The sequence below is a fragment of the Bacillus sp. ok061 genome, from assembly GCF_900108285.1.
GTDB classification, from domain to species: domain Bacteria; phylum Bacillota; class Bacilli; order Bacillales; family Bacillaceae_G; genus Bacillus_A; species Bacillus_A thuringiensis_S.
The window spans coordinates 1-57,216 of record NZ_FNUW01000027.1; the positions used below are offsets into that span (position 1 = coordinate 1).

A 57,216-nucleotide genomic window follows, 5' to 3' on the forward strand; every position below is an offset into this window, starting at 1 on the left:
AAAATCTTTATTTAAAAACTAAAGAGCGCTTTTTAAAGCGCTCCTTAAGAAAAATAAAAAAGAATACCTCATGATACTGTATGTATGTTTTTTAGGAATGTGAGGATTTAAAACAAAATCGTTATTTGAGAAAAAGGAGAATGGAAATGTCCTTAGTGGGGAATTTGAAAGAACTCCAAGAAAAAGTCATTGATGAAAAGGTATTGGAATTTGCAGAGGAAATGGAATGCGTAATAATCGAAAGTGCTGCAAATGGATATTCAGGTTATAGATATCAAATTCATAAAGAAAATCCAGACAAGCATATTCTGCACTCAAAACCATTTACGGAAAAGTTACAAGAATTAATGGATGGTGTGAAAGTTGAATTTAAGGTAGTAGAAAAGAAAAACATTTTAGGTGGATCTTATTACGAACATTACATCCGTTTTAGTTGGAATGACTAATTTCTTAATAAAAAACGCTATTTTATTAGAAAAGGAGAATGAAAATGGAAGAGATCTTAGTGCAAGGATTCATAAATGAAGATTTAAAAAGATTAGGGGTTAATGCTACGAGAACATACGGAAATGATGAAACACATTATCAAGTATATGAATTGACCGATAAAGAATTTGAGAAACTTAGTGTCCTATGCATGAACGAAGATGATAATGATGAACATTGGCAAAATGGCGGATGGCGTTGGTGTAAAGGAAGTAATCAACCTATACCGACTGATAAGGCGACTGTAAAACATAAAGAATTAGCATGCTGGGTGGAACCGATAGAAGTTGGTGAAGAGACGTATTGGAATGATTGGCATGTGAACTTACTAGAATACCTCGATATTGAAATGGGATGCACAACTTTCATAAATGTATGTGCGGTAGCTAAAGATTTAGCAAAATACAACAATATGACAATGGCCGAGCTATTCCAAAAATATCAAGGGTAATTCAAACAAAAACTTCATTTGAATAGAAAGAAGTGACGTAATGAGACATACACGTAAACGTCAATTATATAATTTCCAAAAGAAAAGAAATGTTGTATTTATTAATTTTGAAATGAATCATTGGAATTCTATAGAAAATTCATTAGATAAGTCTTTCAAGTGGCACAGAAAGTATAACAAGGTAAGTTACGTTAATTTCATTAGATGGTATGTAAAAATCAAATAGGAAGGATTATGTGAAGAAAGAAATCAAACAAAAATTTCATTTTGTAGAGAAATGGGGTGAAAAAATAATTATGTTAACTTGGATAACAATTGGTGTACTTATTTATTTGGTAATTGGAATAGGGTTATTAGTTTGGTCAGTAACTACGTCTTCTTGGGGCGGATTAATACTACATTTTGCAATACCAATTATACTATTTTGGCCCTACTTTATTATTAGAAGTTTATTCGATAGATAAAAGAGCAGCTAGCAAAAGCTAACTGCTCACCCAAGAAAAACAGAGGAAAGATAACCATGTGTCTATAGTATTGACGGAATATTGAGTTTTATTCAAGGGAGGAATAAGAAAATGAGAGAAATAAAGTTTAGATTATATCAAAAGTTGGCGAAGAAAATGATGCCTTGGGAAGAAGCTAAGAAATTATACAAATTAGATGTATTGGATGATAACGACGAGAACAACATTTTCAGTAGTTGGATGCAATATACAGGGTTTAAAGATAAAAACGGTAAAGAAATTTACGAAGGCGATATCGTAGAGTATGACGGATGGTTTTACATCATTAAATGGGACGAGGAAGAAACAGGGTTCTATATGCATGATAAAAACAATGACGAAGATGATCATTTAAAAATGATTGATATAAGTGTTGGTGAAGTAATGGGGAATATCCATGAAAATCAAAACTTAATAAAATAATCCTTTTAAAATAAAAAAGAAAAAAGCAACTTGTATTGGGGACAAGTCACTTTTTTCGAATGGCAATGTTACATTTATTATAACAGGACGGATGTAGCAGCTAAACCAATAAAAATCACAAACTTTAGACAAAATTCGAGATTACAAATGAATATAGTCCGGCTAGAAAACTAGAGGATACCAATTCACTAAAGCAGCAATTAAAGCTGTTTTAGGAATAGGTGTCCTTTTTATTTTAAACAAGGGAGATGGGGAAATGAAGGTATTAAAGGATCAGCTACGTGAGTGGAAAAAGCAATCAAAAAAAGTAAAGAAGAAAAATAAGAAAAAACAAAAAGAGAAATTAAGCACACGCGACATTGAAGATTTAATGGGAATTCATGGTCCACGTTATGAACGAAGACGTGGGGCAGTAAGACAAAAATAATAACAATGGAGGAATTTAATATGAATAAACAACTATCATTTAAGATGCCAATTGTGGATGGAAAAAGAACAAAACAAGAAATTGAAAAAGTATTTAATGAGTATCGTAGATATTTAGCAACTATGCCATGTGATATGCTGCCAAAAGTGACAGCGTCGTATTCAATTGTTCCTCCATCGAATACAAATGAGTTTAATAGTTCGACTGAAAATATTGCAATAGAAAGAATAGAGTATGAACAAGAACGAAATAAATTTATGAGTTGGTTGTATGACGGTGTGAATCGTCTAAGAGATGATGAGCGTGAAGTGATTGTGAAATTTTATATGGAACATGATTCTGGATATGATCAAGATATCTGGATGGATTTAGGTATAGGTAAAACAAAATATTATAAGCTAAAAGGACGAGCGATATTGCGTTTAGCTTTCAATCTAAAGAAAGAGGTGTTTCAAAAAACGCGTAGACAAAAAGAGGGGCAAAGTATATGAATATTGTACAGCCGATTCGAGATAAAGAAATAATACAAGAAATAAAAGAGTTCTATAAGGAACAGAATGAGAGGAACTACATTCTGTTTCTTCTTGGTATTAATACAGGATTCAGAATATCGGATATATTACGTTTACGTGTTCGTGATGTAGAAGGCTGGAATATTGTGATACGCGAAAAGAAAACAAGGAAGATCAAAGATGTGAAGATGCCTTCAGAGCTGAAGAGAGCTATCAGAAATTATACTGAAGGAAAGCCAAAGAATGAATACCTGATTAAAAGTAGAAACGGAAAAAATAAACCGATTACTCGTGCAATGGCATATGTCATATTGAATCAAGCTGCAGAAGAGTTTGGGTTGGAACGTATCGGTACTCATTCACTTAGAAAGACATATGGCTATCACCATTACAAACAATTTAAAGATGTAGTTGCCTTGCAAAAGATGTTAAATCATACAGATCAGAAAGAAACATTGAGATACATTGGAATGGAGCAAGATACATTAAATGATTATCAAAGGAAGTTTAGAATCTAGCTCCTTTATTTTTTTAACATTTATTGAATTAGCTTTAAACTGAAAGTGTCAAATTCATTTTTATAAAATGCGAAAGAGATTGGTATATCTAAGGTTAAACGGAATAGGTGAATTTAACACAATCCAGGTTATAGCTAATTCATTTTCTAAGATTAAAGGGCATATTTATTCAAAACTATGCGAAAAGAGGCTGAAAAGCGATGAAGAAAAGTACAAAAGATGTTGATGGGGTAAATTGTGGTGTAGTTATTTATGACGAAGTGGAGCAGAATTTACGAGAAACATTGGGGAATTGTGTTGAAGCAAGACAAGCTTTTTTTGCTCCAATTTTTAACGGTGCGGGGAATGACATTCAAATAATAGGTATTGATTTTAGCGCTGGTGAAGATTGGTCAGCTAAAGTTAGAGTAAGAAATCCGAGATTGTTAAATAAAGAGAAAGAAAGTAAATAAAAAACGCGAACTATTTATGAACTATTCGCGGACGATTTGCGAACTATTTACGGACACGTTTTGGTTTTTAACATGATATATTTGTATTGTGAGAAGTGGCGGAAAACACAACTCACAATTTTCCTTTATAATCTATATGTTGTCTAAACGGTTTCATAATGATGGCACATAAAATCCGAAACCAGCAGATGGTAATGATTGAATGGTACCGTTATTAGGAAGAGCTTTTGCTCTTCTTCCAGTTACTTAATAGTGTAGGTGCAGAGGGATGTAGCAACATTAAGTAACTGGGAAAAGAATAAAACTTCACGTACCGCAATAGAAAGACAAATTAATAATCCAGAGAAAAGTATCCATTCGGGTGCTTTTTATTTTTGAGGAGGATGAAGAATGGAAGCTAAAACATTAGTATTTAAACCTGTAAAGCAATATAAGATTGATTCGAATAAAATCCAAACATTAGATGATGTGATTGCTATTTTGAAAAATGTAACGATATATGTGAATGGTGAAGAAGCATTAGAAGGTCTTGAACATTTAATTGAAAAGGATGATGAATGATGAAATTTAAAGATATGGTTGAATGTATGGATAAGAATTGTAGAACTGTTGTTGTTGCTAAACATGTTGACGGATTAAAGTGTGTTAGATGTGGAGGTCCAACAAGACCAATGAAATTTGCGCCACTAGAAAAACAGGAAGAGGAATTAGGACTGATTGAACAAACTATCCTTATTAATAAAAGGAGAGGAATTTATAAAGAACTTATACAGCTTGCTCATTTAATAAGAGATAAGAAACATGATATTAAGGTGATGGCAGGAATGTTCAGTTGTGAGGGACAGAGTGTGGTGGAAGATTTTCTAATTGATGTTATAACAACAAATGAGCTGCCTTCGGATATTGTTTTGTCGAAGGAAACGGAACAGTACCTATTAAAAATAGGGATTGAAGAGTTATTGAAGAAACCTCAAGAAGTAGATGCGGAAAAGTTGGCTAAAGGAATTCATGAAACGATGCTTGAGAGAGTGAATGTAAATGCAAATAGACTTTAATAAACTGGAAAAAACAATAATCATCGGCATAATCATTCGCGCTCTTCGTAGTAAAAAGAAGATAAAAAGGTATGTGGGTTTAGAGCGGTTACCAGATTTAATTCAAGTGTTAGATGAATTGCAAGAGAGTACAACATTTGAAGATAGAGAAGAAGCTTTAACAAGTCTAATCGATAAGTTGATTGATGATTTGTTAGAGGAAGGTAAGAGGTGATGTAATGAACCGGTTAGACTTCCTTATAGGCTGCTGTGTAGGTTCTTTATGTGGGATTATATTTTGTTCTGTACAAGATATTAGATCGGTAGGTAGGAAAGGAATGAAAGCGGACGGACATGTAATTTATAGATGTTTACTTTGTAAAACTGAACGTAAGTTAAAAGTCCATAAAAAAGATTATTGCGAAGTAAAGGTTTGTCCGAATTGCCTTGGAGTTTCTGTAGATGTTTTTAAAATCGCTAAGTACAAACAAGTTGGTGAGAAATAACGATGGATAAAGAACATCTTATTCAATTAATAAAAGAAGATAAGCTGATGAAGTTCTATAAATCTAAAGAATGGAGAGCTTTACGATTAAAAGCAATTGAGCGAGCTAAGAATGAATGTGAGCATTGCAAACAGGAAGGAAAGGTAACGACACGAGATACACTTGATAAACGTGGGCGTAAGACGAAGATGGATGTGAACCATATCAAACCGGTTAAGACTCATCCGCATCTTGCGTTAGAATTAGATAACCTTGAATACATTTGTGTACGTCACCATAACATTGCTGATGGTAAGGACAAGATGATTAGCAATAGTGAACCTAAGTTCATGAATGAGGAACGGTGGTAGCTATGATAATTGTGGATGGTAGTTGGACATTCGATACTGACTTAATGATTCAATACGCTGAGAAGGACGAGCGCACGTCATATGAGCGTGACATGCTTAATCAGTTCCGAAAGTATTCTTACTGGCGTTACTGCCAAATAAGAGACTGTGTGAACCCAAGAAAGTGCAAACGCCTTAAACTTAATGATGTTAGAGAAAGATTGCGAGAAGAAGAGAATTTAATATTTACAAAGGATATTCTAAAGATTTCTAGTGAAGAAGTCTTTTTTATTTTGGATTTTATTGAAGGATACTTTGAATTAATTTCTTAAACACCCCCCGGTCAAAAAGTTTGGCTTTTAGTAGGAGGACCGATCAACGGGGGGAGGAGATGGGAAAAAATATTTTTTGAGATATCAAATTAAGAGGGGGGGTACATGTGCAAAAACTATCAAAGAAAGCACAAATCAAACAAGATTTATTACAACAATTGGAAAATGCTAATTTGAATGGTATGCACTATGTTGACCTTGTCGACGATTACATAACATTGTTCGATACGAAAAACAAATTAGCGAGAGAAATTAAAAAGAATGGACCAATGATTGAATGGCAGAATAGTGAAAGCCAAAAGGGAATGAAAGCTAATCCAGCTACGAAAGAATTTCGTGAAACCAATAAGCGTATGACGGACTTATTAAAAGTGCTTGGTTTAAAAGAACCTGTATACGATGGAAGTAATGATGACGATGATGTCTAAGCAATCGGCAACATACCATCCATATATCGATGAATATATGAGTATGGTAGAAAGTGGTCAAATCAAATCGTGTAAAGAACAAAAATTATTAATGAAATATGTTCGGAAAATATTAAGTCGAGACGACATCTACTTCAATGCTAAAGCAGCAGAAGATTCTATTAATGTTCCTGCTAAATATTTTCCGTTTGAATTATTCCCATGGCAAAAGTTTTTAAATGCATTGATGTATGGCGTGCGCTTCAAAAAAGATGATCGTATTGTATTTGATGAAGTTTTAATATTAATGGGTCGTGGTGGCGGTAAAACAGGTTATATGGCATATGATTCTTTTTATATGATGACCGGACATCATGGTATTAATAATTACGATATTGATGTAGTTGCAACCAGTGAAGATCAAGCGAAGAGAACATTTACTGATGTATATAATGTTATAAATACGCCATCTTTTAAAGAGAAGTTTAAAAAAATCTTTAAATGGACATTAGAAGAAATTCAACATAAAAAAACAAATTCAGTGATGAATTATAACACTTCCAACTCTCGGACAAAAGACGGTAAACGTACTGGATGTGTAATTTTTGATGAGGCACATGAATACGAAAATTACGATAATATCAATGTTTATACAAGTGGTCAAGGTAAAGTAAGAGGTTCCCGAATCATTTACACCACAACAGATGGACACGTAAGAGGTGGGCCACTTGATGATTTAAAAGAAACAGCAAAATTAATTTTATCTGGCGAGATTGAAGATATTCATTTTTTACCATTCATTTGTAAGTTAGATAGTGAAGATGAGGTCGATGATCCAGCAAATTGGGAGAAAACTAATCCTTCTTTACCATACAATGATGAGTTAAAAATAAAAATGAAACGGGAATACCAAAAAATGCAACGTAATTCGAAATTGCGAGTCGAATTTATGACAAAGCGTATGAATATCCCGATTTCAAATATCTTAGAAACTGTTTGTACCTGGGATGAATTAGAGCGAACAAATCAATCAATACCAGATTTATCTGGACTTGAATGTATAGGTGCTGTGGATTTCGCACAAGTACGAGATTTTTGTGGAATGGGTCTATTATTTAAAAAAGATAATAAACGATATTGGTTACATCATTCCTTTATTAATCAAGTTGCACTAGATATTCAAGATATAAATATGGATGTTATCCGAGAAGCAGAAGCAAAAGAATTATGTACCATTATTCGAACTGAAAAATCTATTGATCCACACCGGGTTAAAAATTGGTTCTTAGAAATGGCTAAGAAATATAGAATCAAAAAGATTTGTATGGATTCGCACCGTGCAAGTGTATTAGGACCAGTACTTGAAGAAGCGGGTTTTGAAGTTGAAATTGTAAGAAGGGGACATATTACGCATTCAAAATTATCACCACTTGTTGATGATTTATTTATTAATGGAAAGTTAGTATTTGGTGATGACTTATTAATGCGTTGGTATGTATGGAACACTTTCAAGGATAATAAAAACAATGGGAATATCGAATATGCAAAGATTGATCCAGAGAAGCGGAAAACAGATGGTTTTCACGCTTTTTTACATGCTCTTAATTTAGATAGTGAATTGAAAGAATCTAACGCTTTAACAAAAGAGAATGTTAGAAAGATATTTAGATCATTTAATGTGTAAACGAGGTGGTGAGAATATGGGATTAAGAGAATGGATAAGTGGCTTTCTTGGAAGTGATAATACGATTACTTTAAAGGAGTGTGTTTATGAATTAAGTGTTGATTATTATTATAAAAAATTAGCTGTAGAAAGTTGTATTGATTTAATAGCCAACGCTCTAACTAGGAGTGAATTTCAAACGTTTGAAAAAGGGAAAGAAAAACGTGGTGAAAATCATTATTTACTTAATGTACAACCGAATCAAAATCAAAATGCATCAGAATTTATGCATAGCTTAGTTAATCATTTAATTATGGAAAATGAATGTGTAGTAATTATGCAAAATAAGCAATTATATATTGCAGATTCCTTTGATATTACTAAGTTTGCGTTAAAAGAAAACATCTATAACAGTATAACAATTGGTGATTTCACCTTTGATAAACCGTTTAATGAATCTGAAGTGTTTCATTTTAAATTGAATGACCGCAATATTATGCAAGTCATAGATGGAATGTATAACAGTTTTGGGAAATTGCTTGCATCGTCCATTGACTATTATAAAAGAAAAAATAATAAGCGCTTGTTAATTAAAGGCGATTTTCTAAGAGCACAAGATCCAGAAACGCAAGCCGCGATTGATGAAATGTTTGAAGGTCAGTTAAAAAATTGGTTTAACGCTGATAAAGTAGGTTCTGCTTTTCAATTACAGAATGGATATGAAATTGAAGATATGAGTGATAGTAAAAACGGCGTCGCAAACAATAGCACAAGCCGTGATATTAGCGATTTAGTCAGTGACATATTTGGTTATGTAGCAACGGCTTTTCATGTGCCTATCGGTATTTTAAAAGGTGATGTGGCTGATATTGAAAAGCAAATGGATTCATTTTTAGCATTTTGCATTAATCCGATTGCTGAATTGATACAAGATGAATTTAATCGAAAGATGTACAAAAAAGAAGAGTATTTACAAAGAACTTACTTAAAAATTGATACAACAAAAATTAAGATTGTTGATATTACGAAATTATCAACCGCAATGGATAAATTATTTGCGATTGGTGGTCTAACAATTAATGACGTCATAATGATGCTTGGAAAAGAGCCTATTGATGAAGAATGGGCAAACAGAAGACATGTAACAAAAAACTATCAAGAAGCGGATTCACTGGAAGGAGGTGAAAAGAATGAAACGTTACAAGAATGAAAAATATAACCATCTAGCTAATGTCCAACATGCCTTTAAGGCAGAAGCAAAAGCGGATTCACTGGACATAACGATTTATGGTGATATTGGTGAATCATGGTGGAGTGACTCCACATCGGCGGTTGATATTGAAAAAACATTAAAAGCTACTTCCGCAAATGTTATTCATATCAATCTAAATAGTCCTGGTGGGGATGTATTTGATGGGATTGCAATTTATAACCAGCTAAAAAACCACTCGGCAAAAGTTATCATTACCGTAGATGGATTGGCAGCGAGTGCCGCATCTATTATTGCGATGGCAGCAGATGAATTAATTATGAATACAGGTTCTATGTTAATGATTCATGAAGCTTCTACATGGACTTGGGGGACAAAATTAGATATTCGCAAAACGTTGAATGCTCTTGAAGGGATTGACAAGTCGCTTGCGGATATTTATATGACTCGTTATCAAGGAGAACGTTCAGAAATTGAGACGATGATTGCGAACGAAACATGGTTTACCGCAAATGAGGCAGTAGAATTTGGATTGGCTCACAAGGTAAATGAACATGTGGAAAATAATGAAGTGATAGATCCAGAGGAATTTAAAAATAATGTTCTACAAAAATTTCGAAATAAAAATAAACAGCATGAACCAGCAGTAGCAAGTGCAAATCAAAATATACTTAATAAATTTAAGCGCGCATAAAGCAGTGCTTTTTTTATTGTCTTACAAACAGGAGGGAATAAGATGACTATTAGAAATTTAGATCGTCCAGTAATCGAAAATAAAGATCAACAGATTATTAATGTGCAAGAAGCATTTGAAACAGGAGATGCACAGGTAGTAGCAGCACGTATTGTTGCAAATATGGAAAATAACATGCAGCATTTTCAAGATATGATGAACGATGTAATTAGTGAAGCACAACAAGCAAAAAATGAAAATTGGGATGCACAAGTATTAGCTTCCCGTGGTGTACGTATTTTAACAAATGACGAAAAGAAATTCTACAACGCAGCAATCGAGGCGAATTCATTCAATGAAACGCATAAATTAATGCCACCAACTATTTTTGAGCGTGTGTTTGAAGAGTTAGAAAAGGAACATCCATTATTATCCCTTGTTAACTTCCAAACAGTAGGAGCAACTACTCAATGGATTGTAAGAAAAGAAGGTGCAGCTTCAGCTTATTGGGGCGATGTATGTGATGAAATTAAAGAAATGATTGATGAAGGTTTTACAACAATTGATCAAGGAATGTACAAACTTAGCGGATTTTTAGTTGTATGTAAAGCAATGTTTGAGTTAGGTCCTGAGTGGTTAGATAAGTACGTCCGTACATTTATGAAAGAAGTTGTAGCTGAAGAATTAGAAAGAGTAATTGTTATGGGGACAGGAAAAAAACAGCCAATAGGCATGATTAAGGATTTAAAAGGTGCTGTAACAGATGGTATTTATCCAGATAAAAAGAAAATAATTCTAAAGGATTTTACACCTGCAACAATTGGAAAAGAAATTTTAGCACCTACAACAAAAGGTGGAACGAAACGTTATACAGGGGTTACTTTGATTCTGAATCCATTAGATTACGCAACGAAATTCTTCCCTATTGGCGCGAAGCGTAAAGACGATGGGACTTGGACGTATGATAACTTCGGTGTACCAGGTTTAACGATTGTTCAATCACCGGCAGTTCCATTAAACACAATGATTTCTGGAAAAACAAAAGATTACTTTATGGGGGTTGCTTCAAAACAAGAATTAGTATCAGATGATACAGTTCGTTTAATCCAAGATCAACGTTTATACCTGATTCGTCAGCTTGCAAACGGTCGTCCATTAGATCATGATTCGTTCACTGTATTTGATATTACAGCACTAGAACCGAAAGAAGGAACGCCAACACCCTAATTCCTCCTCTCCTGTTGAAGAGAGGAATTATGCAGCATTAACGAAGGTAGAGATTCAATCACTACTAGATCAAAGCGGTATTGAATACAAGGCTAATGCAACGAAGGCCGAATTAATCACTTTATTAGAAGGTGATGCAAATGGATAATCTTTTGCAAGAATTAAAAGACGTTCTTAAAATCACATGGAATGAAGAGGATGCTAGTTTAATAAAACTTTTGGAAAAAGGAGAGGCGTATTTGTTGGATTTAACAAATGCGTCTTTTGATTTTTCAAAGGAGCTAACCCCGAAATATTTGCTGTTAGAACGGTGTCGGTATGTCTATAACAATGCAGGTGATGAGTTTGAAAAGAATTATAAAAATGAATTATCCAGGCTTATTTTAGATGTGGCTTTAGGAAAAGTTGGTGTAATCAATGGTTCTAAAATCGTATAGAGAAACCTTAAATGACGGATTTCTACAATATGGATATAAAAAAACAGAGCGTTCAGAAGAGGGAAAAAGAATAGGTGAGAAGTTTCGTGAAGAAGGAAAACTTGCCTATAAAGTGATGTCTTTACGGGACAGTGATTACAAAATGGTGGGCGTTTTAACAACGGGATTAGATTTAAAAGTTAAAACACTGTATCCACCTTCCTTTAGAAAGATAAATAAAAATAAACTTAAGGTATTAATGGATGGAATCGAATATGACGTGATTAAAGCGGATCATGATTCTAACAAACAATACCTTTTCTTTTATTTGCAGCAGGCGGTGAAATCTCGTGAATGAAAAATCTAAAAGGCTTATGAAGGAGCAGAGGAGTGGCATTAAAAAAGCCCTTGAAGACGGATTTAAGCTTTTAGTTGTTGAGGATGAACTAGCAGAAGATGAGGAATCGCAGTTAACAGAAGAGGGATACAACTGTTTTATTTTGGAATATGGTGAGTTTCAACCGTCTTCTAATGAGCGTACCATTTCTCAAAGCATATATGTTAGTTATTTATCGGAAAATCAATCGAATTTAGATGAGCAGGTCATTGATATTATTTCGTGGGTTAGCAAGGTAAAAATGGTATCCTTTATAGTTTCTAAAAGTGACCGTCTTCAAGTAAAAGATACAGATCGTTTTATTGATCGTGTTGTTTTTACATTTAAGAGGGTGATTCCAATTGAGTGCATTTGAGCTTGATTATGAAGCGATAGAAAAGCTTGAAGAAAAAATGCGGTTATTACCAAATAAGATGGAACCTACAATCAATACCATTCTCCACACGGATGGTATACGAATTGCGATAGAAGAGATTACAAAGCTGATTCCGGTATCTCGTTCTAAATGGAGTGTTCGAAATAAGACACATGCTAAAGATAGCAACTGGTCAAAAAGTGAAAAGATGAATTTAGGTTTTAGGATATTGGCTCGTGGTGGAGCAGCCAATAAAAAAGGTTCGTTTGGATATCTAGTTTTCCCAAACGAAGGTAGAGGGTCTCACAATCCTTTAGAGCAAAGATTTGCGGAGCGTGGGATACAAAATGCCAGACCAAGAATTTTAGAAGAACTACATGTAGGTATAGATAAATTATTAGAGGAGGAATTATAAAATGCCTAAAGTGATTGAAGAATTTGATTCCGTATTAATTGCGAATGCAAGTATTCAATTTAAGAAGAAAGGTACGCAAGATCCAGGGACGAAGTTTGGATGTGTTGGATCAATTGAAGGGGAACCAGAAAACAAGGAAATGAAAAAGGTATGTGGTGGCGTGACGTTGAAAAAGAAATCAAAAACCACGGAACTGAAAGTTACTGTTTCAGCTCATATTCCTGTTAAAGTAGCAAGAGATTATTTTGGTTTTAATACAACTGGATTAAAGCCGGGTGTATGGGCGTTCGGTAGTGCTTCAAAGGGATATGATTTTGTATTTACGGCTGATGTAGTAGATGAGTTTGAAGATGTTGTAAAACTTATTGCGTTTCCAAATTGCTCAAACTCCACCGGTTTTAAATTTGCTATTGCGAATGGTGAAGAAGAATTGGCAATGATGGAATTAGAATTCACGGCCTTACCAGATGAATTAAAGAATTTCTATTATGAAGCGTTTGTAGATGAATTAGCAGATGCAACAGTCGCTCAAAAGTGGCATACACAATTTAATTCAGCTCTTGTGAAAGGAACACCTTCAGCTTAAAGCCCTAGTTTCATACAGGGCTTTTTCTTTTGGATTTAAATAAGAGAAAAATGAAAGTGAGGAAATAGCGATGAAAGTTCAAAAAATAACATTAAAAGAAGTGGAATTTGTAAAAGTAGATAGTGAGTATGAACAGCGCTTTGTTAATGAACAGGACTACCCGGCATTTTTAACGAATTATGCTTTGAAAAAGGGTCAAGAAGAAGGGCTTATTAACAGTTCGATTATTGCTGATATTGTAAAGTTTCAAGCTTTAGATGGGCTAAGAAATGAGGGTAATAAAGACCTATCGGCATTAGAACAAATTGACCAAACAAGTATTCATAAAGTAATTTATATGGCATTTAAAGGAGCAAATCCTAAAGAAAACTCAACTTTTGATGAATTTCTAAAGAGGTATCATGATTCATTAGCAAAATCTATGGAACTATATACGAAACTGGTTGTTGATGTAATTAGTCAAGATCCAAATCAATTTGCAGCAGCACTTAAAAAAAGTACAAGTAGTGGCGGTAACGGCGAAAAAAAGTAAAAATTCCAGATATTAAAATCGAATGTGTGGAAGATAAATACGTCTTGTATTGTCTAGTCTCTGGAATAGATCCAGAGACTTTTTGGCATGAGCCAATTTCGTCTGTTGAGCGTATTTACGCAGGGATTACAGCGTTTGAAGCATGGCGTAACAATCCCAAGTAAAGGTAGGTGAGATAATGGCAAGAAATAATTCGGAAGTTGAAGTTATATTTAAAGCGCAAAATAAAGATTTTAATGATGCTATGAATGGCATGAATCAGGAAGCTAAAAAACTTCGTCAAGAAATGAAATTACAAGAAGAGCAGATGAAGTTAAACGCTACTGATTCAGAAAAACTACAAGCAAAGCTTCAAAATCTTTCTGGGCAATATGCAGTTGCACAAAGGGCTACGCAAGCAACGGCGGAACATTTACAGAGAGCTAAAGAATTGTACGGAGAAAATTCAACCGAAGTTGGTAAGTTAGAATCAAAATTACGAAGTCAACAAATAACAGAACAACAGTTAGCGAATAGTATCAAACAAACTTCTGAAAGTTTAAAACAAGCGAGAGACGCTGAACAAGAAAGAACAAGTGAAACAGCTAAAGCAGCTCAAAAATTGAAAGAGCTAAAAGGGCAGGAAGAGCAGTTGCAATCTTCTCTTTCTAAGTTGAATGCTCAATACGAGTTACAAAAAGCGACGCTTGGTGAGAATGCTTCTGAAATAGAGAAATTACGTTTAAAAATAGATAATCTTGGAGAGCAACATACCGTTGCAGCTAGTAAAGTACAAAACTATCAGAAACAGTTAGATCAAGCCAAACAACAGTATGGTGAAAATGCTAGTGAAATCCAAAGATATGAAACACAGCTTATACAAGCTCGGACAGCAGAACAGCAGTTGCAGAATCAATTAAGTGCGACAAATAGAAGTTTGCAGGAACAAGAAAACGCAACGAAACAATTAAAGACATTCTTTGATGCGACTGAAACGAGTGTAGATCATTTTGCAAATGCATTAGGAAATAACCTTACAAACGCAATACGAAACGGTACAGCGACAGCTAGGCAGTTAGAACAAGCGATTCAAATCATCGGTCGTGAAGCATTAGGTTCAGAAGCAGATATAGAGAAATTACAACGTGCTCTTCGTTCTATAGACGATGGGAACTCCATACAACAGGTTCGAAATGATTTGAGAGACCTTTCACGAGAAGCAGAGAGAGCGTCGCACAGTTTCAAAGAATTAGATATCGGCTTAGAAAATATTCTAGGTGGATTAATGGCTGGCGGTGGTATTTCAGGAGCCATTGAGCAAGCGCTTGATACCTCTAAGTTAAAAACAAAAATTGACGTCTCTTTTGAAGTTCCAGCATCCTCTAAAAAATCAGTAGAAGAAGCGGTTCGCGGTTTAGAAGCTTATGGTGTTGATGTGGAAGAAGCACTGGAGGGTACACGTAGACAATGGGCATTAAATCAAACTGTCAGTGATAAAGCTAATGCATCAATTGTTAAAGGAGCAGGAGCGATTGCAAGTGCTTATGCAGGTATAGATTTTACTGAATTAATTCAAGAAGCGAATGAAATTGGTAATGAATTAGGTATAACTAGTGATACTGCTTTAGGGTTAACGAATCGTCTGTTAAAAATCGGTTTCCCTCCTGAGCAATTGGACATTATCGCTGAATATGGCGGGCAGCTAACACGAGCAGGTTACAATGCTGAAGAAGTACAGGCGATTATGGAAGCTGGTGTTGATACAGGTACCTGGAATATTGATAATCTCTTAGATGGACTAAAAGAAGGTCGTATTAAAGCGGCTGAATTTGGTCAAGGTGTCGACAAGTCTATGAAAGAAGCTCTTGAAGGCACTAAAATTTCGGCTGATCAGTTAGAAAAGTGGGGGAAATCTGTCGCTAAAGGCGGTAAAGAAGGTTCGGCAGCAATGACAGAGATTGCGAAAGCGCTAGTTAGCATTGAAGATGAAACAAAGCGAAACGAGATTGGTGTTAAGCTTTTCGGAACGATGTATGAAGATCAGGGGCAGAATATCACCAATACACTTATTGGCGCTCAAGGTAAAGTTATAGATTTAAACAAAGATCAAGAACAACTAAATGAAATGATTAAGAAAATGGATGCCAGCCCAGCAGTAAAGTTTCAAAAAGCTATGAACGACTTGAAAATGGCACTTGAACCTGTTTTGGGAGTCATTGCTGATGTAATTAGTGCTTTTGCAAGCTTTGTTTCAGAACATCCAGCATTAGCAGCAGCTATAACAACAATTGTAACCGCAATTGGAATCCTTATTGGGGCTGGTATGGCTTTAGGCCCTGTATTTATTACGTTAGCGAGTTATGCAACCTATGCTGGATTAAGTATAGGGGCGGTTTCCGCAACATTTTTTGGTTATACAGCAATTATTATAGGGGTAACCGCCGCAATTGTTGGATTAGTTGTTGGAATAAAACATTTATGGGAAAACAACGAAGGGTTTAGAAATAGCATTACGAATGTAATTGAAAGCGTTCGGATTTTTGGTGAAGTATTAGCTTCGCTAGGTAAATATCTATTTACCACAGCGGTTGAAGGCGATCATATGAACCAATGGGTAGGTTATTTGCCTGAGAGTTTTCAAGCAGCAGCGGAGAAAATAGGTTTGGCTGTTGTTAAAATACGTGAAGCGTGCCTTCATCTTTTTGATGCTATAAAAGCTGTTTTTTCGGGAGATTTTAGCCAGTTAGGTGAAATCTTTAAGATGATTGGCCCTACGATAGCGGGTGCAATTGTAGGAGGGATTCCTGGTGTTCTTATTTCTGTATCTCGTTATTTACCAGCGATTGCAGAGTATTTGAATGCAAACTCAGGAATTATCCTTGAAACTATTACGAATATCTTTACTAATATAGCCAATTTCGTAACAACAGCATTACCACAATTTCTTGAAGCCGGATCACAAATGATTTCAAGCCTTGTGAATGGTTTGGTTGTAGCGGCTCCAATTGTGCTTGAATCCATTGTTAGCATAATAAATACAATTTCACAGATGATTGCTACCTATCTCCCTATGATTGTTCAAACGGGAATACAAATCATTCAAACTTTAATTTCTGGAATTGTACAAGTCTTACCTACACTCATAGAAACAGGACTTCAATTGATCCTAACTTTAATAAATGGAATTATGCAGATGCTTCCACAGTTAATTCAAATAGCTGTAACAATTATTCAAACTATTATTAGTGGGATTATGTTATTTTTACCCCAGCTAATTGAAATGGGAATAAATTTATTAGTTTCATTAATTACAGGAATCACACAAGCTTTACCTATGATTGCTTTAGCGATTATTACAGTCATTACAACTTTAATTGAAGCCATTACAGCGAATTTACCTATGATAATTGAAGCTGGTGTTAAGGTTTTAACTAGCTTAATAGACGGAATCATTAAAATGCTACCGCAACTTATTGATTTAGCGATAAATCTTATAACCAAAGTGGCGGATACTTTATTAACAAACTTACCTAAAATAATTGAATCCGGTGTAAAGATTTTAATGGCCATTATTGATGGAATCGTACAAGTGTTACCCCAACTTATTAATGCAGCATTAGATTTAATTGTCAAAATAGCATCTACATTAATTGCGAACTTGCCGAAGATACTGGAAGCAGGCGTAAAGATTTTGCTTATGTTGATTGCTGGTATTGTAAAAGTTATACCAGATTTAATTGCGGCAGCATTAAAGCTTATCATTACTTTGGCAGGGGAGCTCATTAAGAATTTACCGAAGATACTTGAAGCTGGTGTCCAACTGATCTGGGCATTAATAAAAGGTATTGTCAGTATGGTTGGAAAATTAGGTTCTACAATCGTGACAGATATTGTACCGAAGATTGTTGATACATTAAAGAAGATTGATTTATTCAAGATAGGTAAAGATATTATAAGTGGATTGATAGACGGTCTAGGCAGTATGGCTGGTAAAGTGTTAAATAAGGTGAAATCTATTGGTAACGATATTCTTGACGGTTTTACTTCCTTCTTCGACATCCATAGTCCATCTCGAAAAATGAGGGATCAGGTTGGTAAACAAGTTGGTGCTGGGCTTGCTGTTGGTATGGAACAATCTGTATCGACGGTTCTTGCAGCGGCTAAAAACTTAGCAACTTCGGTCTATTCCGTATTAGAAAATACGTTAGGTGCGTTCAATAGTTCGGCTATAAACGGAATGATGAATAATAATCCTCTTAGGAGTTATTTTGAAGCAATATTATACGATGGAGATTATCTTAATGATTGGATTACTCATTTGCCAATGGACATGAGGGATGCATTAAAAGCAGTAGGTAAAGAATTAGAAAGTTTCACCATTGATGGAGTAGAAGACGATAGTCCTATTGCTCGTTATATTCGTAGTATATTAGAGGGTGGAAACCCATCCCAAGATATACTAAAAGAATTTAAGGAATCCAATAAGTGGCTAGAAATCGGTAAAAAAATAGCTGGTTTCAGGGAACAAATTCTAAAAGACTTTTATAATGCTCCAAACAATAATGCAAACAAAGATAATGCGTTGCAATCCGCTTTCAATAATATTTCAAACATGGTTGATGATACTTTTAAAAAGTTGAATTTATATGGGGTAAACAAACAAGATAACATCGCTTCTAATCTGTCGGCATTAGCGACAGGAGCAGTTCAACCGATTGTTCAACAAAATGATAGTGGTCCTGTAGAAATTAACTTTTATAACACAATTAATAATGAACGTGATGTTGATCGCATGTTTGAAAAAGCAAATGATTGGTTTGCTGAGCGTGGCCGTAATGTAAAAATAGGAATAGGGAGGACTTAAATTGCTAGACATAGGTATCGATAATCAATTAGCAAGTGACTTTGGAATATGTATGGTAGAACGCCCTGTTATTCCTACAGCAGAACAGGAAGTAGAATATATTGAAGTGCCGGGTAGACATGGTTCACTTACAAAAAAAGGGGCGTTTAAAGACGTCCCTTTAAAAATAAAGTTCAATATGCTTGAAGAAGAGAATATTAAACCATTAATCAGGCGCATGAAGGCTTGGTTGATGAATGGAAAGAAATTATATTTTACAGATGATGATGTGTATAGGAAAATTAAACATGTTGTAGTAGGTGATATTTTAAATGAAATTGAAGAACACGGTGAATTTGAGGTGGATTTTAAGTTAGATCCCTTTGAATATACAGAAGATGCAAACATAATGTTGAGTACTCCTGGATCTATTCATAATCCGGGTACAATGGAATCGGCTCCAATGTTGTTTGTTGCAGGGAACGGTACATTTCGAATTTTCATTAATGATGTTTCTTTTCAGATTAAAGATGTAAAGGGCTCTGTTGTGATAGATTCAGAATTATTAGAGGCATATAGTGGTACAGTATCAATGAATGATAAAATGATTGGTGATTTTCCAGAATTTCAAATAGGATTAAATAAAATAGAGTGGTCAGGAGCTATCCAATTTATTTCAATTCAACCAAGATGGAGATATAAATAATGATTACTTTATATAAACCAAATGAAACAGATTTTACGCATAACGGAATTGGTGTTTTAGATAAACATATTTATAGTGCAACTGTTGAGGAAGAACTCAACGGTTTATTTGTTTTTAATTTTAATTATCCTTTATTCGCTCCACATGGAACGAAAATTGACGGAATGAACATCATAAAAGTTCCTACTCCTGATGGGGATCAGTTATTTCGCGTGGTGACTCCTAAAGTGAGTATGGGAGAAATCAAAGCGGTTTGTTACCATATTTTTTATGATTTAACAGAAAATTTGATTGAAGATATATTTATTCAGCCCACAAATGGTAGTGCAGCTATGGCTAGGTTGTCATCAGGCTGTCAATATAAGCATCCTTTTACTTTTTATTCAGATATAACCAATATATCCACCGCACGTATTGTTCGAAAGAATCCAGTTGAAGCAATGTTGGATACGAGCCAAGATAATTCATTCGTAAATCGATGGGGTGGTGAATTAAAAAGGGATAACTTTGATGTGAAGATGTTGAAAAACCGAGGAGCTAACCGTGGGGTAGTTATCAGGCATAAAAAAGATTTGTTAGGTTATGAAGGAAGTGTGGACTGGAAGAGCCCTACTACTAGAATTATGCCACAAGGGTTTGATGGATTGTTATTACCAGAAAAATATGTAGATAGCCCACTCATTAATAAGTATCCGCATCCAAGAATACGAGTAATTGAGTTTAATCATATAAAAGCGGCTATTGGTAAAAATGCGAATGATGAAGACGCATTACCTCTAGAAGAAGCATATAAAAGGTTACGTCAAGCCGCTAAAGATATGTTTGATATTCAGATGGTAGATCAACCTAAAGCGACTTATAAGGTTGAATTTCAAGAGTTGTCTCAAACCGAGGAGTATAAGGAATATAAAATCTTGCAGCGTGTCTGGATGGGGGATATTGTTACAGTTAAACATGAGGAAGACGGTATTGATATTCAAGCAAAAGTCATTGCGTATAAATATGATCCAATTAAAAAGGAATATATCAATGTAACCATTGGTAACTTTAAAGAATCTTTTACAGACGTTACAGGTAAAGTGGATCAAATTCAACAAGATTTATCCAATATGCCAGGATCTTTACTTGATGCGGCGAAAGAAAATGCAACAAAACTAATTAATTCAGGGTTTGGTGGAAATGTACGTGTATATCCAGACCGAATTTTAATTATGGATACCAAAAATGAAATGACAGCTTCAAAAGTGTGGCAGTGGAACATAAACGGGTTAGGTTATTCATCAAACGGGGTAAATGGTCCGTATGAAATAGCAATGACAAAAGATGGGCGTATTGTTGCGGATTTCATCACTACTGGAGTATTGAATGGAAATTTGATTCGAGGCGGAGAAATAACAGGAACCACTCTTAGAACTGCCAATGATTCCAATTATGTTTCTATTTCCAAGCAATTTATTAGATTAATGGAATCGTATATCACTCGGATTTTCATGGGCTATTATATAAATAATAATAATGTCATGCAACCCACTATTGTATTAGGTGGCAACAATGATATAACAGCCACGCAAGGTGCAGTGTTAGTTTATCAGCTAGATGGTTCTCCGAAGTCAGGGGGAATCGGAATATCGAATGGGTATCAAAATGGTGACCCAACAAGGGTCTATTTCTCAGCATCTCTTGCGTTTAATAAAAATGGCCATGCGGAACTAAGTTCGGATCAAAGCTTAGAACTCGAGTCAAAAGAATCCTATGCTTCTTTGAAGTGTCAAAATAATCTTTTTCTGGAAAGTAAAGCAGGTGGCGCTTATTTTACTGCAAAAGAAGGGTTTAACTTTCGCCAAAATGGAGATCGAATTGTGGATTTGAAGTTGACACCTGGTGGAGATAGTGACATCGTATTTCAGAACATCTTATTACGGAATAATAGAAATTATGAAAGTACCTATGTGCAAGTAAAAAGTGGCGGAGGAACTTATTTTAACGGTGTTTTAGCAGCAGATTTTAAAGTGTCTTCTAAAAAGAAATATAAAACGAATATACGTGATATTAAATTTGACGCGTTAGAGAAGGTAATGGGGTGGGAGATTAAACAATATAACCTTAAAACAGAAATGGCTCAATTATATGATATGCGTATGAACCGTAAAGAAGGAGATCCACTCCTTACAACAAACGATATTACAACGCACTATGGAGTTGTACTGCCGGATGAATCAAAAGAAAATGGTGTTGGCTTATATGGGATGATTGCGCAGACTGTTAAAGCATTTCAGGAGTATGTAGCCAAAACAGATGCTAGAATCGAAGAATTAGAACCGATAAATCCTAAAGGAAATATAAAACACAGGAACAAAGTAAAACGTCAAAGAAGACCGCCTAGACGCGTGAAAAGGAATAGTTAAAGAGAGGTGTAGTCATGCGAAACGAGGAAATTATTATAGATTTAGCAGATCCTGTGTTTACCAAAACAATTCGTTCGAGACAAAATGATAAAAACGGGTTGAAGATGACTGTATATGTAAGAGAAAAGGGGCAAAATATTGATTTAACCGGGTATGCAGTAAAGTACGAAGCGATTAATCAAGTCGGACTGTTCGTTCGGGATGATGCTCAAATAGTTGATGCGAAAAATGGTGTGTTTTCATATACATTTACATCTCAAGCTGTTTCCACATCGGATGATTGGACAGCTTATTTTGTGATGGAAAAAAGTACAGAACGAATGAGTACACCAGACATTCGTATTACATTAAGACGAGATGTAAAAGAAGGTAATATCAAAATAGAAAACTATATTTCTGAGTTTGATAAGGCTCTTGAAATGGTTAAAGGGTATCAAAAGCAAATTGATGAAGCAAATAAACGCATAAATGAATTAACAGCAGCAGTTACAGGGCAAAAGTATCAACTGTGGAAGGTTACAGACGATGATGGAACATCCATTGATCTAGCTGCAAATACAGATTTAAATACAATTGTAAAATCGGGATTCTATGTAGGAAGTCAACTCAAAAATACACCGAATAATTCTGTATACACATGGTTTGTATCTGTAGAAACAGCTACAAGTTTAGCATTTGTTCAAAGAGCTACATTGCTAGGGAATTTGAATGAGACATATATTCGATTAAATAACAGTGGTAAGTGGTCTGAGTGGTCTCGTTTTGTATTAGAGAAAGAGATTGTACCTAAAACAGGCGGTTCGTATACGGGAACGACCTATTTTAACACTGATAATGCTATTGTAATCGGTAGTCGTTCGTATAAAACAGTTCTTCATAAAGGCACACAAGGACAACTTGTTATTGCTCCTTCTACAGAAGAGCAAGGAGATAATTGGGATTGGTCAAAGCGAGTTGAAATCAGGCCAGATGGTACTATCAAACAAGCAACAGATACAGACTGGACTACTATATCAACATCATTTGGTAGTGTTGGCGGTCGTCCAATGCGATACAAAAAGGTCAACGGTATAGTTACAATTACCGGATCAGTCGTAAACGCTACAAATGGAACGACTTTCGCTACTTTACCAGTCGGTTTCCGTCCTATTCAAGACATGGTATTTCCTGTCCAAGATGCATCAGTGTCGAAATCAGTTGAGTTGACGATTAAAGGTGATGGCGGAATGGTATTGCAAGGGTTATCTACAAATGCTACTGTCCACATGTCAGCTACATTCAATATTTGATGTAATCTTAGAAAAATAATAAATAAGAAACCAGAGCAGCAGATATAAGCTGGTCTTTTTTTATATAAAATAGGGCTTTGATTCAATTCATCAATCAAGAGGAGTGATTTCACTTCTCTTTTTATTTTGAGGAGATGATCAGTGTGAAACGAATAGTAGATCAAGTAATTTATGAAAAGCATGTTAGCCAAGAAAATAAAAACCTAGTCAAAGATTTTCTTATTGAAAAGAAAGCACAAGGGAAAGCGGCAAGCACTTTACAGCAATACAATTGGGATTTGCGAATTATTTTGTTTCTAATACATCAACACTTTGAAAATAAAAATCTGGTTGAATTAACACGTAAAGACATTCGAAACTTATCTATTATTTTTCAAGAGATGGGAATGTCTAATGCGCGTGTAAATGGATTGATGAGCGCTTTACGTTCAGCACTTGAGTTTTGTGCAGATGATGATGACTATGATTATGAATTTAATGTAGGTTCACGGGTCCGTGGTTTACCTAAGAACCCGATTAGAGAAATTACATTTATTACTGAGGATCAGATTAATTGGTTAATCGATGAATTACTTGAGCAAGAAAAATATATGTTAGCAACGTATTTAGCACTTTCATATTACAGTGCAGCTAGAAAGAATGAGGTATACCAGGTTCAAAAAGAAGGGCTGACAGAACAATATTATACAAATGTGGTACGAGGAAAACGCGGTAAGAAGTTTAGATTATATTACAATCACCGGGTGCAGAAATGCATTCGTTTATATATAAATCAGCGAGGTAAGGATACTATTCCAGATTTGTTTGTGCGTGTTTATAAGAATGGTGAGAGAAAAAGATTGAACAAGAGTGTATTTAATTATTGGTGTGACATATTTGCTAAGATGCTGAACGAAAAGGAAGGGAAGGAATTTAAAATGAATCCTCACTGTTTCCGACATAGCAGATTAGATAATTTGAAAGTACAAGGAGTACCACTTGAAAAACTAAAATCACTCGCTAACCATTCTGATATTTCCACAACTGAATCTTATTTAAAAGATAGAAGTGAGGAAGATATTGCAGAGATATTTGGAATGGACCCAAGTTGCTTTGCAGCTTAAAAAGGAGAGGGAAAGATGGATCGTATTGATGTATTATTGAAAACATTTATAGCTACGTTTGGTGGCTTCTGTGGGTATTTTTTGGGAGGATGGGATGCAACATTGAAAGTCTTAGTGACGATGGCAGTTATTGATTATTTAACTGGCATGATTGCAGCAGGTTATAACGGAGAATTAAAAAGCAAAGTTGGTTTCAAAGGCATCGCCAAAAAGGTGGTGCTTTTTATTTTGGTCGGTGCGGCCGCCCAGCTCGATACAGTACTTGGAAGTAACAATGCAATTCGTGAAGCGACAATCTTCTTTTTCATGGGGAATGAATTGCTTTCACTTTTAGAAAATGCTGGACGAATGGGTATTCCACTCCCACAACCATTAACAAATGCAGTTGAAATTTTAGGTGGCAAACAAAAACAAGAAGAGAAAAAAGGAGATGTTCAATAATGGGACACATTGTAGATATTTCAAAATGGAATGGTGATATTAATTGGCCTGTGGCAAAACAATACATTGATTTCATAATTGCGCGCGTACAAGATGGTTCGAATTATGTAGATCCATTATATAAAGGATATGTACAAGCCATGAAACAACATGGTATTTCTTTTGGGAACTATGCATTCTGTCGTTTCGTTTCTGAAAATGACGCACGTGTAGAAGCTCGAGACTTCTGGAATCGTGGAGACAAGAGTGCAGCAGTCTGGGTCGCTGACGTGGAAGTAAAAACAATGGATGATATGAGAGCGGGCACGCAAGCGTTTATCGATGAACTACGCCGATTAGGTGCTCAAAAAGTTGGTTTATATGTTGGCCATCATATGTATGCTCCATTCGGAATGGCAAATGTAAAATCAGACTTTGTGTGGATTCCTCGTTATGGTGGAAATAGACCAGCTTATCCATGTGATATTTGGCAATACACTGAAACAGGAAATGTCCCTGGTATTGGAAAATGTGATTTAAATGAATTAATTGGAAGTAAGTCGTTAGATTGGTTTACAAATAAATCGTATAAAGAAGAAGGAGTGGAGATTATCGTGAACAAACATAATAAGGTGGTTACTTACGAATTTGGTGTGAATTTAATTCCTGAAATGATTCAAATGATGGATAAGCTTGGATACACTTCAAAAATTGTTTCTCGCGGAGATCGTCAAGGGCTTGTTTATTTTGAGTCGGATTATCGTCAAGGTAGCGAGCTAGATAAAGCAACAGCGTGGTTAGATGCTAAAGGATTAAAGTATTACTATACAAAAGAATAATTTTGTAAACAAAAAGAGCCGTCATTTTGACGGTTCTTTTTTTATTTCTATGATTTTTTTAATTTACTTCTTATTCAATGCGCGTAATACAGGTTTCAATATTTTACCGAATATACGATATGCGTTAAAAATAGATCGAATGACCTTCATAATAGTTCCCCCTATATAAATGGACAAAATTTTTTATTGGGAATAGAAATCAACTAATGGCCTTGATATATTCATTAAAGGTACTCTCTTCAACTCGAAACTCATGTGTACATTCAACACATCTGAATTTTAATTTCATTTTTGTATATTTAAATCTCAAAGCTACGAAAAATAAAATTATTCCAATAGGTATTCCAATAATGGTAATGCATGAAAATACAGCTATCCAAAGCATTTCTTTGAATGCTAATGCAGGACTCTTTACCTTATTCCCTCCACATTGTGGACATAATACAATTTGTTGTCCTTTTTTCATGAAAGATTCCACCTTCTTGTATTAAATGTTTTCTTCAAACCAAATATCTTCGACTTTCTTTTCAAGAACCTTTGCTATTCTAATTGCTACTAAAAGCGTAGGCGATCCACCTTGTAATAAATTTGTCATTGTGGAATTTGCTATGCCTACTTTCTTCGCAATGAATCCATATCTTAATCCTTTCTCATCTACAATTTGTTTCAAATTACTATGGAGCATTATACCACCTCCTATATGTATATTCGTCTGAAATCATTTTTGTCCTTTTAAAAAATAAATTTAAGGTGGACAGGCAATGTATTTGCTTCTAGTTCATATACCTATATCAAGACCACGAGGAATACCAAGTGGAACTAAGGACATCAAGAAGGGAGAGAATTACATGCGTTGGCAGTATAATCATCTGAACACAACTTCATATCTTCATCCGTCAAAGGAATTACGCTCAATGTACAATGAATCCAGATCAAGAGCAGAGACAGAATCAATTTTAACTCACATGAAAAACCATGAAGTTTATGATCGAAAAGAATATAAAGGATATTTCAGTTTGTCTCAGGTATTAGAAGAAGATCTATATGGAGAGGAAGAAGATGTTTTAAACTGGGAAATTCTAATGGATTGTTATGATGTCGTCCTAACGAGAAAAGGTATTGCCTTTCGTGAAAAGGAAGAGGAGGAATAAACATGACTCTTGCAGGGGAAGCGGTAATCATTTGGACAGCAACAGGCTTGTCAGTAATCGCGATGAAGGCAGCAGAAAAAATGGGGAAGAGTGTTCCACATTGGCTTCCACGTATTACCTTGTACACAACGCTCACAGGCTCGTTCTTATATCTTCTACGTTATGTGCTAATGGTGTTTCTATGAAGGAATACAATATGGAAGGGTGGGACAACAGAGAAGGTATAAAGAAAGCCTTGTCCCGTCATATTCCAAAAGAGTGCAATGATATCCTTATAGGATATGTAAGGGGGAAATGTTTATGTTGGAGTTATTACTGGTTCCCACGGCAGCACTAACTTATGCATTAGTAAGTGATAAGTTCAAACGAAAAGATGATGATAAAAAGAAGATTCAAGTCTTTTTCGAGGTGAGTGGGATTGCTATTAAAAGGGACGATAAGTTGCATTATCCTAAGTTCCAAAAACAAATTGATGATGATCGCAGCACAACATATATTTACACTTTACCTGTAGGTATGCCGAGTAAAATTATTCAAAAAGTTGAGGATGTTGTGAGTGAGGGGTTAAACAAACCAGTTCGGATTCATTTTGATAATTATAAATTAAGCATTCGAGTATTTCATAAAGACATACCTAATAAGTGGAGATGGTCCGAAACATTAGTTGAACAAGGGAAATGGCTTGTCCCTATAGGGCAAAGCTTAGAAGAATTGATTTATCATGATTTTGATAAAACTCCACATATGACTTTAGGTGGTTTAACACGTATGGGGAAAACCGTATTTTTAAAAAATGTAATGACATCTCTTATTACAGCACAATCAGACCATACGCATTTATACATTGTTGATTTAAAAGGCGGATTAGAATTCGGACCATATCAAAATTTAAAGCAAGTTGAATCTATAGCAGAAAAGCCGATTCAAGCGTTTCAAGTATTAAATACAATTCTTGAAAAGATGGAAGAAAAAATGTGCTATATGAAGGAAAGGCACTATACAAACGTTGTGGAAACAAATATAAAAGAACGACATTTTATCATAGTTGATGAAGGTGCTGAACTTTGCCCGGATAAAAGTATGAGCAAAGAGCAACAAAAGTTATTAATTGCTTGTCAGAGAATGCTTTCTTATATAGCGAGGATTGGTGGAGCACTTGGTTTTAGGTTGATTTTTTGTACACAATATCCAACTGGAGATACATTACCGCGACAAGTTAAGCAAAATTCAGATGCGAAGCTAGGATTTAGATTACCGACGCAAACAGCTTCTCAAGTAGTTATAGATGAATGTGGATTGGAATCGATTAAAAGTATACCTGGACGCGCTTTGTTTAAAACGGATAGATTAACAGAAATTCAAGTGCCTTATATTTCTAATGAAACGATGTGGAATGTACTAAAACAATATGAGGTGGAGAAACATGAACATACAAACACACATCAAATTGAATCGTCAGATGATGATTCTGACCTCGATTAGAAAGCTGAAATTTGCTACACGTAGGCATTTAATGGCTATACATGATTTGGGTGGAATAAGAAATGCAAACCGTATATTAAAGGATTTGGAATCGTTCGTTAATAGCACAGTGTATAAAAAAGAATATGTGTATTACTTAAATAAAAAAGGGCGTGCGCTATTCGATGATACAGAAAAAATAGTACCAACAATAAGATTAGCACACAGCCTTATGAGAAATGAAGCGTGGCTCTATCTGTTTTGTCCGGATGACTGGCAGATAGAAATACCTATACGTTATAAAATAGATGATAAAAAGAAGACAATTATTCCAGATGTGAAATTCCGAGATGAAGAGGGAATTTTAAATGCTGTAGAAATAGATCGGACTCAGATGATGATTGTAAATAGCGAGAAGCTCAAAAGGTACGGGGAATTTACTATGTATTATAAAAATAAATATAACGGAAAAATACCGATTATTCATTTTTTTACGGTTACCAAATACAGAGAAAAGAAATTAGAAGAGTTGGCAGCTAAATATGATGTTTTTATGAAGTCTTATGTAATAGGAGAAATTTAAAGGAGGAAAGTCATATGACTTCTATTAAAGTTAATGGTGAATATTTAGCTCCAAAAGGAAGAACGATTTGCGAATGGTGTAAACGTAAGATAAAAAAAGGAGAATGGGTAAAGAACAATTTTGAATATGGTATCTTTCATGAAGAATGTCATGACGAGTACATGGTGAACGAATTTCCCTATGATTACGGTAGATGGGGAAATGATATTACAGAGGAAGATTTATAATAAAAAAAGAGCTGAATAAAAGTTCAGCTCTTTTTGACCACCGACCACAAAAATGACCACACACTTAAAATAAATTAAATACATTCAATGCACAGAATTACATTACTTTTTTATTTTCTTTGCAATAGAATACACAACAGTAATACAAGTTGCACTAAAAGATATGATATACTTTATACAGCCCATGTAGAAAATGTAGTGAAGCTTGTTAGAAAGTAAAGTGTATTCATATTCCCTCACGATATGAGGGAATATTTTCTATGAAGGAGAGTAAAATGAATAATTATAAATTAACGATTCAGTACGATGGTGCACGTTTTAAGGGATGGCAACGTCTCGGTAATAACGATAATACAATTCAAGGAAAAATCGAAAGTGTCATATCTGAAATGGTCGGAAAAGAAATTGAAATTATCGGTTGTAGTAGAACAGACGCGGGTGTACATGCTTTGAATCAAGTTGCTAACTTTCAAAGTGATGAGAAGTTAGTGGAACATAAAGTGAAAAAATATTTAAATCAATATTTACCCAATGATATTAGCATTACGAGTGTAGAAGAAGTACAAGATCGTTTCCATGCTCGTTACAATTCTAAAGCAAAAACATATCTTTATAAAATTTGGAATGAAGAGCATACAAATCCATTTATGCGTAAATACAGCATGCATGTGAATAAAAAATTAAATGTGAAAAGCATGAAAGAAGCTGCGAAACATTTAGTTGGTTCACATGACTTTACTGCTTTTTCAAATGCGAAATCAAAGAAAAAGTCTATGGTTCGAGAAGTATATACACTTGAAGTGATGGAAGAAGCAGGATTTGTACAAATTAGAGTAAGTGGTAACGGATTCCTTCATAACATGGTACGAAAAATTGTTGGAGCATTAATTGAAGTTGGATTAGGACAATTAGATGCGGACGCAATCCCAAATATTTTAGAGGAAAAACAACGTAATCAAATTAATTGTCTTGCTGAGGCGAGTGGGTTGTATTTAGAGAATGTTGAGTTTTAATGGCAAATAAAAAAATCGGGCTAAGTAGCTCGATTTTTTTAGTATTACGAAGATTTCTCGTTTTTTATACGTAGCTTCAAATTCCAAAAAGCAGCAAGCATAATAGCTGCAAAGGAGCCAAAAATTGTTCCTAATAGCTTTGCATAAGGAGAGCTGCTTACATCGGCATTAATGAATAACATCATACAGAGCATGGCAGGGAAAAAGTATAAGTATTGTAATAACTTTAATTTTTTATCATTACTCATATATATAGCCCCTTTCTAGCATGTTATATGTTTATTATAATATATTTTACCAAGTTGTTTTTGCACTTGGAGACATGTTCATTTCATATGTGTAAATGCAATTTTTTAATTCGATATTGTAAGTTTTGCCTACTTAATCCTAAAAATTTTGCAGCTTGTGAAATGTTGCCATGATTCTCTTTAAGAATTTGATTAATGTAGTTCTTTTCCATTTTTTCTATTGTGTGTTTTAAAGTTTTAGGTGCATCAGTATTGTGATTAGTTAGTGCATGCTGCATATTGAATTCTGTTTTTATTCGTTCACGAAAGCGAGTAGGCATATGAAATGCTGTAATGATGGTTTCATCTTCTATCAAGTTCATGGAACCTTCAATTATATGTTCCAACTCCCGTACGTTTCCAGGCCAATCGTATGCATAGAAAAATTCTCTTACATTTACATCTACATCGTTTACGTTGAGCCCAAATTGAGTATTATATTTTTCAATAAAGTGCTGAACAAGAGCTAGAATATCTTCTTTTCTTTCACGTAAAGGCGGAAGACATAAAGTAACGACGCTTAATCGGTAATATAAGTCTTCTCTTAATCGATTATGTGCGATGGCTTCGAAAGGATCTTCATTGATAGTTGCTATAATACGAACATCAATTTCTTTTTCGTGTGTGCCTCCGATTCTTCGTATTGTTTTTTCTTGTATAGCTCGTAGTAACTTCGCTTGAAGTGCTGGACTTAATGAGTTGATTTCATCTAATAACAAAGTTCCTCCGTTCGCTTCTTCAAATAAACCAGCTTTATCGATAGCTCCTGTAAATGCACCTCGGTTTGTACCGAATAATAAGCTTTCCATGAGTGTATCAGGTATAGCGGCACAGTTCTGTGAAATAAAGGGTTTTGTTGAACGCTGACTTTCATTATGGATGCTTTGTGCAAATAGTTCTTTCCCAGTGCCTGTTTCTCCTACTAGAAGTATGGAGGAAGATGTACGAATTACTCTTTTTCCTTCAGTAATGATTGATTGAATAGCTTCAGAATCACCAATTATGTGATCAAAGGTAAATTTAGTACTTTGTTTTCGAGAAGGGCCCATTCTTATTGTTTGCTTTAAGTTACTAATTTCTTTTGATATTTCAATAGCGCCTTTAATTTTTCCATTTTCTATTATAGGGAAAGTATCGTTAATCGTTGTAATTTCTTGTCCTTTATTGTTAAAATACGTTTGTTTTATATTTTTGTTTGTTTTTCCTAATTTTAATGCCTCTATAAGAGTACTATTTTTATTTTCTTCAAATGCAAATATTTCTAAAGGACTTTTATATAATACATCTGAGCGTTCCATTGATTCAATTTCCGTCATTTTGCGGTTATAGATAATCGTTTTACTTTCCTCATTAATAATATGAATACCGATATCGAGTTCATTGAGTAAAGTTTCATATAGCATGTTCATTTCAATGATCTGTTTAAAATTAATGTCTTCTGTACGCATAGATTATCTTCTCCTCATTTCACCCTATGAAGACTGACTTTTTATAATTTTATTAAAATTCTTATAAAATCGCAAAATTTTTTTGCTATTTTCCTTTTAAAACTTTTCAAATGATAGAAAAATTTTGCGGTTGTGCACGCTTTTTTGTGTAAAACTCTCATTTAATATATGAATTAGAGACTTGGTACGCATTTTGCATAAATAATATTTGAAATCTCTAGAGGGGAGAATATGAATTTTTACAGGATATACAACGTTTCGGTGTCAATTAATAAGAGGGAGGGATTTATAAAGTGAAGACAGTTATAGAAGGTGTGTATAGTCCTTGTTATGGAAAAGTAGAGAAGTTATTTGTTACGGAAAGTTCTTACGTATACGAGTGGGAGAAATTAGCGTTAATTGAAACGATAGATAAACAGAAAGTAGAAATTAAGATAGGAATCAGTGGTTATATTGAATCATTAGAAGTAGTAGAAGGACAAGCTATTGCTGATCAAAAGTTATTAATAACAGTAAGGGATGACCTTTTAGTAACAGGCAGTGATTAATGTAAGTGATGTGTATTTTTGCTCTTTTAAATCATTATTTTTACGGTGAAGAATTTTAAAAACGCTTACATTAAATGGATTGGCAAAGTGAAAAGGGGGGATTTATATGATGGATCAAAACCAAGGATTAAAAAGAGAATTGAAAAGCAGGCACATATTTATGATTGCACTTGGTGGAGTTATTGGTACAGGACTTTTTTTAGGATCAGGTTATACGATTCATGAAGCTGGACCTGGAGGAGCAATTGTAGCGTATCTTGTCGGTGGATTTGTAATGTATTTAACGATGCTCTGTCTTGGAGAGTTAGCGGTTGCGATGCCTGACGCAGGGTCTTATCAAACGTATGCGACAAAGCATATTTCTCCTGCAGCAGGTTATGTAGTGGGATGGATGTCGTGGTTAAACTGGTCTGCTACGATAGGTATTGAATTAATTGCAGTTAGTATTTTGATGAAACGTTGGTTTCCTGATGTACCGTCATGGATTTGGTGTGTAGTGTTCGCGGTACTGCTCTTTGCTATTAATGCGTTATCTTCAAGAAGTTTTGCGGAAGTGGAATTTTGGTTTGCAAGTATTAAAGTAATTACAATTATTGCATTTATTATTTTGGGCGGGGCAGCAATGTTTGGGTTTCTAGATATGAAAGGGAATGAACCAGCGCCAATGTTCTCTAGCTTTACTGATTATGGTGGATTGTTTCCAAATGGATTATCAGCCATTTTAATTACAATGATTGCAGTTAATTTTTCTTTCCAAGGAACAGAATTAGTTGGTATTGCAGCAGGTGAGAGTGAAAATCCAGAGAAAACGATCCCGAAGGCAATTAACAATACAGTTTGGCGTATACTTGTTTTCTTTGTACTATCTATTTTTATTCTTGCTGGACTATTCCCTTGGCAGCAAGCAGGAGTAATAGAAAGTCCATTCGTAGTTGTATTTGATAAAATTGGTATTCCTTATGCAGCAGATATTATAAATTTCGTTATTATTACAGCAGTACTATCCGTTGCGAATTCAGGATTATATGCAACTTCACGTATGCTATGGTCTATGTCTAATCAAGGAATGATTAGTCCAATTTTTGGAAAGTTATCTAAAAACGGTGTTCCTATTTATGCATTAATCGTAAGCACAATTGTAGGGTGTCTCTCACTACTATCAGGTATTTATGCGGAAGATACAGTTTATTTATGGCTGCTTTCTATCGCTGGGTTCGGAGCGATACTAGTTTGGGCATCTATTGCTTTATCAAATTTATTAGCTAGAAGGTCATATATGAAGCGGGGCGGGGATGTTAAGGACTTGAAATTTAAAACACCATTGTATCCATTTGTACCACTTCTTGCGTTAGTATTAAATTTAACAGTAATCGTTGGTATGGCCTTTATTCCAGAACAAAGAATGGCATTGTATTGTGGTATTCCATTTATGATGGTTTGTTTACTGTTTTATCGTGCTACAAGAAATAAGGGAAGTAATGTAGAGCATATTGAAAAGACAAATACAACGGAAGTAGAGAGTTTATAATAGTGATTAATTAGGAGACTGTAAAATTGTAAACAGTCTCTTTTTTTGTGAAAATAAAGCTGGAAACATACTATGTATGCAAAGGGGAATTAGCGATGAATCCAGAAGTTTCGCAGTTGTTAAAACAAATAGATTCAAGGAAAGAGGAATTGTTAGAACTTACAAAAACATTAATTTGTTTTGAAACACCAGCACCGCCAGCGAGAAATACAAATGAAGCACAAGAATTTATTGCAGAGTTTTTAAGAAAACGAAATTTTAGTATTGATAAATGGGATGTATATCCGAGTGATCCGAATGTTGTTGGGGTAAAAAAAGGGATAAAAAGTGACTCATATAAAAGTCTTATTATTAATGGACATATGGATGTAGCCGAAGTGTCAGCAGATGAGGCATGGGAAACAAATCCATTTGATCCATTTATAAAAGATGGCTGGTTAGTTGGACGTGGCGCAGCAGATATGAAAGGTGGGCTGGCTGGAGCGCTATTTGCCATTCAACTTTTACAAGAAGCTGGTATTGAATTACCTGGAGATTTAACTTTTCAATCGGTAATTGGAGAAGAAGTTGGAGAAGCAGGTACACTTCAATGCTGCAAAAGGGGTTACGATGCTGATTTTGCAGTCGTAGTGGATACGAGCGATTTACATATGCAAGGACAAGGCGGTGTCATTACTGGATGGATTACAGTGAAAAGTCCGCAAACGTTTCATGATGCAACGCGCAGACAAATGATCCATGCTGGAGGACGTTTATTTGGAGCGAGTGCGATTGAAAAAATGATGAAAATTGTACAAAGCTTACAAGAATTAGAGCGCCACTGGGCAGTTATGAAAACATATGAAGGCTATCCATCTGGAACAACAACAATTAATCCAGCTGTTATTGAGGGAGGAAGGCATGCGGCGTTTATTGCGGATGAGTGCCGATTGTGGATAACAGTGCACTTCTATCCGAATGAAACACATGAACAAATAATAAACGAAATTGAAGAGTATATTGGAAAGGTGGCAGCTGCCGATCCATGGTTAAGTGAAAATCCGCCACAATTTAAGTGGGGCGGAGAATCAATGATTGTAGATCGTGGTGAAATTTTCCCTTCATTAGAAGTAGATAGTGAACATAAAGCTGTAAAAAAACTTAGCTCAGTACACGAGTCTATTCTATCAAAAAATGCAATCTTAGATATGTCTGCAACGGTAACTGATGGCGGTTGGTTTAGTGAGTTTCACATTCCAGCGATTATATATGGACCAGGTACATTAGAAGAAGCACATTCTGTAAATGAGAAAGTTGAAGTTGAACAGTTAATTGAATTTACAAAAGTGATAACAACATTTATATATGAATGGTGCCACACGAAAAAATAGATTTGTATAGTAAAATCGTACGAGTATGTATACTTGTACGATTTTTTAGTGAACTATTTCAGAGTTGAATATAAACAACTGAAATAGTTCTTTATTTTGCTAGGTCTTTCGTTTCATTTCAATTAATTTCTCTTTCGCTAATTCAACGGCAATCGCATCATCTAAATAGCCAATTGGAAAGAGATAGTCGGGAATAATATCTGTCGATAATATGAAATAAAGTAATGCGCTCCCAAGAACTGCACGTTCTTCTTTTGAAATGGCTTCATTACAAAATTGTTGATACATATCTGTTAATTGTTCAATAAAAGGACCAGCACTATCAATTTGCTCTAATTTGCTTGCAAAACTGTCATGAATACGTTTTTCGCCTTCTGTTGTCTGGGCATAGCGTTCGTAATTTTCAAGTTCTTGTTTTACGCGAGTTGTAGTGTAATCGAAATCGAATAAGTTAGAGGATTGTAAAGTTTGCTGAATGGTATCAAGAGATGTGTACATATCCGTTTTTTCTTTATTTATGTGAGGAGAATCAGGGTACATTTCATCAAATAACAATTGGGGTGGAACTTGAAGACATTCTGCAAATTTTTGTAGATGTTTTTGTTTTGGCGGTTGTTTGCCATTAATAATTCTTGAGACTGTTGCAGGATCAATATTTGTAAGTATTCCTAGTTGGCGCATAGATAGGGCGCGTTCTTTTAAAAGTTTTTTTATTAATTTACCAAGCCGATCATTCGGGTTTTCATTAGCCATAGTGTAGGCACTCCTTTTTTAGTGTTGAAAAAATGTTGAGCATTTATTACAAGTATATGAAACAGACAGGCACAGTTGCTCAACATTTTCATAATATGCATTGAAAAGTGAGAAAAAGGGGTGACTATTTATGGGTACGGCAGGCTTATTTTCAATTTTTTTAATCGGCATCGCTTCTAATTTAGATAATGCAGGTGTTGGAATTGCGTATGGCATTCGTAAAATTCGTATTTCGTGGTTTAACAATTTTATCATCGCATTCTTGGGGTTTTTATTTACTTTACTAGCTGGATTTTTTGGGAACTGGATTGCGTTATTTATTTCAGAGTTTACAGCAAACCTGATTGGAGCAATCGTTTTAGGGATAATTGGGGTGTTTATTTTATGTCAGCCTTTCTTGAGTCAAAAAAATACTGCAGGTTCTAAAGATGATAATGTACTTATGGGAATTTTACGTGATCCAGAAAAAGCAGATTTTGATGGCTCTAAAACAATTAGTTTTTCTGAAGCACTTGTTTTAGGAGTTGCATTATCTATTAATAATATTGCAGGTGGGTTTGATGCTGGGGTAACAAATTTAAATCTTTGGCTTACAGCGACTATTTCTGGGGTGTTTAGTTTTATTTGTATAAGCGGTTTTATGTATGTAGGAAAACGATATTTAGCAGCATACTTAGGGAAATGGGCGACGATTATTGCAGGAGTGTTATTAATACTTATTGGGATTGATCAGTTGTTGTAAAAATAGAAAAGCAATGTTCGAGCATTTCCTCGGAAATACTTGAATAAATTGCATATATCGACATCGGATATTTACTTCTTAATAAATAAAAAGCACCTACATACTACATAGGTGCTTTTTAGCGTATGTCTTCAATTAATTGCTCTGATTCTTCATGCATACTGTATTCACTTAACACTTGGATGCAAAGCCACTTTAATTCCTCAATCGTGTGCTCAAGTTCTTCAGGAAGCACATGATGAATGTCTTCAAGTCCCATCCCGAAATGAATAAGTTCAAGTACTTGACCATCGATGTTCCGATCCATTAATAATTCAAGTACTTCTAAATTGAATATGTATCGGTGAGCTTCGTCGAGTGAAACAACTTTTAACTTCAAGCTTTCTACAATACTCAATATAAAAAGAAGGATTGTTTTTTCAAGAACAGGTTGTTTTCCCATTTGAAATATTAGTTTCATCTTTCACACCTCCACATATAGCGCTAGGTTGTACTATATTATTCAGGAGGGGGGAACAAATATGCATGATATAGAGAAACTTTCAGCACTGTTTTTGTAAGAGGATTGATAACTGACAAAAGTGAGGTTTTGGTGAAATAAAAAATCCTGCTAGTATAGCAGGATAACTCGCGATTAAAAAATACTCCAGCCTTCTTGAGCAGACAGAAGTTCAAGAATTTTAAAACCAGCGATACTATTTCCGTTTGCATCTAAAGCTGGTCCGAAAATACCGATTCCCATTTCACCTTTTACGCAGCCGAAAATGCCACCGGCTACACCACTTTTTGCAGGGATACCCACACGGATTGCAAATTCACCAGATTCGTTATACATACCACATGTGACCATAAATGTTTTGCAAATTTGTGTAATATGTTTAGGGATGATCTGTTTCTTTTTATATGGATCATATCCATCCATTGCAAAAATTAAGCCGATACGTGCTAAATCGATGCAGTTTACTTCAACTGCGCATTGACGAGTGTATAAATCCATAAGTTCTTCGATGTCACAATCGATAATTCCGTTTTGTTTCATATAGTAACAAAGTGAACGATTTAAGTAAGCTGTCTCTAATTCTGAATTGGCAACTTTAGAAGAATAATTAATAGTAGGATTATCTGTTATTTCACGTACAAAATGAAGGATGCGCTCCATTTTTTCCTCGTTATCTTTTCCTGCTAACATGCTTGTAATAGCTAATGCTCCTGCATTAATCATTGGATTAAGGGGTTTGGACGGACTTGTCGTTTCTAACTTAATAATAGAATTAAATGGGTCACCCGTTGGTTCCATTCCAACTTTAGAAAATACATATTCTTCACCACGGTCTAAAAGGGCAAGGGCAAGTGTAATTACTTTGGAAATACTTTGAAGAGTAAATAGTGTTTGTGAGTTGCCTGCATGGATATATTCTGATTCTTTATGGAAAATGGCAATCCCTAAATCGTCTGGATTTGCATTTCCTAGTTCGGGGATATAAGTAGCAAGTTTTCCTTTTTTCGTATATGGTTTTACTTGTTCTAACAACTGTTGTAAGTTGTTTGTTTCAATGCACTGCATAGTACCAACGCTCCTATTTCGAATTAACTAAGTTTACTTTTCCCGATATGCTCGGAAATAAATAATAACATGAAAAAGTGGAATGATAAAACGAAAGTTACATGTTCTATAGTAGGTCGTTCGTTTCGAGTCCTCTGTATTAAAAAAGGAGAATTTTCCTTTTATATAACAGTTTGGAAATAGGAGATTTATCCATAAAAAATCCAAAAATAAAAACTACACATCTATACAACTATATGTTATTATGGTTATGTAAATAGAAAGCGTTTTCTAAGGCGTACTTATAATGATAACGATTTCATAAATTTGATAGGGGGAATTAAAATGTTGCAGTTTTTACAACGTATTGGTAAAGCGTTAATGCTTCCAATCGCCGTACTACCAGCAGCAGGATTATTGCTTCGTTTAGGGCAACCAGATGTATTTGATATTCCTGTTATGGCACAGGCCGGTGCAGCAGTTTTTGATAATTTAGCACTCATTTTTGCAATTGGTATTGCAATCGGTCTTTCAGTTGATGGTAGTGGTGCAGCAGGTCTTGCAGGTGCAATTGGTTATCTAGTTATGAAAAACAGTATTGATGCACTTAGTAAGGGATATTCTACTGTAGAATTACAAGATAAATTAGGCAAAGTCCAAGATTTAATAGGTAATAGCGCTAATGTTGATCCATCTAAGCTTGCAGATACAATGACACAAGTATCTAAGGCAGCCGAATTATCGACTAAAGTGGATATGAAAGTTTTAGGTGGTATTATTGTTGGTGTTATAGCGGGACTTCTTTATAATAAATTCCATAAGATTAAACTTCCAGAATGGTTAGGGTTCTTTGCTGGAAAACGTTTCGTCCCAATTGTTACATCGGTTGTGATGTTAATATTAGGAATTCTATTCGCACAAATTTGGCCAGCAATTCAAAATGCTATCGATGCATTAGCTCATGGAATTGTTAATTTAGGGGCAGTTGGTTCAGGTCTATTTGGTTTATTAAACCGTCTATTAATTCCAATCGGTTTACATCATGTAATGAACACATACTTCTGGTTCGTACTTGGTGACTTTACAAATGCAGCAGGTAATGTTGTAAACGGTGATATTGCTCGCTTCCTTGCCGGAGATAAAACAGCGGGTATGTTTATGACTGGTTTCTTCCCAGTTATGATGTTCGGTTTACCAGCAGCATGTTTCGCAATGATTGCGGCTGCTAAACCAGAAAAACGTAAAATGGTTACAGGTATGTTAGGTGGTCTAGCATTAACTTCATTCTTAACTGGTATTACAGAACCAATTGAATTCTCATTCATGTTCTTATCACCAGTATTATATGGTATTCATGCTGTATTAACAGGTCTGTCTCTATTCATTACAACAACACTTGGCATTCACGATGGTTTCACATTTAGTGCCGGTGCAATCGATTACTTCTTAAACTTTGGTATTGCAACAAAACCAGTATTACTTGCGGGAGTCGGTTTAATTTACGCAGTAATTTATTTCGTTGTATTCTACTTCTTAATTAAGAAGTTCGATTTAAAAACTCCTGGTCGTGAAGACGAAGAGGAAGTAGCTGAAGGTGAAGAAGCTCCAGTTGCAGGTTCAATTGGTGAAACTTACGTAGCAGCTTTAGGTGGAAAAGAAAACTTAACAGTTATTGATAACTGTGCAACACGTCTACGCTTACAAGTAAAAGATGCTGGTCAAGTAAATGAAGCAGCATTAAAACGTGCTGGTGCAAAAGGTGTTATGAAATTAAGTAATACAAGTGTACAAGTTATCGTAGGTACAAATGTTGAATCTGTTGCCGATGATATGAAAAAACACGTATAAATAATGAGATAAGAGGATGTCCAAAAAGATTGATAACATCAATTTTTTACAGGATATCCTCTTTTTTTGTTAACAATTTAACGGGAATCTTACTTTTGTAAATTTTCTTTTTCTTTTTTGTACATATGGGTTGGTAATATGTGTAGTGCGTGATAAAGTAGGGATGATATAGAATGGATTATCCATAATCTACTAAAATAAATCTTTAGTAGAGGAATTAAATTATTGGTGAGTAAGGGGAAAAAAGCAATTATGGATCAGGAAAAAAATAATGCGAATGGGAAAGCAAATCGGCCGATTGTATACATAAAAAGGACAATCATTTTCGTCTTACTATTATCACTTGTATATTTCATGTATACAAAAATTGTTGCGCATAATAAGAAAGAAGAAACTTTAAAAGCGGCAGCAGAAATGAAGAAACAAGAAGAGCTAAAAAAGAAAGAAGAAAAAAAGAAACAAGAAGTACAAAAGCAAAAACAAAAAGAGCAGGAAGAACAAGTGAAGCAAGCGCAAGCTGCGGAACAGCCTGTTGAAGGACCACCTCAAGAAATTAATGAAAACGCTCAATTGGACCAGTATTTACAAAACGCAGGATTTAGCGGGACAGCTGTTATTGTGAAGAACGGAAAAGTTCTTCTGAATAAAGGGTACGGTATGGCAAATAAAGAGCAGCAAGTACCGAATAATTCAGAGACGACTTTTTATATTGGTTCTATTTCAAAGGCGTTTGTAGCAACTGCTATTATGCAATTGAAAGATCAAAATAAATTACAAGTTGAAGATACTGTTGCGAAGTATATTCCAGATTTTCCACAAGGTAATAGTATTCAGCTAAAACATCTATTAACACATACATCAGGGATTCCAGAATATGAGCAAGGAAAAGAAGATATTTCCCATGAAGAACTGATAAAGCGGATAGGAAATCAAAAGCGTATTGGTGGTCCAGGAGAGAAGTGGAAGTATTCCGATTCGAACTACTCTATACTTGCATACATTGCCGAGAAGGTAAGTGGACAGTCGCTTGAAGAATATATTAAACAACATATTTTTGCTACTGCCGGTATGAAACATTCTGGTTTTGGCACAGCGTTAGAACAAACAAGATTCCCATCAACGGGTTATAAAATAGTAAATAATAATATGACAACACCTAATATTCCGAGCATGTCACAACTATATGGTTGTGGTGATATATATACGAGTGCACATGATTTATATTTATTTAACGAAGCGTTATACTCTGGAAAGTTAATTTCAAAAGCGAGTTATGATCAAATGTTTACAGCCGTGAAAAAAGATTACGGATTTGGCTGGTACGTAGACCCAGGAAGCTATTCGAATCACGGTGTAATGCCAGGTTGGAATTGTTTAAATGGATTTAGTAAAAATGGTAGTGTGTATGTTGTTTTATTATCTAACATTCAAAACAACATTAAATCATTTGGTAAAGTGAATAATGACATTTATACGATGTTGCGAAATATTGAAGTGTAAGAAACTATCCTTTTGGATAGTTTTTTTTTGCCCTGAAACAAATATTTCTTTTAGAAAATGTATGCCTTACCTATCACAAAAATATCTATTTTGTATACATTAAGATGTATGGATGTAAAATTTTATAATCTAAAAATAATAGGAGGAGAAGTGTATGTGTCTGTTCAGAAAATATTGGCATAAATTATCAAGATTGTTTAATAGACAATTAAGCTATTTTTTAGATGATAAATTATTGCCTGCTGTGGAACGACTTTTATTTTCGCAAAACTTTGCAAGGTTTATTCAAAGAAACTCTAAGCAAGCTACGGAAGAATTTATAAAATCAAGCCAATTTCAATCTATTATTTGCAACATTTTAAAAGAATGCAATACATCACCTTTTAAAGAAATTGCAAAGCAGTATTTAGGTAAAAATGTTGAAATTACGGTGACAGTTGGACAATTAACAGGCGTTATTGTAGCAGTCGGTGATGATTTCTTAACACTGCAAGAAGGTATAGGAACTGAAGTTTTATTACCATTTACAAGTATTATATCAATTAAAGAAGTGTAAGAAAGGAGAGCTATATATGTTATTTACTGATGAATTACGTAACCATGTTGGTGAATTAGTGCAAGTTGTGACAGCTGTAGAAATTGTTACAGGCATTCTTTTATCTGTGACAGATGGGGCGGTAAGTGTTCGTACTTCTCCTTCTTATGGACCACCGGAAGATGTAATTGTGCGTACTCCTATTATTGCTTATGTTCGCTTGGAAGGGTAAGCGTGATACAAGTATGAGAGTATCAGTTGTTATTCCAGCGCACAATGAAGCGAGTACTTTATCACAAGTTTTAGTAGAAGTGGAGAAGCTCAAGCCTTACGAAATTATTGTAGTAGATAATGGCTCGACAGATGGAACGAAAGACATAGCGTTACAACATCATTGTCACGTGATTTATTATAAACATTCTCTTGGCAATGATGTTGGACGGGCTATTGGAGCTAGAGAAGCAAAAGGTGAAATTGTTTTGTTTTTAGATGGTGATATTGTTATTGATAGTAAAGAGTTACAACGTTTCGTGAAAGGAATTCGACAAGGGCATCAAATTGTTGTGAATAATTTAACATGGTCGGTTTATTTAAAGATGAGACCACATTATACGACAGTTGGAAAGTTCATGTTGAATCGTTATTTGAATAAAAAGGAGCTTGTTGTTGGATCTTTAATTGCAATTCCACATGCGATGAGCAGGGAAGTTATCGAGAAACTTGGGTGGTGGAATTTAGCAGATCCAGCACTATTTCAAGCGATAGCGATGTCTAGAGGAGTAGATATTGTTGATACGGCTTCGGTCGATGTAATTCACACAAATAAGGTTCGTCCTGTGCATACAGGAACATCACCTGGTTCTCCTTATCCGAAAGCGACTAGCCGTATTATGGGTGATCATTTACGTGCTTTGCAATATGTAATCGAAACATATGGTAAACGCGGCGGTTTTTCGGAGGGAAACAGGGATAGGGAGTTTATAGGGAACTATAAACCAGTTGTATTAAAGAAGGAAAAAGCGAAATATAGTGCGATTATACCAGTGTCAGAAGAAAAAATGACGATAAGATTTGTTATACAAGAAGTAAAAAAAGCAGGGGTAGATGAAATTATTGTTGTCGCGAATGGAGCAGATTTTGAGACTGTTAAACAGGCAAAGCTAGAGAATGTTATTGTTGTTGAATTCGGGGAGGCGCTTGGACATAATGTAGCACGAGCGATAGGTGCCATGCATGCTACGGCAGATATTTGTTTATTCGTTGATGGTGATTTTGTTATTCCAGCAAAAAAGCTCACTCCATTTTTGCAAGCTGTTGAAGATGGAAGTGACGTGGTTTTAAATGATTTACAATGCTTATTAGATATGTTTCATCCTGCAGATCCAATTAGTATGGGGAAATATTTTGTGAATTTAGTAGCGAAAAGACCGGATTTATGGAATAACTCATTAACGGCAGTACCACATGCTATGCATAAAAGGGTAATAGAGAAAATAGGATATGACTCGCTTGTTATTCCGCCATTAGCTCAAATGAAAGCTATTTTGGAGGTTTTTTCTATTACAGCAGTAGAATTTGTAGATGTTATAAAAACCAATCGGGTACGCCCGGAGCAACATGGATTTGTAAATGGACGTATTCCGGCATTTGACCGTATTTTCGGTGATCAACTTGAGGCGATTGCTTATCTATTACAATATACAGACGAACGTGGGAGTTTTACAGATGGAGATCGCGATAGAGACACTATTCAACAATTGAGAAAGGAAGAAAAGAATACAGATGAATGCTAGTAGTAAAGTAGCTATTATTGGATTAGGGTATGTTGGTCTTCCTTTGGCAGTACATTTTGCAGAAAGAGGACATACCGTACTTGGATTAGATAAAGATACTAGAAAAATAGAATCGATTATAAAAGGAGAAAGTTATATTCCAGATGTTTCTTCTAAAGTGTTGCAAAGTTTATTGACTAAAAATAAATTAATAGTAAATACACCAGATAAAGGTATTACTGATTTCCAAAGTAGTGATTATGTTATTGTTACTGTTCCAACTCCAATTAATGAACGAAGAGAACCAGATTTAAGTGCCCTCATTTCAGCTTCGCATTATATACAACAAAATCTCCAAAAAGGACAAACCTTCATTTTTGAAAGTTCCACATATCCAGGCACACTTGAGGAAGTTATTATTCCTATTATTTCTCAAGCTGGCCAAAAGGTAGGAGAAGATTTCTATATCGGATATTCCCCTGAGAGAATTGATCCAGCAAATAGTCAATATTCAGTTCAATCTATTCCAAAAGTTATTAGTGGACAAACAGAAAAGTGTAAACAAAAAGTACAGGATTTATATAGTACCATTTTTGACGTAGTTGTACCTGTTAGTTCGCCGAAAGTAGCAGAGATGTGTAAGCTATTTGAAAATATTCAGCGCTTAGTTAACATCTCTTTAGTAAATGAGTTAAACACATTATGTGAAAGTTTAGGGATTGATTTTTATGAGGCCATTGAAGCGGCATCTACAAAACCTTTTGGATTTACTCCGTATTGGCCAGGACCAGGGATAGGGGGGCACTGTATTCCCGTAGACCCCTTATATTTTCAATGGAGAATAAAAAAGAATGGGGCAATTAGTCAATTAATTGAGGCGGCACATGTAATTAATGAAGAAATGCCAGAGAAAATAGTCCGGAAAGTAAAGGGTATGGTGCAATCACCCGGACTAGTTTTAATTGTAGGAATCGCATATAAGAAAGATGTAAATGATTTGAGAGAATCACCGGCTTTGCCAATTATTCAATTACTAATAAAAGAAGGATACGAGATAAAATACCATGATTCATATATTTCTTCCGCGGAAATTGGAGATAAGGTGTATCAATCTGTTGCTTTGGATGAACAAACAGTTAAAGAGGCAGGTTGTATTTTAATTTTAACTGACCACTCTAATATCGATTGGAAGCTTTTTAAAGGAATGAACCGAGTAATAGATACAAGGGGAATTATAAAGAAGGTGAGTGTATGAGTAAGAAATGTTTAATTACAGGTGGGGCCGGATTTATTGGATCTCATTTAGCTGAAGAGTTGGTGAGAAGGGGTTATAAAGTCACAATTGTGGATAACTTCTATAAAGGGAAAAATAAGTATCATAATGAGCTAATGAGAGAGATTCGAGTTATTCCAATAAGTGTTTTAGATAAAAATTCTATTTATGAATTAGTAAATCAACATGATGTAGTGTTTCATTTAGCAGCAATTTTAGGTGTTAAAACGACAATGGAAAAAAGTATAGAGCTCATTGAAACGAATTTTGACGGAACGAGAAATATTTTACAAGCAGCATTAAAAGGAAAGAAGAAAGTAGTTTTTGCATCTACTTCAGAAGTGTATGGTAAAGGCAAACCGCCTTTCTCTGAAGAAGGAGATCGATTGTATGGGGCAACTTCTAAAATTCGTTGGAGTTATGCAGTTTGTAAAACGTTAGAAGAAACATTATGTTTAGGATACGCATTAGAAGGCTTACCTGTAACGATTGTTCGTTATTTTAATATTTATGGTCCAAGAGCGAAAGATGGTCCATATGCAGGGGTAATCCCGCGATTTATCCGTGCAGCTTTGCAAGGAGAAGACATTCTCGTATATGGAGATGGAAAGCAGACACGTTGCTTTACGTATGTGAGTGATGCGGTAGAAGCAACAATTCGGGCAATGGATGAGAAGGTAAATGGTGAGATTATTAATATAGGTTCTGAGAACGAACAGAGTATAAAAGAAGTAGCAGAAACAATTAAAAAACTAACGAAATCTTCTTCGAAAATTGTACAAGTTCCTTTTGAGGAAGTATATCCACATGGCTTTGAAGAAATTCCGAATAGAAGGCCGAACGTAAAGAAGTTAAGAGAACTTGTTCAATTTCAAGCGACAGTAACGTGGGAACAAGGATTGAAAGAAACTATTAAATGGTTTCGTGAAGAAAACAATGGCTAAGTCGCTATCAGTTATTATTCCTGCAAGTAATGAAGTAGATACGATTTCAGACGTTATTCAATCGGTCAAACCGTTAAATCCAGTAGAGATTATTGTCATAGCAAATGGTTGTAATGATGGTACAGAAGAGGTTGCTAATCGGTTAGGTTGTAAAGTAATCAGGTATACAGAACTATTAGGAAACGATGTTGGGCGTGCAGTTGGCGCAAAACATGCGATAGGTGATGTATTACTATTTATAGATGGGGACTTTGCTATTCCAACTTCCAAATTACAATTGTTTCTTAATCCAATTTTACATGATCAGACTGACATCGTTTTAAATAATTTGGACGCATTGTTTTTAAAGAAACAAAAACCCCATTCCGTTACAGTGTGGCGTCAAATATTAAATGCAATGTTAGAGCGTGAAGAATTAAAGATAGATTCTTTATTATCTGTACCTCATGCGTTGACGAAAGAAGTCGTCCAAAGTATTGGATATGAATGTTTAGTTAATCCTATTGTAGCTCATTTACGTATAGCACAAAGTAAATGGAGAATTAACCGTCATTGTGCTATTGATGTTATTACGCCGAATAAATTTCGACCGATTGAACATGCTGCATATGGAACGAACCTTTCTCAATCTGAAAGACGAATGATAGGTGATCATATAGAAGCAGTTGCAGAACGAATAGTAAGCAGTGATATACGCGGGGGATATTATGATGGAAATAGGAAAAGGGATAGCGTCTATCATACTTTAAATTTCGAAGATTTTTATCAAGGATGGGGCGTTACATCCAATTTGTATAGAGAAAAGCAACTATCGGTTGTTATTCCTGTACAAAATGAAGAGAAAACAATTGGAAAGGTTATAGAAGAGCTTCGTAAAATTGAACCTTTTGAAATCATCGTTGTCGTAAATGGTTCGTCAGATAAAACAGCAACGATTGCAAAAGACAAAGGCGCAACAACCATTGTATATAAAGAAGCCCTTGGAAACGATGTAGGGCGTTCACTTGGAACTTATTTTGCAAAAGGAGAAATTGTGTTATTTATAGATGGTGATTTTGTTATTCCAGCTAGTGAACTATATCCTTTTGCAAAAGCTATTGCAGATGGAAAGGACGTCGCATTAAATGATTTAAATCATTATTTAGATTTAAGAGTACCACTTCATCTTGTAACTGCATTTAAGTATGCACTAAATTTAGCTTGTGATAGAAAGGATTTAGGGGTAGGCTCACTTATTGCGGTACCTAATGCATTTAGCCACAAGTGTTTGAAAGCAATTGGATACAAATCTTTATTGTCACCTTGTGTAGCACAGGTGAAGGCTCTTCTTTCTGGATTTGAAATTGCATGTGTATGTCGTGTTGAGGTTGATAAGATGAACCGTATTCGTCCCAGTGAACATTTTGCAAAAATAGGTCATCCTCCAGCTGTACTTCGAATTATAGGTGATCATATAGAAGGACTAGAGCAAATAATTGCATCAACAGACAATCGTGGCGGATTCTATGATGGCAATAGAAAAAGAGATGTTTTATAGAAGTAACAAAAAAAGTGTACAACATGTGTACACTTTTTTGTTCTGTTATAAAAACTATAACAGATTAGGAGATAAGAGTATTACAGCTCTACAATGGGTATTGTTCTTATATTACAAAATAGGACTCGTATATAAGGATACCAAAAAAATACAATTAAGGAAAGGGTTAATTTTAAAGACTTTTAAATGAAGTTAACACTATATATATAGTAGTTTGCTCAACATTTCACAAACATGTCACAACTATTTCGTTCACTTTCGTAAAAAAGTAGTATTCTAAGTGTGTAAGCTGTTATATAAAAAATCTTAGTCCTGTACTAATCAAAAATGGAGGAGATTAGGATGACTCAAGTATTAGAAAATGTTAAAAACGCATGGGAAAACTTTAAAGGTGAAAAATGGAAAGCAGAGATTGATGTTCGCGATTTCATTTTAAATAATGTAAACGTTTTCGAAGGAGACGAATCTTTCTTAGCAGAAGCAACTGAAGCAACGAAACAACTTTGGGATCAAGTAATGGATTTAACAACAAAAGAACGTGAAAACGGTGGCGTTCTTGATATGGATACAAAAATTGTTTCTTCTATTACATCACATGACCCAGGATACTTAAATAAAGATATTGAAAAAGTAGTCGGTTTCCAAACTGATAAACCATTTAAACGTTCTTTACAACCATATGGTGGTATTCGTATGGCAGAACAAGCTTGTGAATCTTATGGATACGAAATGGACAAAGAACTTAGTCGTATTTTTAGAGATTGGAGAAAGACTCATAACCAAGGTGTATTTGATGCTTATACACCAGAAATGAGAAATGCACGTAAATCAGGTGTTATTACTGGTCTTCCAGATGCATACGGTCGTGGACGCATTATCGGTGACTATCGACGCGTAGCATTATATGGTATTGATCATTTAATTGAAGCGAAAAAAGCTGATTTGAATTTAACTGGTGGTGTAATGAGCGAAGATACAATGCGTTTACGCGAAGAGTTATCTGAGCAAATGCGTGCACTTCAAGAACTAAAACAAATGGCTGCTTCTCATGGTTTCGATATTTCTAAACCAGCAACAAATGCACAAGAAGCATTCCAGTGGTTATACTTCGCATATCTTGCAGCGATTAAAGAGCAAAACGGAGCTGCAATGAGTCTTGGACGTACTTCTACATTCTTAGATATTTACATTGAAAGAGATTTAGCAAATGGTACTTTAACAGAAGAAGAAGTACAAGAAATTGTAGATCACTTCATTATGAAATTACGTCTTGTGAAATTCGCAAGAACACCTGATTATAATGAATTATTCTCTGGTGACCCAACTTGGGTAACTGAATCTATCGGTGGTATGGCATTAGATGGTCGTCCATTAGTAACAAAGAACTCATTCCGTTTCTTGCATACATTAGATAATTTAGGACCAGCTCCAGAACCGAATTTAACAGTTCTTTGGTCTAAACAATTACCAGAGAACTTTAAAAACTACTGTGCGAAAATGTCCATCAAAACATCAGCAATTCAATATGAAAATGATGACATTATGCGTGCTGATTACGGCGATGATTACGGAATTGCTTGTTGTGTATCTGCAATGAGAATCGGTAAGCAAATGCAGTTCTTCGGAGCTCGTGCAAACTTAGCGAAAGCATTATTATATGCAATTAACGGTGGTAAAGATGAAAAATCAAAAGCACAAGTTGGTCCTGAGTACGCACCAATTACTTCTGAAGTACTAAATTACGAAGAAGTTATGCATAAGTTTGATATGACAATGGAATGGTTAGCGGGTCTATATTTAAACACATTAAATGTTATCCATTATATGCATGATAAATATAGTTATGAACGTATTGAAATGGCACTTCATGATACAAATGTTCTTCGTACAATGGCAACAGGTATCGCGGGTCTATCTGTAGTAGCAGACTCATTAAGTGCAATTAAATACGCACAAGTAAAACCAATCCGTGATGAAAATGGTATTGCAGTCGACTTCGAAATTGAAGGGGACTTCCCTAAATACGGTAACAATGATGATCGTGTAGATGAGATCGCTGTAAATCTCGTGAAAACATTTATGAATAAACTGCGTAAACATAAAACATATCGTAATTCCGTTCATACAATGTCAATTTTAACTATTACATCTAACGTTGTATACGGTAAGAAAACTGGTAACACTCCAGATGGACGCCGTACTGGAGAACCATTTGCACCAGGTGCAAATCCAATGCATGGACGTGATACAAAAGGTGCATTAGCTTCATTATTATCTGTAGCTAAATTACCATATGAAGATGCACAAGATGGTATTTCTAATACATTCTCTATTATTCCAAAAGCACTTGGTAAAGAAGATGATGTACAAGTACGTAACTTAGTATCTATGCTTGATGGCTATGCAGTAAAAGAAGGCCATCACTTAAATATTAACGTATTTAATCGTGAAACATTAATGGATGCAATGGAACATCCTGAGAAATATCCACAATTAACAATTCGCGTATCTGGTTACGCTGTAAACTTTATTAAATTAACTCGTGAACAACAAATTGATGTAATTAACCGTACAATGCATGAAAGCATGTAAATGAAAAAAGTGTCCCTTCGCTTTTAATACATAGCGAAGGGAGGCTGTTTCAATAAAGGAGGAAGTAACATGGTAAAAGGAAGAATACATTCTGTAGAGTCTTGTGGTACTGTTGATGGCCCAGGGATTCGTTATGTCATATTTACACAAGGGTGTTTATTACGTTGTCAATATTGTCATAATGCTGATACGTGGGAAATCGGTAAAGGTAAAGAAATAACAGTTGAAGAAGTGATGCAGGATGTGACATGTTACTTTCCATTTATTGAAGCCTCCGGAGGTGGTATAACAGTTAGCGGTGGAGAGCCATTATTACAGCTAGACTTTTTAATTGAGTTGTTTAAAAAGTGTAAAGAGGCTGGTATCCATACAACAATCGACTCTTCTGGTGGTTGTTATTCTGAGGAACCAGAATTCCAAAGTAAGCTAGATATTTTAATGGATTATACAGATTTAGTTTTATTGGATTTGAAACATATCGATTCTAAAAAGCATCGTAAATTAACAGGAAAACCAAATGAACATATTTTACAATTCGCTCGTTATTTATCGAATAAGAATAAACCGATTTGGGTACGACACGTATTAGTTCCTGGTGTTACGGATAATGAAGAGGATCTACAAAAACTATCTAGCTTTATTCAAAGTCTGTCTAATGTTCAAAAAGTTGAAGTGTTACCATATCACAAGCTTGGTGTATATAAATGGGAGGCGCTTGGACATAAGTATCCACTCGCAAATGTAGAACCACCTACTGAGAAAAATGTAGAACATGCTAAACATATTTTACAAGCGGTCTAATCCAAATATTGGATTAGGCTTTTTGCTTTCTTTACAATAAAATCTAGAGCATATATTGATAAAAGAGTATACTGAAAGTAGAATATCCATAATTTTGTACGGAATAAGTGGAGAAATTTACATAATTGTAAAGGGAAATCAAAATAGTAAAAAGAATTAAGAAGTAAAAGAGTGAGTATCATGGAATAGAGAACATTTGTAAGTTATTGCGAAAGCTCTTATAGGAAAGTATAATGTAAAGATATGAGCACAGATAGGATTAAGGGGTCAATCTTATATGCTTTGCATATCCACGACAGGTACATAGCTGAAAAGGGAATTATTAGAATCTGTTTATGTAATTTTTAAGGAAAATGTTTTTCCTATTGTCGTATATGCAATATGGAGAAACAAAAAGCTAGGAGTGGATTTGTTTGATAAAAAACCCCAAGGTTTTAATATTAACTGCACATTACGGTAATGGTCATGTGCAAGTAGCAAAAACATTAGAACAAACATTTCGCCAAAAAGGAATTGAAGATGTTATTGTATGCGACTTGTTTGGAGAATCACATCCATTTATAACTGACATTACAAAATATCTATATTTAAAAAGTTATACAATAGGAAAAGAATTATATCGTTTGTTTTATTACGGGGTAGAAAAAATTTATGATAAGAAAATAGCATCTTGGTATGCGAACTTTGGAAGAAAACGTTTGAAAACACTGTTACAGGTGGAGAAACCAGATATTGTAATTAATACATTTCCAATTATCGCTGTACCAGAATTGAAGAAACAAACAGGGATTTCAATTCCTGTCTATAACGTATTAACGGATTTTTGCGTGCACAAAATATGGATTCATCGAGAAGTAGATCGTTATTTTGTTGCAACGGATCACGTGAAAGAATTGATGGTTGATATCGGTGTACCTGCGGAACAAATTGTTGAAACAGGAATTCCAATTCGGAGTAGTTTTGAGTTAAAGGTAAATCCAGACATCATATATAATAAATATCAGTTATGTAAGAATAAAAAGATTTTACTAATTGTAGCAGGTGCTCATGGGGTATTAGGAAATGTAAAAGAACTATGCCAATCATTTATGTCAGTGCCTAATTTACAAGTAGTTGTCGTTTGTGGAAAAAATGAAGCTTTAAAACAGGATTTATTAAGTTTACAGAATCAAAATTCCGATGCATTAAAAGTGTTTGGGTATGTTGAAAATATTGATGAATTATTCCGAGTTACTTCGTGTATGATTACGAAGCCAGGCGGAATAACATTAAGTGAAGCAGCAGCGTTGCAAGTACCTGTCATTTTATATAAACCTGTTCCAGGACAAGAAAATGAAAATGCGATGTACTTTGAAAAAAAAGGAGCAGCAGTTGTCATTCGCGATGATAGTGAGGTTTTTGCAAAAACAGAGGCATTATTACAAGATGATGTGAAGCTTCTTCAAATGAAAGAAGCAATGAAAAGCATCTATCTTCCAGAGCCAGCTGGTCATATTGTAGATGCAATTTTGGCAGAAAACCATGCAGAACCGCGTCATATACCTATTAAATCACCTGCTCTTGCACAATCTTTTACTTAATATGAAACCCTCTTTGTATTGTAAAGAGGGTTCTTTATTATTTTCAAAGAAAATTTAGCTAGTTATCCACAAAAGGATTACGCTTTCATTAAACAGTAAAGTCGGAATATTAACAACTATATCCACATTGTCCACAATTTTTAGAAAAATATCCACAATTAAAACAGCTGATATATACTTTAATATAGAAAAACATTAAATGTTTTTGAAAATTACTAACAATTTCGTTGGTTTTGTGGATAAAGTTGTCCACAGCAAAAAAGACCATTATGTATAAGGGTCCTTTTTGCTTACTTCTATCAGTCGAGAAAATTATGTAATGAAAATGAATAATTAGGGGGGAACTTCTAATTATTCATTTTCACTTTAAATGCTTTTCGAGCGATATCCTGCTGCACGATCTGCTTTTTGAAATTCTCGTTGATAGAGAACTTCTTGTGTACTAGATAATGTATTTTTTGCTTTATCACGTTTCTTTTTATCCATTACAAATCACCTCGTGTCTTAAAGTTACTATTTATCGTTTCCAAAGACATGAGGGGATATACGCATATGGAAAATGTTAATGATTGATTAATATTTCAGAAAATTTAGATTATGCTTCTTTTAATTGATGAGCATCTTGGAAGGTTGTATCTCGCATTGTAGCAAGTGTGTATTGATCTTTTGGAATTTCATATAAGTTATATACTTCTTCGTTTGCGTTAATTTCATCATATACGGCTTTTCTTGTTTCGTTTGCTAGATTTACATATTGCAGTTTTTCTGCAGCTTTAATAGAACGAATATTTATTTTACGAATACGCATGAAGATTGTTTCAATATCTAATTCATAGAAAAGTTCACTAAAAAATGAATCTTTTGCTAATTTATTATAGCCTTTTCCATGATATGGTTTGCCGAGCCATGTCCCGAGAAACCCAGCTTTTTCTTGCACATCAAATAAAGTAATTGTTCCGATGGGGTTACCCCATTCATCTAAAATTGTGCGTGAAATTAATTCACCACGCTCTTCAGCTTCAATTGTTTGTTTCGTTAAGAATAAATATTCTTCATAAGAATAAGCCTTTTGACGCACAAAAGGGAAGACAGCTGGATCCACCATTAACTCGTATAGAACGTGGCTGTCGTGTAAGTCGCGTTTTTTCAACATACTAACTCCTCCTCACACGAGGGTAGCATGACGAAAAAACACCCCACCCTCGAAATTTTTATATCAATCTTTAAAAAATTTCGGGGTGGGAATCGAACCCACTAGAACCAGTTTCTAACGCTGGTGGCGCACCATTTGCCTTCCCCATTCATCAATTTGAAAATGATAATCACGACACAAATTGATTATGGTTTCATTCAGTTTATAATCGTATAATACTTTATCTAGTCAAAAAAATAAACTAGTTTTTTTTATTTTTTTTGTAAATTATTTTTCCATCAATCATAGTTAGTACAGGCTTGGCTAAATAATGAAAAGGATGATGAGTCCATAACACGAGATCGGCGTCTTTTCCAACCTCGATACTTCCAATTCTATCCTCTAAACGCAAATTTCGCGCTGGGAATATGGTGATTCCTTCTAGTGCTGTTTTCTCGTCTAACCCTTCTCTTACTGCAACAGCAGCACAAATATTTAAATATTGAATGGGTGTATAAGGATGGTCTGTTGTTATAGAAACTTCCACACCATTTTTGGATAATATATGGTAAGTATCCCATGTCTTGTTTTTTAGTTCGATTTTAGAACGGCGTGTCAGAGTGGGACCAACTGAAACCTTCAAATTGTGTTTCGAAAGCTCTTCAACAAGAAAGTGTCCTTCTGTACAATGTTCAATACGTAGATCGAGATTGAATTCCGTTGCAAAGCGTAGCGCAGAACTAATATCATCTGCTCGGTGAGCGTGGATACGTACGGGTATTTCACGACGTAATGCTTTTAAAATAGGAAGCATTCGAAAATCAGCTTCGTGCCCGTAGTGTTGTGCTTCATAGAATGATTCCCGTAGTAACCCCATAATCCCCATACGTGTGATGGATTCTTTCGTTCCATTACTATGGACCTTTTTAGGATTTTCTCCAAAGGCAATCTTTAAACCAGCAGGTTCTTGAATAATCATATGATCAATACAAGTTCCAGCTGTTTTTATTACACAAGTAGTACCCCCGATAATATTTTGACTGCCAGGCATAACGTGAACGGTTGTAATTCCATTTTGCACAGCGTCTTGAAAGGCAATATCGAAAGGGTGGATTCCATCTAAAGAACGAATATGTGGTGTTGAAACTTCAGATGTTTCATTGGCATCATTTCCAGCCCAACCAGTACCTTCATCATAGAGACCAAGGTGAGTATGGACATCAATAAAGCCAGGTAAGAGATGGAGTGCCCGTGCATCTATAACGGTCATATCTTGAGTAGGTTGAATAAAAGGTTTGACCTCGGTAATTCGCTCTCCTGTAACGAGTACATCGCCTTGAAACTTTGGAGATGTAATAGGGTATACAATGGCTTGTTTGAGCAATATTTTCATAGGTACCTCATTTCTGTTACTTTATAATGCTAATGGAAGTTAAGGGAAAGTAACTGAAAGGTTATTTGTATGGTAATGCTTCGGATCCTAGAAAATGAAAGTTTTAAAAGGGCCCATGCAAAATTGTGTTTTAGAAGTACTACATTGTATGCGAAAGTATATTTTGTAATGCATGGTCTATTGCCGGAAATGTGTATTGGTATCCATGTTTAATTGCTTTACTAGGTAATACATGTTGCCCTTCTAGTACAAGTATGCTCATCTCACCTAATAAGGCGTGAAGCATAAATGAAGGGACAGGCAGCCAATGTGGTTTTCTCGTTGCGGCAGCGATGGTTTTTCCAAATTCCTTCATTCTTATAGGTGTTGGTGCTGTCATATTAAGAGGGCCATCAATTTCTTTTTTGTGTATGATGAAATCCATCATACGAACGACATCGTCTATATGAATCCATGATAACCATTGCTTCCCAGAACCAATGGTGCCGCCGATATAGAATTGATAGGGAAGTAACATCTTTGGCAAGGCTCCGCCATCTGCACCTAATACAACGCCAAATCTTGTGTAAATTGTTCTTATTCCGAGAGAACATGCTTTAGCTGCTTCTTGCTCCCATAAAAATACTGTTTCTGCTAAAAAATCGTTTCCGGGAGTTTCTTGTCGCTCAGTAAAAGACTCTATTTCAGATGTTCCGTAGTATCCAATAGCACTTGCATTAATAAATGTATGTGGTTTTGTTTCCATTACTTGTAGTTGTTGAATAAGTCCTTTTGTTGTTTGAATTCTACTGTTTAATATTGTTTCCTTTTGTTTTTTTGTCCATCTACTATTGATAGATTCTCCAGCTAGATTAATGACTACATCGATAGAGGAGAGCGGAAAGGTAGATAAATCTGGTGTCCAGTGTACGTATTGAAGGTTATGGTTTGAGGTTCTAGTAGTTTTCTTTCGAGTAAGAATGTAGACCGTATATCCTTTTTGAATAAAAAAAGTAGAGAGGTATTTACCAATAAAACCAGTGCCACCAGAAATTGCGATTTTCATAATCATTTCCTCCTCATTATATATATTCTTGAAAAGAAAAAATGTTCCTCGACTATGTTAAAATAATAGGGAGGTGAGAGTATGGCTGTCATTACAAAAATAGAAGTACAAAAACGATCGAAAGAACGATTTAATATTTATATTGATAAAGGCCAAGGTGAAGAGTACGGGTTTAGTGTGGATCAAGTAATCTTAATGAAACATGGATTACAAAAAGGCTTAGAAATTGATGAAATAGAGTTAGGAAATATTTTGTACAATGAAGAGGTACAAAAAGCATATTTACAAGCAATCTCCTATTTATCCTATCAAATGAGAACAAAACAAGAAATAGAAGATTTTTTACGAAAAAAAGAAGTGGGACAGGCCATCATCTCTGAAGTCGTTTCGAAATTATTACATGACCGATATATTAATGATAAAGAGTACGCGGTTTTATATACACGAACGCAAAGTAATGTGAATCGAAAAGGTCCAACTGTTATTAAAAGAGAGTTGTTAAATAAAGGTGTTCAGGATTTAATTATTATGCATAGTTTACAAGAATATCCGAAGGAAAAGCAAATTGAGAATGCCTTGTTTCTCATAGAAAAGAAAAAAAAATCTTATCAAAAGCATTCTTTTTTACAAATGAAGCTAAAGTTAGATGAGATGCTTGTTCGAAAAGGGTATTCTAGAGAAGTAATTCAAATTTGTTTGGAAGAATTGAAAGACGAAAGAGATGACGAAAAGCAACAAGAAGCGTTACACTATCATGGGAATAAGTATTATGAGAAATATAAGAAGTATGATGGATGGACATTTGAAAACAAGATGAAACAAGCGTTATATCGAAAAGGATTCTCTATTGATGAGATAGAGATATTTTTACAAATGAAACGTGAAGAGGGATGAGGGGAATAATGAGATGAATATGCCAAAACGCTACAGTGAAATGACACCACATGAGCTTAGAGAAGAAATTGGGGATTTGAAGGAGCAAGCAATAAAGGCTGAGCAGCTTGGAATTGTAAATGAGTTCGATGTATTAATGAGAAAGATGGCAATGGCTCGCGCTTATATGACGGATATAAACAAATTCCATATTGGTGAAACATATGAATTAATAGAGGAACCTGGTATATTATTTAAAATTACGTACTTCAATGGGGTATTCGCTTGGGGTTATAAGC

General features: G+C 34.9%; 68 protein-coding genes (1 of these 68 only partly in view). 57 read left to right on the forward strand and 11 right to left on the reverse strand.

The features are described 5' to 3' along the window. The first annotated feature begins 146 nt into the window (after positions 1–146). The 32 genes from C4S65_RS26070 to C4S65_RS26225 all read left to right on the forward strand — a co-directional run bounded on the left by C4S65_RS26070 (position 147) and on the right by C4S65_RS26225 (position 25,438). Positions 147–446 carry a hypothetical protein gene (locus tag C4S65_RS26070; protein ID WP_061665829.1) on the forward strand — a complete coding sequence of 100 codons (300 nt, stop codon included), beginning with the start codon at positions 147–149 and terminating at the stop codon, positions 444–446. A 44-nt stretch (positions 447–490) separates the two neighbouring features. Next, on the forward strand, positions 491–937 hold the full coding sequence (locus C4S65_RS26075; RefSeq protein WP_103945600.1) for a hypothetical protein: 447 nt from the start codon (positions 491–493) through the stop codon (positions 935–937). A 296-nt stretch (positions 938–1,233) separates the two neighbouring features. Beyond that, entirely contained in the window at positions 1,234–1,401 is a 168-nt protein-coding gene (locus C4S65_RS34660; RefSeq protein WP_179876774.1) for a hypothetical protein, read from the forward strand. Positions 1,402–1,512: 111 nt separating this feature from the next. Then, positions 1,513–1,863 (forward strand): YopX family protein, encoded by a 351-nt coding sequence (locus C4S65_RS26085; protein WP_103945602.1) that lies wholly within the window; start codon positions 1,513–1,515, stop codon positions 1,861–1,863. A gap of 256 nt (positions 1,864–2,119) precedes the next feature. Beyond that, positions 2,120–2,290, forward strand: a complete 171-nt coding sequence (locus C4S65_RS34665; RefSeq protein ID WP_000866143.1) for a hypothetical protein — start codon at positions 2,120–2,122, stop codon at positions 2,288–2,290. A gap of 20 nt (positions 2,291–2,310) precedes the next feature. Next, positions 2,311–2,781 carry an ArpU family phage packaging/lysis transcriptional regulator gene (locus tag C4S65_RS26095; protein ID WP_061884219.1) on the forward strand — a complete coding sequence of 157 codons (471 nt, stop codon included), beginning with the start codon at positions 2,311–2,313 and terminating at the stop codon, positions 2,779–2,781. Continuing rightward, positions 2,778–3,320 carry a tyrosine-type recombinase/integrase gene (locus tag C4S65_RS26100; RefSeq protein ID WP_001028515.1) on the forward strand — a complete coding sequence of 181 codons (543 nt, stop codon included), beginning with the start codon at positions 2,778–2,780 and terminating at the stop codon, positions 3,318–3,320. The genes C4S65_RS26095 and C4S65_RS26100 overlap by 4 nt, the downstream gene beginning before the upstream one ends. 200 nt (positions 3,321–3,520) lie before the next feature. After that, the gene (locus tag C4S65_RS26105; RefSeq protein ID WP_103945603.1) at positions 3,521–3,772 is read left to right on the forward strand and encodes a hypothetical protein; all 252 of its coding nucleotides are present in this window, start codon (positions 3,521–3,523) and stop codon (positions 3,770–3,772) included. 390 nt (positions 3,773–4,162) lie between these two features. After that, positions 4,163–4,333, forward strand: coding sequence for a hypothetical protein (locus C4S65_RS34670; RefSeq protein WP_181032146.1), 171 nt, complete (start codon positions 4,163–4,165; stop codon positions 4,331–4,333). Beyond that, a complete protein-coding gene (locus C4S65_RS26115) occupies positions 4,333–4,827 on the forward strand; it encodes a hypothetical protein (RefSeq protein WP_103945604.1) in 495 nt (164 codons plus the stop codon). Before C4S65_RS34670 ends, C4S65_RS26115 begins: the two co-directional genes overlap by 1 nt. Further along, positions 4,811–5,041 (forward strand): hypothetical protein, encoded by a 231-nt coding sequence (locus C4S65_RS26120; protein ID WP_103945605.1) that lies wholly within the window; start codon positions 4,811–4,813, stop codon positions 5,039–5,041. Before C4S65_RS26115 ends, C4S65_RS26120 begins: the two co-directional genes overlap by 17 nt. Positions 5,042–5,045: 4 nt before the next feature. Beyond that, positions 5,046–5,312 carry a hypothetical protein gene (locus C4S65_RS26125; protein WP_103945606.1) on the forward strand — a complete coding sequence of 89 codons (267 nt, stop codon included), beginning with the start codon at positions 5,046–5,048 and terminating at the stop codon, positions 5,310–5,312. Positions 5,313–5,314: 2 nt separating this feature from the next. Further along, positions 5,315–5,662, forward strand: a complete 348-nt coding sequence (locus tag C4S65_RS26130; protein WP_088068584.1) for an HNH endonuclease — start codon at positions 5,315–5,317, stop codon at positions 5,660–5,662. A 2-nt stretch (positions 5,663–5,664) separates the two neighbouring features. After that, positions 5,665–5,973 carry a hypothetical protein gene (locus C4S65_RS26135; protein ID WP_088068586.1) on the forward strand — a complete coding sequence of 103 codons (309 nt, stop codon included), beginning with the start codon at positions 5,665–5,667 and terminating at the stop codon, positions 5,971–5,973. Positions 5,974–6,080: 107 nt separating this feature from the next. Next, positions 6,081–6,401, forward strand: a complete 321-nt coding sequence (locus tag C4S65_RS26140; protein WP_001170969.1) for a P27 family phage terminase small subunit — start codon at positions 6,081–6,083, stop codon at positions 6,399–6,401. Next, positions 6,385–8,064 (forward strand): terminase TerL endonuclease subunit, encoded by a 1,680-nt coding sequence (locus C4S65_RS26145; RefSeq protein ID WP_258043888.1) that lies wholly within the window; start codon positions 6,385–6,387, stop codon positions 8,062–8,064. Before C4S65_RS26140 ends, C4S65_RS26145 begins: the two co-directional genes overlap by 17 nt. A 16-nt stretch (positions 8,065–8,080) precedes the next feature. After that, positions 8,081–9,253 (forward strand): phage portal protein, encoded by a 1,173-nt coding sequence (locus C4S65_RS26150; RefSeq protein WP_103945618.1) that lies wholly within the window; start codon positions 8,081–8,083, stop codon positions 9,251–9,253. Then, a complete protein-coding gene (locus C4S65_RS26155) occupies positions 9,234–9,947 on the forward strand; it encodes a head maturation protease, ClpP-related (protein ID WP_103945607.1) in 714 nt (237 codons plus the stop codon). Before C4S65_RS26150 ends, C4S65_RS26155 begins: the two co-directional genes overlap by 20 nt. A gap of 42 nt (positions 9,948–9,989) precedes the next feature. After that, complete coding sequence (locus tag C4S65_RS26160; RefSeq protein ID WP_000155514.1) at positions 9,990–11,153, forward strand: phage major capsid protein; 1,164 nt, start codon at positions 9,990–9,992, stop codon at positions 11,151–11,153. 140 nt (positions 11,154–11,293) lie between these two features. Then, positions 11,294–11,590 (forward strand): hypothetical protein, encoded by a 297-nt coding sequence (locus C4S65_RS26165; protein WP_103945608.1) that lies wholly within the window; start codon positions 11,294–11,296, stop codon positions 11,588–11,590. Then, positions 11,571–11,927 carry a phage head closure protein gene (locus C4S65_RS26170; RefSeq protein ID WP_000243384.1) on the forward strand — a complete coding sequence of 119 codons (357 nt, stop codon included), beginning with the start codon at positions 11,571–11,573 and terminating at the stop codon, positions 11,925–11,927. Before C4S65_RS26165 ends, C4S65_RS26170 begins: the two co-directional genes overlap by 20 nt. Further along, positions 11,920–12,321, forward strand: coding sequence for a hypothetical protein (locus C4S65_RS26175; protein ID WP_258043887.1), 402 nt, complete (start codon positions 11,920–11,922; stop codon positions 12,319–12,321). The genes C4S65_RS26170 and C4S65_RS26175 overlap by 8 nt, the downstream gene beginning before the upstream one ends. Further along, the gene (locus C4S65_RS26180; protein ID WP_001272094.1) at positions 12,308–12,736 is read left to right on the forward strand and encodes a hypothetical protein; all 429 of its coding nucleotides are present in this window, start codon (positions 12,308–12,310) and stop codon (positions 12,734–12,736) included. Before C4S65_RS26175 ends, C4S65_RS26180 begins: the two co-directional genes overlap by 14 nt. A gap of 1 nt (position 12,737) precedes the next feature. Beyond that, on the forward strand, positions 12,738–13,322 hold the full coding sequence (locus C4S65_RS26185; RefSeq protein WP_001127158.1) for a hypothetical protein: 585 nt from the start codon (positions 12,738–12,740) through the stop codon (positions 13,320–13,322). Between the two features lie 70 nt (positions 13,323–13,392). Next, positions 13,393–13,854, forward strand: coding sequence for a hypothetical protein (locus C4S65_RS26190; protein ID WP_103945609.1), 462 nt, complete (start codon positions 13,393–13,395; stop codon positions 13,852–13,854). A gap of 178 nt (positions 13,855–14,032) precedes the next feature. Then, positions 14,033–18,697 (forward strand): hypothetical protein, encoded by a 4,665-nt coding sequence (locus C4S65_RS26195; protein WP_103945610.1) that lies wholly within the window; start codon positions 14,033–14,035, stop codon positions 18,695–18,697. Position 18,698: 1 nt separating this feature from the next. Continuing rightward, positions 18,699–19,382: a distal tail protein Dit gene (locus tag C4S65_RS26200; protein WP_103945611.1), complete on the forward strand. Its 684-nt coding sequence runs from the start codon at positions 18,699–18,701 to the stop codon at positions 19,380–19,382. Further along, the gene (locus C4S65_RS26205; RefSeq protein ID WP_103945612.1) at positions 19,382–21,787 is read left to right on the forward strand and encodes a phage tail spike protein; all 2,406 of its coding nucleotides are present in this window, start codon (positions 19,382–19,384) and stop codon (positions 21,785–21,787) included. Before C4S65_RS26200 ends, C4S65_RS26205 begins: the two co-directional genes overlap by 1 nt. Before the next feature lie 14 nt (positions 21,788–21,801). Next, complete coding sequence (locus tag C4S65_RS26210) at positions 21,802–23,076, forward strand: BppU family phage baseplate upper protein (protein WP_103945613.1); 1,275 nt, start codon at positions 21,802–21,804, stop codon at positions 23,074–23,076. A 143-nt stretch (positions 23,077–23,219) separates the two neighbouring features. After that, positions 23,220–24,179, forward strand: a complete 960-nt coding sequence (locus C4S65_RS26215) for a site-specific integrase (RefSeq protein ID WP_021728192.1) — start codon at positions 23,220–23,222, stop codon at positions 24,177–24,179. Positions 24,180–24,194: 15 nt separating this feature from the next. Next, the gene (locus tag C4S65_RS26220; protein WP_000373895.1) at positions 24,195–24,620 is read left to right on the forward strand and encodes a phage holin family protein; all 426 of its coding nucleotides are present in this window, start codon (positions 24,195–24,197) and stop codon (positions 24,618–24,620) included. Next, complete coding sequence (locus C4S65_RS26225) at positions 24,620–25,438, forward strand: GH25 family lysozyme (protein ID WP_103945614.1); 819 nt, start codon at positions 24,620–24,622, stop codon at positions 25,436–25,438. Before C4S65_RS26220 ends, C4S65_RS26225 begins: the two co-directional genes overlap by 1 nt. 199 nt (positions 25,439–25,637) lie before the next feature. Here C4S65_RS26225 and C4S65_RS26230 read toward each other — a convergent pair whose 3' ends face one another. Next, the gene (locus C4S65_RS26230) at positions 25,638–25,904 is read right to left on the reverse strand and encodes a hypothetical protein (RefSeq protein WP_021727689.1); all 267 of its coding nucleotides are present in this window, start codon (positions 25,902–25,904) and stop codon (positions 25,638–25,640) included. Between the two features lie 21 nt (positions 25,905–25,925). Further along, on the reverse strand, positions 25,926–26,123 hold the full coding sequence (locus C4S65_RS26235; RefSeq protein ID WP_021727690.1) for a helix-turn-helix domain-containing protein: 198 nt from the start codon (positions 26,121–26,123) through the stop codon (positions 25,926–25,928). A 163-nt stretch (positions 26,124–26,286) separates the two neighbouring features. Here C4S65_RS26235 and C4S65_RS26240 point away from each other — a divergent pair, with 163 nt between their 5' ends. From C4S65_RS26240 to truA, 6 genes are all read left to right on the forward strand, one after another. After that, positions 26,287–26,589, forward strand: coding sequence for a hypothetical protein (locus C4S65_RS26240; protein WP_086423784.1), 303 nt, complete (start codon positions 26,287–26,289; stop codon positions 26,587–26,589). A 2-nt stretch (positions 26,590–26,591) separates the two neighbouring features. Then, on the forward strand, positions 26,592–26,774 hold the full coding sequence (locus tag C4S65_RS26245; protein ID WP_021727692.1) for a hypothetical protein: 183 nt from the start codon (positions 26,592–26,594) through the stop codon (positions 26,772–26,774). 115 nt (positions 26,775–26,889) lie between these two features. After that, positions 26,890–28,071 (forward strand): FtsK/SpoIIIE domain-containing protein, encoded by a 1,182-nt coding sequence (locus tag C4S65_RS26250; RefSeq protein WP_103945615.1) that lies wholly within the window; start codon positions 26,890–26,892, stop codon positions 28,069–28,071. After that, positions 28,013–28,633 carry a replication-relaxation family protein gene (locus C4S65_RS26255; protein WP_103945616.1) on the forward strand — a complete coding sequence of 207 codons (621 nt, stop codon included), beginning with the start codon at positions 28,013–28,015 and terminating at the stop codon, positions 28,631–28,633. The genes C4S65_RS26250 and C4S65_RS26255 overlap by 59 nt, the downstream gene beginning before the upstream one ends. A gap of 14 nt (positions 28,634–28,647) precedes the next feature. Continuing rightward, positions 28,648–28,860 (forward strand): hypothetical protein, encoded by a 213-nt coding sequence (locus C4S65_RS26260; protein WP_103945617.1) that lies wholly within the window; start codon positions 28,648–28,650, stop codon positions 28,858–28,860. Positions 28,861–29,135: 275 nt separating this feature from the next. After that, the gene (truA, locus tag C4S65_RS26265) at positions 29,136–29,873 is read left to right on the forward strand and encodes a tRNA pseudouridine(38-40) synthase TruA (RefSeq protein ID WP_001067311.1); all 738 of its coding nucleotides are present in this window, start codon (positions 29,136–29,138) and stop codon (positions 29,871–29,873) included. A 44-nt stretch (positions 29,874–29,917) separates the two neighbouring features. Here truA and C4S65_RS26270 read toward each other — a convergent pair whose 3' ends face one another. Further along, positions 29,918–30,121: a hypothetical protein gene (locus C4S65_RS26270; protein WP_000063861.1), complete on the reverse strand. Its 204-nt coding sequence runs from the start codon at positions 30,119–30,121 to the stop codon at positions 29,918–29,920. A gap of 83 nt (positions 30,122–30,204) precedes the next feature. Then, positions 30,205–31,608: a sigma 54-interacting transcriptional regulator gene (locus C4S65_RS26275; protein WP_061666214.1), complete on the reverse strand. Its 1,404-nt coding sequence runs from the start codon at positions 31,606–31,608 to the stop codon at positions 30,205–30,207. 293 nt (positions 31,609–31,901) lie between these two features. On the opposite strand from C4S65_RS26275, the gene C4S65_RS26280 reads away from it, so the two are divergent. The 3 genes from C4S65_RS26280 (at position 31,902) to C4S65_RS26290 (ending at position 35,054) form a co-directional block, all read left to right on the forward strand. Beyond that, on the forward strand, positions 31,902–32,156 hold the full coding sequence (locus C4S65_RS26280; protein ID WP_000859489.1) for a biotin/lipoyl-containing protein: 255 nt from the start codon (positions 31,902–31,904) through the stop codon (positions 32,154–32,156). 106 nt (positions 32,157–32,262) lie between these two features. After that, positions 32,263–33,684 carry an amino acid permease gene (locus tag C4S65_RS26285; RefSeq protein WP_000969254.1) on the forward strand — a complete coding sequence of 474 codons (1,422 nt, stop codon included), beginning with the start codon at positions 32,263–32,265 and terminating at the stop codon, positions 33,682–33,684. Positions 33,685–33,779: 95 nt separating this feature from the next. Next, positions 33,780–35,054, forward strand: a complete 1,275-nt coding sequence (locus tag C4S65_RS26290) for an acetylornithine deacetylase (RefSeq protein WP_098838627.1) — start codon at positions 33,780–33,782, stop codon at positions 35,052–35,054. A 99-nt stretch (positions 35,055–35,153) separates the two neighbouring features. On the opposite strand, the gene C4S65_RS26295 is transcribed toward C4S65_RS26290, so the two are convergent. Continuing rightward, complete coding sequence (locus C4S65_RS26295; RefSeq protein WP_001262770.1) at positions 35,154–35,807, reverse strand: DUF1232 domain-containing protein; 654 nt, start codon at positions 35,805–35,807, stop codon at positions 35,154–35,156. A gap of 130 nt (positions 35,808–35,937) precedes the next feature. Between C4S65_RS26295 and ytaF the strand changes: the two genes are divergently transcribed. Beyond that, positions 35,938–36,549: a sporulation membrane protein YtaF gene (ytaF, locus tag C4S65_RS26300; RefSeq protein ID WP_000536225.1), complete on the forward strand. Its 612-nt coding sequence runs from the start codon at positions 35,938–35,940 to the stop codon at positions 36,547–36,549. A gap of 118 nt (positions 36,550–36,667) precedes the next feature. Here the strand turns inward: ytaF and C4S65_RS26305 are convergent, their stop codons facing one another. Continuing rightward, the gene (locus tag C4S65_RS26305; RefSeq protein WP_098838628.1) at positions 36,668–37,009 is read right to left on the reverse strand and encodes a DUF3969 family protein; all 342 of its coding nucleotides are present in this window, start codon (positions 37,007–37,009) and stop codon (positions 36,668–36,670) included. Positions 37,010–37,183: 174 nt separating this feature from the next. Then, on the reverse strand, positions 37,184–38,113 hold the full coding sequence (gene glsA / locus C4S65_RS26315; RefSeq protein ID WP_001149845.1) for a glutaminase A: 930 nt from the start codon (positions 38,111–38,113) through the stop codon (positions 37,184–37,186). A 69-nt stretch (positions 38,114–38,182) separates the two neighbouring features. On the opposite strand from glsA, the gene C4S65_RS35710 reads away from it, so the two are divergent. From C4S65_RS35710 to C4S65_RS26380, 13 genes are all read left to right on the forward strand, one after another. Beyond that, the gene (locus C4S65_RS35710) at positions 38,183–38,296 is read left to right on the forward strand and encodes a transcriptional regulator (RefSeq protein ID WP_080546769.1); all 114 of its coding nucleotides are present in this window, start codon (positions 38,183–38,185) and stop codon (positions 38,294–38,296) included. A gap of 141 nt (positions 38,297–38,437) precedes the next feature. After that, complete coding sequence (gene nagE / locus C4S65_RS26325) at positions 38,438–39,940, forward strand: N-acetylglucosamine-specific PTS transporter subunit IIBC (RefSeq protein WP_000938908.1); 1,503 nt, start codon at positions 38,438–38,440, stop codon at positions 39,938–39,940. Positions 39,941–40,192: 252 nt separating this feature from the next. After that, positions 40,193–41,440, forward strand: coding sequence for a serine hydrolase domain-containing protein (locus tag C4S65_RS26330; protein WP_000371817.1), 1,248 nt, complete (start codon positions 40,193–40,195; stop codon positions 41,438–41,440). Positions 41,441–41,594: 154 nt separating this feature from the next. Then, positions 41,595–41,996 carry a hypothetical protein gene (locus tag C4S65_RS26335; protein WP_000335542.1) on the forward strand — a complete coding sequence of 134 codons (402 nt, stop codon included), beginning with the start codon at positions 41,595–41,597 and terminating at the stop codon, positions 41,994–41,996. Between the two features lie 16 nt (positions 41,997–42,012). Continuing rightward, complete coding sequence (locus C4S65_RS26340; protein ID WP_000899476.1) at positions 42,013–42,207, forward strand: hypothetical protein; 195 nt, start codon at positions 42,013–42,015, stop codon at positions 42,205–42,207. 13 nt (positions 42,208–42,220) lie between these two features. Next, positions 42,221–43,768: a glycosyltransferase family 2 protein gene (locus C4S65_RS26345; protein WP_025118422.1), complete on the forward strand. Its 1,548-nt coding sequence runs from the start codon at positions 42,221–42,223 to the stop codon at positions 43,766–43,768. Further along, positions 43,758–45,002, forward strand: coding sequence for a nucleotide sugar dehydrogenase (locus tag C4S65_RS26350; protein ID WP_000994262.1), 1,245 nt, complete (start codon positions 43,758–43,760; stop codon positions 45,000–45,002). The genes C4S65_RS26345 and C4S65_RS26350 overlap by 11 nt, the downstream gene beginning before the upstream one ends. After that, positions 44,999–45,964, forward strand: coding sequence for an SDR family NAD(P)-dependent oxidoreductase (locus C4S65_RS26355; RefSeq protein WP_000037053.1), 966 nt, complete (start codon positions 44,999–45,001; stop codon positions 45,962–45,964). Before C4S65_RS26350 ends, C4S65_RS26355 begins: the two co-directional genes overlap by 4 nt. Beyond that, complete coding sequence (locus C4S65_RS26360) at positions 45,957–47,501, forward strand: glycosyltransferase (protein WP_001130009.1); 1,545 nt, start codon at positions 45,957–45,959, stop codon at positions 47,499–47,501. The genes C4S65_RS26355 and C4S65_RS26360 overlap by 8 nt, the downstream gene beginning before the upstream one ends. Next, entirely contained in the window at positions 47,470–47,691 is a 222-nt protein-coding gene (locus C4S65_RS26365; protein WP_002094217.1) for a hypothetical protein, read from the forward strand. The genes C4S65_RS26360 and C4S65_RS26365 overlap by 32 nt, the downstream gene beginning before the upstream one ends. 152 nt (positions 47,692–47,843) lie before the next feature. Beyond that, positions 47,844–50,093, forward strand: a complete 2,250-nt coding sequence (gene pflB, locus C4S65_RS26370) for a formate C-acetyltransferase (protein WP_000195468.1) — start codon at positions 47,844–47,846, stop codon at positions 50,091–50,093. A gap of 69 nt (positions 50,094–50,162) precedes the next feature. Next, positions 50,163–50,894, forward strand: coding sequence for a pyruvate formate-lyase-activating protein (gene pflA / locus C4S65_RS26375; protein WP_098838629.1), 732 nt, complete (start codon positions 50,163–50,165; stop codon positions 50,892–50,894). Positions 50,895–51,307: 413 nt separating this feature from the next. After that, the gene (locus C4S65_RS26380) at positions 51,308–52,474 is read left to right on the forward strand and encodes a diglucosyl diacylglycerol synthase (RefSeq protein ID WP_000594686.1); all 1,167 of its coding nucleotides are present in this window, start codon (positions 51,308–51,310) and stop codon (positions 52,472–52,474) included. A 366-nt stretch (positions 52,475–52,840) separates the two neighbouring features. Here the strand turns inward: C4S65_RS26380 and C4S65_RS26385 are convergent, their stop codons facing one another. From C4S65_RS26385 to C4S65_RS26400, 4 genes are all read right to left on the reverse strand, one after another. Beyond that, positions 52,841–52,960, reverse strand: a complete 120-nt coding sequence (locus C4S65_RS26385) for a YfhE family protein (RefSeq protein ID WP_000358482.1) — start codon at positions 52,958–52,960, stop codon at positions 52,841–52,843. Between the two features lie 109 nt (positions 52,961–53,069). Further along, positions 53,070–53,627 (reverse strand): GNAT family N-acetyltransferase, encoded by a 558-nt coding sequence (locus C4S65_RS26390; protein ID WP_000914737.1) that lies wholly within the window; start codon positions 53,625–53,627, stop codon positions 53,070–53,072. 241 nt (positions 53,628–53,868) lie between these two features. After that, positions 53,869–54,999: an amidohydrolase gene (locus C4S65_RS26395; protein WP_061666218.1), complete on the reverse strand. Its 1,131-nt coding sequence runs from the start codon at positions 54,997–54,999 to the stop codon at positions 53,869–53,871. Positions 55,000–55,138: 139 nt separating this feature from the next. After that, on the reverse strand, positions 55,139–56,044 hold the full coding sequence (locus C4S65_RS26400; protein WP_000684402.1) for a TIGR01777 family oxidoreductase: 906 nt from the start codon (positions 56,042–56,044) through the stop codon (positions 55,139–55,141). Between the two features lie 81 nt (positions 56,045–56,125). Between C4S65_RS26400 and recX the strand changes: the two genes are divergently transcribed. Continuing rightward, a complete protein-coding gene (gene recX, locus C4S65_RS26405; protein ID WP_000268512.1) occupies positions 56,126–56,938 on the forward strand; it encodes a recombination regulator RecX in 813 nt (270 codons plus the stop codon). Positions 56,939–56,951: 13 nt separating this feature from the next. Then, positions 56,952–57,216, forward strand: partial view of a YfhH family protein gene (locus tag C4S65_RS26410; RefSeq protein WP_001057028.1) — the 5' portion only. 53 nt of this gene lie beyond the right edge of the window; only the first 265 of its 318 coding nucleotides appear in the window; it begins with the start codon at positions 56,952–56,954; its stop codon lies off the right edge, out of view.

Coding starts and splice junctions, on each gene's coding strand:
- C4S65_RS26390 (WP_000914737.1), bottom strand. CDS start 53,627: ATGTTGAAAAAACGCGACTTACACGACAGCCACGTTCTATACGAGTTA.
- C4S65_RS26285 (WP_000969254.1), top strand. CDS start 32,263: ATGATGGATCAAAACCAAGGATTAAAAAGAGAATTGAAAAGCAGGCAC.
- C4S65_RS26345 (WP_025118422.1), top strand. CDS start 42,221: ATGAGAGTATCAGTTGTTATTCCAGCGCACAATGAAGCGAGTACTTTA.
- C4S65_RS26270 (WP_000063861.1), bottom strand. CDS start 30,121: ATGAGTAATGATAAAAAATTAAAGTTATTACAATACTTATACTTTTTC.
- C4S65_RS26335 (WP_000335542.1), top strand. CDS start 41,595: ATGTGTCTGTTCAGAAAATATTGGCATAAATTATCAAGATTGTTTAAT.
- C4S65_RS26105 (WP_103945603.1), top strand. CDS start 3,521: ATGAAGAAAAGTACAAAAGATGTTGATGGGGTAAATTGTGGTGTAGTT.
- C4S65_RS26365 (WP_002094217.1), top strand. CDS start 47,470: ATGATGGCAATAGAAAAAGAGATGTTTTATAGAAGTAACAAAAAAAGT.
- C4S65_RS26225 (WP_103945614.1), top strand. CDS start 24,620: ATGGGACACATTGTAGATATTTCAAAATGGAATGGTGATATTAATTGG.
- C4S65_RS26100 (WP_001028515.1), top strand. CDS start 2,778: ATGAATATTGTACAGCCGATTCGAGATAAAGAAATAATACAAGAAATA.
- C4S65_RS26260 (WP_103945617.1), top strand. CDS start 28,648: ATGACTTCTATTAAAGTTAATGGTGAATATTTAGCTCCAAAAGGAAGA.
- C4S65_RS26210 (WP_103945613.1), top strand. CDS start 21,802: ATGCGAAACGAGGAAATTATTATAGATTTAGCAGATCCTGTGTTTACC.
- C4S65_RS26195 (WP_103945610.1), top strand. CDS start 14,033: ATGGCAAGAAATAATTCGGAAGTTGAAGTTATATTTAAAGCGCAAAAT.
- C4S65_RS26115 (WP_103945604.1), top strand. CDS start 4,333: ATGAAATTTAAAGATATGGTTGAATGTATGGATAAGAATTGTAGAACT.
- C4S65_RS34665 (WP_000866143.1), top strand. CDS start 2,120: ATGAAGGTATTAAAGGATCAGCTACGTGAGTGGAAAAAGCAATCAAAA.
- C4S65_RS34660 (WP_179876774.1), top strand. CDS start 1,234: ATGTTAACTTGGATAACAATTGGTGTACTTATTTATTTGGTAATTGGA.
- C4S65_RS26165 (WP_103945608.1), top strand. CDS start 11,294: ATGGATAATCTTTTGCAAGAATTAAAAGACGTTCTTAAAATCACATGG.
- C4S65_RS26205 (WP_103945612.1), top strand. CDS start 19,382: ATGATTACTTTATATAAACCAAATGAAACAGATTTTACGCATAACGGA.
- C4S65_RS26330 (WP_000371817.1), top strand. CDS start 40,193: ATGGATCAGGAAAAAAATAATGCGAATGGGAAAGCAAATCGGCCGATT.
- C4S65_RS26075 (WP_103945600.1), top strand. CDS start 491: ATGGAAGAGATCTTAGTGCAAGGATTCATAAATGAAGATTTAAAAAGA.
- C4S65_RS26170 (WP_000243384.1), top strand. CDS start 11,571: ATGGTTCTAAAATCGTATAGAGAAACCTTAAATGACGGATTTCTACAA.
- C4S65_RS26160 (WP_000155514.1), top strand. CDS start 9,990: ATGACTATTAGAAATTTAGATCGTCCAGTAATCGAAAATAAAGATCAA.
- pflA (WP_098838629.1), top strand. CDS start 50,163: ATGGTAAAAGGAAGAATACATTCTGTAGAGTCTTGTGGTACTGTTGAT.
- C4S65_RS26130 (WP_088068584.1), top strand. CDS start 5,315: ATGGATAAAGAACATCTTATTCAATTAATAAAAGAAGATAAGCTGATG.
- C4S65_RS26135 (WP_088068586.1), top strand. CDS start 5,665: ATGATAATTGTGGATGGTAGTTGGACATTCGATACTGACTTAATGATT.
- C4S65_RS26155 (WP_103945607.1), top strand. CDS start 9,234: ATGAAACGTTACAAGAATGAAAAATATAACCATCTAGCTAATGTCCAA.
- ytaF (WP_000536225.1), top strand. CDS start 35,938: ATGGGTACGGCAGGCTTATTTTCAATTTTTTTAATCGGCATCGCTTCT.
- truA (WP_001067311.1), top strand. CDS start 29,136: ATGAATAATTATAAATTAACGATTCAGTACGATGGTGCACGTTTTAAG.
- C4S65_RS26395 (WP_061666218.1), bottom strand. CDS start 54,999: ATGAAAATATTGCTCAAACAAGCCATTGTATACCCTATTACATCTCCA.
- C4S65_RS26290 (WP_098838627.1), top strand. CDS start 33,780: ATGAATCCAGAAGTTTCGCAGTTGTTAAAACAAATAGATTCAAGGAAA.
- C4S65_RS26400 (WP_000684402.1), bottom strand. CDS start 56,044: ATGAAAATCGCAATTTCTGGTGGCACTGGTTTTATTGGTAAATACCTC.
- C4S65_RS26095 (WP_061884219.1), top strand. CDS start 2,311: ATGAATAAACAACTATCATTTAAGATGCCAATTGTGGATGGAAAAAGA.
- C4S65_RS26240 (WP_086423784.1), top strand. CDS start 26,287: ATGCGTTGGCAGTATAATCATCTGAACACAACTTCATATCTTCATCCG.
- recX (WP_000268512.1), top strand. CDS start 56,126: ATGGCTGTCATTACAAAAATAGAAGTACAAAAACGATCGAAAGAACGA.
- C4S65_RS26245 (WP_021727692.1), top strand. CDS start 26,592: ATGACTCTTGCAGGGGAAGCGGTAATCATTTGGACAGCAACAGGCTTG.
- glsA (WP_001149845.1), bottom strand. CDS start 38,113: ATGCAGTGCATTGAAACAAACAACTTACAACAGTTGTTAGAACAAGTA.
- C4S65_RS26340 (WP_000899476.1), top strand. CDS start 42,013: ATGTTATTTACTGATGAATTACGTAACCATGTTGGTGAATTAGTGCAA.
- C4S65_RS26305 (WP_098838628.1), bottom strand. CDS start 37,009: ATGAAACTAATATTTCAAATGGGAAAACAACCTGTTCTTGAAAAAACA.
- C4S65_RS26385 (WP_000358482.1), bottom strand. CDS start 52,960: ATGGATAAAAAGAAACGTGATAAAGCAAAAAATACATTATCTAGTACA.
- C4S65_RS26070 (WP_061665829.1), top strand. CDS start 147: ATGTCCTTAGTGGGGAATTTGAAAGAACTCCAAGAAAAAGTCATTGAT.
- C4S65_RS26255 (WP_103945616.1), top strand. CDS start 28,013: ATGAACATACAAACACACATCAAATTGAATCGTCAGATGATGATTCTG.
- nagE (WP_000938908.1), top strand. CDS start 38,438: ATGTTGCAGTTTTTACAACGTATTGGTAAAGCGTTAATGCTTCCAATC.
- pflB (WP_000195468.1), top strand. CDS start 47,844: ATGACTCAAGTATTAGAAAATGTTAAAAACGCATGGGAAAACTTTAAA.
- C4S65_RS26185 (WP_001127158.1), top strand. CDS start 12,738: ATGCCTAAAGTGATTGAAGAATTTGATTCCGTATTAATTGCGAATGCA.
- C4S65_RS26190 (WP_103945609.1), top strand. CDS start 13,393: ATGAAAGTTCAAAAAATAACATTAAAAGAAGTGGAATTTGTAAAAGTA.
- C4S65_RS26295 (WP_001262770.1), bottom strand. CDS start 35,807: ATGGCTAATGAAAACCCGAATGATCGGCTTGGTAAATTAATAAAAAAA.
- C4S65_RS26220 (WP_000373895.1), top strand. CDS start 24,195: ATGGATCGTATTGATGTATTATTGAAAACATTTATAGCTACGTTTGGT.
- C4S65_RS26275 (WP_061666214.1), bottom strand. CDS start 31,608: ATGCGTACAGAAGACATTAATTTTAAACAGATCATTGAAATGAACATG.
- C4S65_RS26120 (WP_103945605.1), top strand. CDS start 4,811: ATGCAAATAGACTTTAATAAACTGGAAAAAACAATAATCATCGGCATA.
- C4S65_RS26235 (WP_021727690.1), bottom strand. CDS start 26,123: ATGCTCCATAGTAATTTGAAACAAATTGTAGATGAGAAAGGATTAAGA.
- C4S65_RS26355 (WP_000037053.1), top strand. CDS start 44,999: ATGAGTAAGAAATGTTTAATTACAGGTGGGGCCGGATTTATTGGATCT.
- C4S65_RS26150 (WP_103945618.1), top strand. CDS start 8,081: ATGGGATTAAGAGAATGGATAAGTGGCTTTCTTGGAAGTGATAATACG.
- C4S65_RS26145 (WP_258043888.1), top strand. CDS start 6,385: ATGACGATGATGTCTAAGCAATCGGCAACATACCATCCATATATCGAT.
- C4S65_RS34670 (WP_181032146.1), top strand. CDS start 4,163: ATGGAAGCTAAAACATTAGTATTTAAACCTGTAAAGCAATATAAGATT.
- C4S65_RS26350 (WP_000994262.1), top strand. CDS start 43,758: ATGAATGCTAGTAGTAAAGTAGCTATTATTGGATTAGGGTATGTTGGT.
- C4S65_RS26250 (WP_103945615.1), top strand. CDS start 26,890: ATGTTGGAGTTATTACTGGTTCCCACGGCAGCACTAACTTATGCATTA.
- C4S65_RS35710 (WP_080546769.1), top strand. CDS start 38,183: ATGAAAAAGTGGAATGATAAAACGAAAGTTACATGTTCTATAGTAGGT.
- C4S65_RS26085 (WP_103945602.1), top strand. CDS start 1,513: ATGAGAGAAATAAAGTTTAGATTATATCAAAAGTTGGCGAAGAAAATG.
- C4S65_RS26230 (WP_021727689.1), bottom strand. CDS start 25,904: ATGAAAAAAGGACAACAAATTGTATTATGTCCACAATGTGGAGGGAAT.
- C4S65_RS26125 (WP_103945606.1), top strand. CDS start 5,046: ATGAACCGGTTAGACTTCCTTATAGGCTGCTGTGTAGGTTCTTTATGT.
- C4S65_RS26360 (WP_001130009.1), top strand. CDS start 45,957: ATGGCTAAGTCGCTATCAGTTATTATTCCTGCAAGTAATGAAGTAGAT.